This window comes from Yoonia tamlensis (assembly GCF_900115105.1).
In the GTDB taxonomy this organism is placed as follows: Bacteria; Pseudomonadota; Alphaproteobacteria; order Rhodobacterales; family Rhodobacteraceae; genus Yoonia; species Yoonia tamlensis.
The window spans coordinates 129,143-184,273 of sequence record NZ_FOYP01000001.1; the positions used below are offsets into that span (position 1 = coordinate 129,143).

Sequence of the window (55,131 nt, forward strand, 5' to 3'; positions counted from 1 at the left end):
GCTTTGACGGTTTTTACGGCCGAAAGCTGTGATCAGGGGCGTGTGCGTTATCATTTGCCATTTGGTGAAGGTGTATCGGTCAAAATTGACAACACGCTTGATGGGGCGGCGCGTACTGTGGGCTATTATGCAGGGCTAACGGCAGTTTCAAATCAAACGGATCATGATCTGCTCATATCCGAGGTGATCTATACGCATGAAGGTGTACCAGCCCGCCGGCGTGCCGACTTGGATGGCTACGTTATTGCGGCTGGTGAAACCCATGCGCTCAAGATCCATGACAGTGACATGTATTTTCTTGAGCCACTACCGGAAACATTTCGGGTCACGACGACTGGGTTCGAGCTAAGCAAATATGCGGTGCGCTGCAATGAACCAATAGATGGTCAATAAGGTTAAGGGCGGACAGTTTCTAAACAAGAAACTGTTGCCAAATCCTTATGAAGGATTTGGCAACAGACTTTCTGTGAAAGTCTGTCTGCACCCGACCTAGATTGATCGCGCCATGTCCCGATGCGCAATGCCTGCGTCATCATAGAATGCCCCATAGGCGACAAAGCCGAGCGTTTCATAAAACCCGATGGCGTGGTCTTGTGCGCTCAATTGTGCGCGCGAAACATGCGGAATTTTGCGCAACTGGTCGATGGCTGCATTTACCAGTTTTGCACCCAACCCTGTGCCGCGATGGTCGCGCAGCACGCAGATGCGCCCGATTTTGCCGGTATCACCCGCGATCAAGATCCGTGCGGTGCCGACAGGTTTCCCGCCAGTATGCGCCAGAAGGTGGATTGCCCCTTCGTCAAGACCGTCCATTTCTTCGGCTTCGGAAATTCCCTGTTCATCCATGAACACTGCGCGGCGCAATGCGATACAGGGCGCATAATCGGTGACAACTGCGATCATGCAAAGTAGTCCCGCAAGATACGTGTATAGATGGATTTGAGCTGGCCGATCTGGTCAACGGCGACCCGTTCATCAACCTGATGCATGGTCTTGCCAACAAGCCCGAATTCGACAACAGGACAATGATCTTTGACAAACCGCGCGTCCGATGTGCCGCCGGATGTCGACAGTTCCGGCGTGCGCCCGGTTTCGGCTTTTACCGCCTTTGCAACCAGATCGGATAGCGCGCCGGGCGGCGTGACAAAGCTTTCGCCGGAAACTTTGACTTTCATGTCGGTGTCCACGCCGAATGTGTCTTTGATCAGCGCGACCTCATCTGCGAACCAATCAATGATTGACTGGCTGGAATGCGCATCGTTGAACCGCACGTTCACGGTGGCATTGCAGCTTGCGGGGATCACATTTGTTGCGGGGTTACCTGTGTCGATGGTGACAACGGCCAATGTCGACGGATCAAAATGATCGGTGCCCTGATCCAGCGCATGCGACGACAGCCGGTCCACCAGTCGCGCCATCGCGGGCAGCGGGTTGTTTGCGCGGTGCGGATAGGCCGAATGCCCCTGTTCGCCGCGCACCGTGAACCACGCCGTCAGCGACCCGCGCCGCCCGATTTTCATCGTTTCGCCCATTTCATTGGGGCAGGTGGGTTCACCGACCAGACAGACGGTCATCGCCTCATTATTGGTGGCCATCCAGTCAAGCAGGGCGGTCGTGCCGTCAAGCGCGTCTGCCTCTTCATCCCCCGTAATCGCCAGCACTATTGCACCGTCAGGCGGGGTATCGGCGACAAAATCAATCGCGGCAGCGGCAAATGCGGCCACACCGGATTTCATATCCGTGGCCCCGCGCCCATACATAAACCCGTCCTTGATTTCAGCGCCAAACGGATCAACCGACCAATCGTCACGGTTCCCTATCGGGACAACATCGGTATGGCCGTTGAACCCGAATGTGCGGTTGGCACCTTGGCGCCCCCAGCGGGCATAAAGGTTTGCAATCCCGCCGCGATCGACACGCGTACACGTGAATCCGCCGTCCGTTAGCAGCTTTTCAAGAAGCACCAGCGCGCCACCTTCAGCCGGCGTGACAGAGGGGCAGCGGATCAAATCAGCGGTCAGTGCAACAGGATTAATGGGCATTCTGGGTCTCCTTTGCGCCATGGCTAGCCCGAGAACCAAGGGGATGCAAATGGTCCTACGCTGGCTTTGTCCCGCTTATGGGCGTACCATTGTTTCAAGGGATATGATTACGATGCTTTGTACGGAACAACGCCGGATGCGCTTGGCGCGCCGACGCAGGTTATTGTCGATTTCTTCAATGCGCGCGGCGCGGCCCCGCTGCGGGTGTTTGATGTCGGCTGCGGGCATGGCCGCGATGCGCTGTTTATCGCGCGGTTGGGGCACAGCGTTGTGGGCGTTGATCTTTCCGCGCATGGTATCCGTGATCTCAATACTGCGGCGGCAAGCGAAGGTCTGAAAATAATCGGCGAAGTGGCCGATATCACGACCTATGCGGCGGACGGCCTGTTTGACGTCGTGCTGATAGACCGCACGCTGCATATGCTGGGCAGGCAGGCGCGGATTGACGTGCTGACCAAGTTGATCGGCCATGTTGCGCCCAAGGGCTGGCTTTTGATCGCGGATGAAAAATCGAACATGGCGGATTTCAAAGCCGTCATCGCGGATGATGCCGCTGACTGGGCTGCCACCTTGGACAAGGGTGGCACGCTGTTTTTGCAGCGTGATTAGGCTTTGTCAAAAAAAGGCGTCATCTGCGCGACAATCACGCTGTTCTCTTCCAATGCGCGCGCCATCAGTTCTTTTTCCTCGTCGGAAATGTCGTGGCCTTCCTCGAGCCGTTCTTCGAGCGTGCCGTAGCCTGACACATCCAAGGGCGCAAGGTCGGCCTGTTTGAGAATCGCGACCGTTTCGCGCACCGCTTCCGCCTCGTCCACGCCGCTGGCGTAGCACATGAGTGCGGCGCCTGATGCGTCTTCGGGCAGGCCGTCGTTTTCGTTGCGTCCGACTTCGACCAAAAGCGTGAATACCTTTTGGCGGCTTTCTTTTTTGGCCATTATTTGTCGTCCTCTTCAAAGCGGGATTTTGCGGCCCAAAGCGATGAAATAATCAGCACGATTTGCGCCGGCAGATAGATCACCACCATCAAAAACAGGATGGTCCAGATCAGCGACATATGCATGACATAGGTCACTGTCACGGCGGGCATCCAAAGCGCCGCCAGCACAAGCCCGACAATCACCGCATCAGCCAGCACAAGCAGCCACGCCGCCCGCCGCGTGGGGCGTTTCCCCGCGGCGATGCGTTTGCGCGCAACTGTGCGGCTGAACAGCATTTAGTCGCGCAGTAGTTCGTTGATGCCGGTCTTGGACCGTGTCTTCGCATCAACGCGTTTCACGATCACGGCGCAATAGAGGTTCACACCGTTCTTGGATGGCATGGAGCCCGCAACAACCACGGAATAGGGCGGTACTTCGCCGTACATGACTTCGCCGGTTTCGCGGTCAACGATTTTGGTCGATTGGCCGATAAACACGCCCATGCCCAAAACGGCGCCTTCGCGCACGATGCAGCCTTCGACGACTTCGGACCGCGCACCGATGAAACAATTGTCTTCGATGATGGTCGGGCCAGCTTGCATCGGTTCCAATACGCCGCCGATTCCGACGCCGCCAGACAGGTGCACGTTTTTGCCGATCTGTGCGCAAGATCCGACAGTTGCCCAAGTATCAACCATTGTGCCAGAATCGACATAGGCGCCAAGGTTCACGAACGATGGCATCAAAACAACGCCGGGGGCCACATATGCAGACTTGCGCACAATTGCGTTTGGCACGGCGCGAAAACCTGCGGCGCCGAATTCTTCATCGCCCCAGCCTGCAAATTTGCTGTCGACCTTATCCCACCAGCCGGACCCTTGCGGGCCACCGGATTGAAATTCCATATCTTTGATGCGGAACCCAAGCAGAACAGCCTTTTTCGCCCATTGGTTCACATGCCAGCTGCCATCGTCTTGCTTTTCCGCAACGCGCAGGCTGCCGCTATCCAAAGCACTTAGCGTATCTTCGATAGCTTCGCGGGTTTCGCCTGTGGTGGAGGGGGTAATCGTATCGCGGGCATCCCACGCGGCTTCGATTGCGGTCTCAAGGGCAGCATTTGACATCGGGGGTCTCCGGTTTCTTGTGGTCACGTGTTGCCATGGGCTATAGACCGGAAAAGCATAAAAGCGCAATGCGAGGAAACGCAGTATGACCGACGATCGCCGCCATCCACTCCGCCATAGTTCTCAAGACCGCGAAGCAGCGAGCCATATTCCCGACACCCCGCAAACCCGCGCACCATCCTACGCGCTTGCCTTTGCTGACGAGGATTTTCTGTGCCGCGAAGAATTGCGCCCCGTGCGGTTGCAATTGGAATTGCTCAAGCCTGAAATGCTGATGGATGAAGCAGGGATAAATTCGACGATTGTTTTGTTTGGCGGCGCACGTATTCCATCGCCCGCGAACAAGCATATGGCCCGCACGCAAACGCTGGCGGACCTGTCCGAGTATTATGCGCAAGCGCAGGAATTTGCGCGGATCATGACCGAACGGTCGCTGAAATCCGGCGGCGCAGACGATGTGATCGTGACCGGTGGTGGCCCCGGCGTGATGGAAGCAGGCAATCGCGGCGCACAAGAGGCGGGCGGAAAATCGATTGGCCTGAACATTGTGCTGCCGCATGAACAGGCGCCAAATGAATATGTGACACCCGAGCTGTGTTTCAACTTTCACTATTTTGCGATCCGCAAAATGCATTTCCTGATGCGCGCCTCGGCGGTTTGCGTGTTTCCGGGCGGTTTTGGCACCTTGGACGAAATGTTCGAAGCCCTGACCCTGATCCAGACCGGCCGCATGGCGCGGGTGCCGTTCTTGCTGTTTGGCAAAGAATTCTGGGAAAAGATCATCAACTGGGATGCGCTGGCCGATGCGGGCACGATTTCGGCAGATGATCTTGAGCTTTTCCAATTTATCGACACAGCCGAACAGGCTGTCGCGGCCATTGATGGCTGGGTCGGCAAGGGCGAAAAGCGTGGCGTGATTCCAGGACGTTGATCCATGCACAAGGCAATTATGGTGATGGGCGTATCCGGCGCCGGCAAATCAACGATCGCGCAGGGTTTGGCCGATGCGCTGGGCGGGGTCTATCTGGACGGGGATGATTACCACCCGCAAAGCAATGTCGAACACATGGCGGCGGGCAAGCCGTTGACGGATGATATGCGCTGGCCATGGCTCGATATTCTGGCGGGGGCGGTGAATGCGTCACGCAGCGAACATATTACGGTTTTTGCCTGTTCTGCCCTGACACGCGCCTACCGCGACCATTTGCGCGCTGCGATCCCCGATTTGCAGGTGGCCTACCTTGATGCACCTTATGAAGTTGTATCCGCCCGCATGGCGGCGCGCGAAAACCACTATATGCCTGTCAGTCTGCTCGATAGCCAGTTTGCAGCGCTTGAAGTGCCGCGCAACCCTGCGGTCACTGTGTCAATAGATCAGCCCGTGCCTGCAATTATTGCGGCGCTATCTGTTCTTGGCTAGCGGGATTTCCAATTGTTGCATAGGCGTGGTCAGCGGTGATCTGATCGCTTGGATGGCCGCGCGCGCCAAGAATGCACCTGCAGCCCCGACCTTTTCGTTGACGGTTAAGATGTCCGCGCGGAACAGGTTCAGAAACGGGATTGCCTCTTTGGTGGAAACATCAATTTCACGCCCGACCTGTGCGCCGGTTTGTTCAAGCCCCGAAACCGCGCCCATCGCCGAAGATGTCGATGCGGTCAAAATCGCATCAATTTCGGGACGGCTGCGCAATGTTTGCAAGACATAGTCTACAACATCATCGATCTGGGTATCGCTCGTTATCGGGTCCGCAAGAATTGCGTTGATCCCGCGTTCTGCCGCAGCTTTGCGGGTGCCATAGATCATGTGCTGGGCATAGGCATGGGCCGCCGGAGGCGCGATCACCAGAACATTCTTGCGCCCGCGATCGGCCAGTTCGTTTATCGCGATTTCGCCAAAGGCGCTGTTATCAAAGTCATAATAGGCGTGGCGGTCGGACCAGTCGGATCGGCCATGTGTCGCAAACGGGAAATGCCGTTCCATCAGATAGGCAATGCGCGGGTCTTGTGGTTGGACCTGATTGATGATGACAGCATCCGCTGATCCGGTTTCGACGATATAGCGGACCGGATCCATCGGGTCTTGATCTGGAAAAAACGGTGTAACAACAAGATGATAAGGCGTGTCGCGCAACCCGCCGGCAACAGATGAAATCAGCCGCGCTGTGTGGCTCATCACGTCGTGTTCGGTCGACATGACAAGGCTGATGACATTCGTGCGCCCTGTGCGCAGTCGTACGCCAGCGCGATTGGGGATATAGCCGACCTCTTTGGCGATCTTGCGAATCAGCTTCTTGGTTTCGGCGCCAATATCAGGTGCATCATTGAGCGCCCGCGATACCGTCGGAACGGCCAGACCACTGATCCGCGCAATTGTTTTCAACGTGGGCTTGGCTGGTGCAGCGCGTGCTTCCGCCACTGTTTCGGGCAGTGCCTTTTTTTGCGGCATTTCAGTTTCCTCCCTTATTTTTAAGGCAGTTTCCTACGAAATCTCCTCCACGAAACTTCTGGACTGCACTTAAAACCCGTTTAAACTCAGGTCGTTACCAATACTCACCAAGCGATTTGTTAACAATGTCTTATTTTTGCTTGCTAGGTCAATCTAAAACGATATAGGCTTTACTACAACGATTTAGAACCAGGGAGGAGAGAATCGTGAAACTCACTACAAAACTGATGGCACTCACAGCCATCGTCAGTGCATCTTCCGCGTCAGCGGTCGAACTTGAGGTGATGCACTGGTGGACATCCGGCGGCGAAGCCGCAGCGGTGGCCAAATTTGCTGAAGCATGGGATGCAACAGGCAACACATGGGTTGACGGCGCTATTGCCGGCGGCGGCGACACAGCCCGCCCAATCATGGTGAGCCGCATCATCGGTGGCGATCCACCCGCAGCGTTCCAGTTCAACCACGGTCGTCAGGCTGAAGAACTGATCGAAGCCGGGCTTCTTTTGGACCTGACAGATGTTGCCGAAGCCGAAGGCTGGGCTGACATCGTGAACCCGTCCAACCTGCTTGACGCGTGTACTGTTGACGGTCGCATCTACTGTGCGCCTGTGAACATTCACTCATGGCAGTGGATGTGGTTGTCAAACGGCGCCTATGAAAAAGCCGGTGTTCCTGTGCCAACCTCATGGACAGAATTCGCAGCTTCTGCTGATGCGCTTGTCGCAGCTGGCATCACGCCACTTGCGATGGGTGGCCAATCTTGGCAGCAAAACGGTGCATTCGGCGTTATGTCCGTTGCACTTGCAGGCACTGACGCTTGGCTGGCTGTAAACCGTGACAAAAACGCGGAAGTTGCCGGTGGTCCAGAATACGCACGCGTATTCGAAGCATTCGGCGCTGCCCGTGAATTGTCAGCTGGCCTGAACGTTCAAGACTGGAACCAAGCGACTGCTGCGGTTATCAATGACACTGCCGGTGCGCAGATCATGGGTGACTGGGCGCAAGGCGAATTTGCTGTTGCAGGCGAAGTTGCTGGCGAAGACTACTCTTGCCTTCCAGGGCTGGGTGAAGTCGCCGTTCTGTCAACCGGTGGTGATGCGTTCTACTTCCCTGTGGTAGACGATGCTGAAATCACTGCTGCACAAAAAGAGTTGGCCGCACTGCTGCTGTCTCCGCCTGTTCAGGTGTCATTCAACTCCGCGAAAGGCTCTTTGCCGATCCGTGGTGACGTTGACCTGACAACAGTGAACGAATGTACGCAAAAAGGTCTTGATCTTTTGGCTGCTGGCAACCTGCTTCCTGACGGTGCTGCACTGTTGTCACCAGACACAGTGACACAGTTGAACGACCTTATGACAGAGTTCTGGAACACACCTTCCATGACCCCTGCTGAAGTTCAAGAACAGTACGCAGCAATCATCGCAGACGCTGACTAATCGCGTCACACGCTAAACGTGCACAGGCCCTCCGGTTTATTGGGGGGCCTGTGTCACAGTCTAGCCAAGATATTCTAGGGAGGAATAAATGGCGCTCACTGATGCCACTGATACCGGACAAAATATTCCGGTCCAAAAACCCAAACGTCTTTTCAAAAACTTAGCATCCAAGATTGCAGCGATCCCGATGGTGTTCACTGCGCTTGTGATCTTTGTTGGTGGCACGGTTTGGACGATCGTCTATTCCTTTACCAGTTCCGGTCTGTTGCCGCGGCTCAAATGGGTCGGGCTTGATCAATACGAACGTCTCTGGAACAGCCGCAAATGGCTGGTTTCCATCGAGAACCTCGCGATCTACGGGATTTGTTCGCTGATCCTGACGCTTGTCATCGGCTTTACGCTTGCCGCCCTTCTTGACCGCAAGGTCCGCGGCGAAGGCGCATTGCGTACCATTTTTCTATACCCTTTTGCGCTGTCATTCATTGTGACAGGCCTGATCTGGCAATGGATCCTGAACCCCGAGCTGGGCTTGCAAAGCGTCATGCGCGGGATCGGTTGGGAAAGCTTTGCTTTTGATCCGTTGAACAATTCGAAACTTGTGATGTTTGGTCTGCTGATTGCGGGGCTGTGGCAAGGCACGGGATTGATCATGTGTATCATGCTTGCCGGTCTGCGCGGCATCGACGAAGACATCTGGAAAGCCGCCCGCGTTGACGGGATCGGCACTGTCAAAACCTATATCCGCGTGATTATCCCGATGATGCGTCCGGTTTTTGTGACCTCGCTGGTGCTGATCGGGTCGGGCATCGTCAAGCTGTATGACCTTGTTGTGGCCCAGACATCGGGCGGGCCGGGGCTTAGCTCTCAGGTGCCGGCGATGTACGTGATGACCTCCATGTTTGGTGGCCAGAACCTTGGCCAGGGCTTTGCGGCCTCGACCATGATGCTTGTCAGCGTTGTCATTATCCTTGTCCCTTGGGCAATTCTTGAATTCGGAGGGAAGAAGCGTGGCTAATTCCGATACTATGGCCGCTCCTGCTGCCCTTGCCGCCGGTCCACGTGGGCCAAAACCGAAACGCCGCATGTCGCGTGGCAATATCATGGTCTATGGCACGCTGCTTGTGTTCGCGCTGTATTACGCGCTGCCGCTTTATGTGATGATCGTGACCTCGCTCAAGGGGATGCCCGAAATCCGGCTTGGCAATATCTTTGCACCACCGATGGAAGTCACGTTTGAACCTTGGGTCAAGGCGTGGTCGCAGGCTTGTACCGGCATCAACTGCGATGGGCTGTCGCGCGGGTTCTCAAACTCTGTGCGTATCCTGATCCCTTCCGTCATCATTTCGGTCGCCGTGGCCAGCGTGAACGGCTACGCGCTGTCGATGTGGAAATTCAAGGGCTCCGAAGTCTTTTTCGCAATTCTGATGATCGGGGCGTTCATTCCCTATCAAATCATGCTCTACCCGATTGTTATCTTGCTGCGCGAAGCCGGTCTTTACGGGTCGCTGACCGGTCTGGTGCTGGTGCATGTGGTCTTTGGGATGCCGATCAACACGCTGTTGTTCCGCAACTATTTCGCATCCATCCCCGAAGAATTGTTCAAGGCCGCGCGTGTCGATGGCGCAGGCTTCTGGGCGATCTTTTTCAAGATCATGCTGCCGATGTCGCTGCCGATCTTTGTTGTGTCCCTGATCATTCAGGTGACAGGCATCTGGAACGACTTCTTGTTTGGTGCAAGCTTCACCGGACCGGATTTGTATCCAATGACTGTGCAACTCAATAACATCGTGAACTCCGTACAGGGTGTCAAAGAGTACAATGTAAACATGGCAGCAACACTGCTGACCGGACTTGTACCGCTGACAATCTACTTTGTGTCTGGAAAACTTTTCGTACGCGGCATCGCTGCCGGCGCTGTCAAAGGCTGATATATCATGACTAACTCAATCGAAATCAAAAACCTCGACCTGTCGTTTGGCGCTGTCAAAGTACTTCAGGACCTTAATCTGAACATCGGCGAAGGCGAATTTCTTGTGCTGCTCGGGTCTTCGGGCTGTGGGAAATCGACACTGCTGAACTGTATCGCGGGCTTGCTTGAAGTCACGGACGGCCAGATTTTCATCAAGGGCAAGAACGTCACTTGGGCAGAACCGTCTGAACGCGGCATCGGCATGGTGTTCCAATCCTATGCGCTCTACCCGCAGATGACCGTGAAGGGGAACCTGTCGTTTGGTTTGAAAAACGCGCGCGTCCCCAAGGACGAGATCGAAAAACGCGTCGCACGCGCCGCTGAAATCCTGCAAATCGAGGCACTGCTTGACCGTAAGCCTGGCGCGCTGTCTGGTGGTCAGCGTCAGCGTGTTGCGATTGGTCGTGCGCTGGTGCGGGACGTGGATGTGTTCTTGTTCGACGAACCCTTGTCGAACCTTGATGCCAAGCTGCGTGTTGATCTGCGGGTCGAATTGAAACGCCTGCACAACCAGTTGCAAAACACGATGGTTTACGTGACCCACGATCAGGTTGAGGCGATGACATTGGCCGACCGAATTGCCGTTATGAAAGGCGGCAAGATCATGCAATTGGGCACACCGGATGAAATCTATAACCAGCCGCGTAACCTTTATGTCGCGGACTTTATCGGTAGCCCGTCCATGAACTTCTTGCATGGTCACCTTGAATCAGGCGCGTTCCGCGTTGACGATATGGTCATGCCGATGGTGGGCTATGAATTTGCAGCCCCGCAAACCGCTGATCGCCCCGCTGTGATCGGTATCCGTCCCGAACATGTTGTGACGGGCGAGTTGGTGAAAAACGCACCACTGAAGTTCGACGCATTTGTTGATCTGGTCGAACCGATGGGGTCGGATACATTGGTTTACGCAAAACTGGGCCAGCATAGTTTCCGCATCCGCATGGATGGCCAAGCCCGCGTGAAAGAAGGCGAAACGCTGGAAATCGGGATTGATCCATCACGCGCATCCCTGTTCGACCGCGACACCGAGGACCGCCTATGACCCAACTGGATTTGGCAGGTGCATGGGCGCTGTCTGACGACAGCGGCGAATATTCCTGCGCAATGCACATGCCAACGGATGGTATTTCAGCCCTGCTTGATGCGGGGCTGATCCCGGACCCCTATTGGGGGCGCAATGAATATGACCTGCGTTGGATATCACTGCGCGACTGGACAGTTTCCCGTCATTTCGACACTTCCGAAATCGATATAGATTTGGTCCTGTCCGAGGTCGACACGGTCGTCACAGTGCGCGTCAACGACCAGATTGTGCTAGAAGCTGAAAACGCATTCCGGGCCTACCGTGTGCCGCTTTCGGGTGTCGCAAAGGTTGGCGCGAACACAATCAGCATCACCTTCCATTCGCCTGTTGTTGCGGGTGGCAAAAAACATGCAGCGCATCCGTTCGAGCTGCCAATCAGCAAGAACTGTCCGATCCCTGACGGGAATTTCCTGCGCAAACCCGCCTGTGATTTCGGCTGGGACTGGAACATCGCGCTGGCACCTTTCGGTATCTATGGCCGCATGGCGATCGAACCATCGCAGGCCGCACGCATTGACCGGCTGGCGATCACCCAGACCCATGCGGATGGTGCGGTGACCCTTGGCGTGACAGCCTATACCGCCAACCATGACGGCGAAGTGACTGCCACCATTGCGGGGCAGGTGGTGACAGGGCAGGCGGAAAATGGCGTTTGTGAACTTAGCGTGCTGATCGAAAACCCCGATCTTTGGTGGCCCGTCGATCAAGGCGATCAGCCGCTTTACGATCTGACCGTTACAGCGGGGACTGCGACCGCGCAGCGCCGGATTGGCCTGCGTGACCTGCAACTTGTGACCGAAACCGACGATATCGGGCTTGGCTTCAAGTTTCGGATCAACGGCCGCGACGTGTTCTGCAAGGGTGCAAACTGGATTCCCGCTGACGCGCTGGCCGGTCAAATCACGGATGCGAAAACGCGTGACCTGCTGCAATCGGCTGTCGATGCGAACATGAACATGGTCCGTATCTGGGGCGGCGGACGCTATGAACCGACGTCGTTCTATGATGCCTGCGATGAAATGGGTCTGTTGGTCTGGCAGGACTTTATGTTCGCCTGCAACCTTTACCCGTCCGACAACGCGTATCTGAAAGAGGTGCGCGCCGAGGTCACCGACAACGTCGCGCGGATGCACCATCACGCCTGTATCGCGATCTGGTGCGGCGATAATGAACTGATCGGCGCGCTGGGCTGGTACGATTGCAGCATCAACGACCGCGATCGCTATCTGGTGAACTATGACCGGCTGAACCGCGCGATTGAGACGCAACTGCTTGAAATTGACCCAACGGCGATCTGGTGGCCTTCTTCGCCTTCTCCGGGGCCAATGAATTTTGGCGATGCATGGCATGACGACGGTTCGGGCGATATGCATTTCTGGTCGGTCTGGCACGAAGGGCGCGACTTTGATCACTACCGCGATGTGGGGCCTCGGTTCTGTTCCGAATTCGGGTTCCAAAGCTACCCGTCGATGAACGCCGTGCGCAAATTCGCAGGCGAAGCCGATCAGAACATCGCGGCGCCTGTGCTGGAAAGTCATCAAAAGAACGCTGGAGGCAATGCGCGAATCGCGGAAACCATGTTCCGCTATTTCCGCTGGCCCAAGCATTTTGACGATTTCGTCTATATGTCCCAAGTCCAACAGGGCCTTGCGATCAAAACAGCCGTTACCCATTGGCGCAGCCTGAAACCGCGCTGCATGGGCACGTTGATCTGGCAGTTGAATGATACATGGCCTGTCTGCTCTTGGGCCTCGCTTGACCATGGCGGAGACTGGAAGCTGATGCACCACATGGCGCGCGAATTCTATGCGCCTGTCATGGTCACCGCTGTGCCCGTCGACGGTAATTTCGTGATCCGCGCGGTCAATGATGCGCCGCAGGCTTGCGAGGTGTCTGTCACTGTTTCTGCGGTGGATATGGCGGGTAATCTGCGTGCGCTTCACGCTGGCGGGGCCACGGTGGAAACGTCAGCTGTTGACGTGCTGACAATTAAGGGCGCTGATCTGAACCCCGATGAAATGCTGCATTTCACTTGGGAAACCGACGCGGGCGCGACAGGCAGCGATACTTTCGCACCAAAACCTTACAAAGACTATGATCTGCAGGCACCAAACCTGACCCAGATTGTTTCTGGCAATACGCTCACACTTACCGCGCAAACGCTGGCGCTGTTCGTCGCAATCGAGGCCGATGTGCCCGGTCGCTTTGATCACAACGCGTTTACGCTTTTGCCAGGGCAAACCAAGGTTGTGCAATTCACGCCAACCGATCCTGCGGATCAACCTAATTTCACGCTGCGCGATCTGCACAGCGCGACCTACGCCTAATGAGGGAGAGAAAAATGACACGCATTTCCTACCAACTTTACTGTTCAAGGAATTTCCCGCCGTTGGGGAATACTTTGAAAATGCTTGCTGAAACCGGCTTTAAAGAGGTCGAAGGCTTTGGCGGGCTTTTTGATGATCTTGACGGGCTTAAGGCCGGACTGGATGCGACAGGTCTGAAAATGACCAGCAGCCATTTCGGGCTGGATATGGTCGAAGGCGACCCTGCCAAGACAATCGCGATTGCCAAGGATCTGGGGATCGAAAAGGTTGTCGTGCCTTTCTTGATGCCCGGTGATCGCCCGACAGATGCGGCCGGCTGGGCCGCGTTTGGCGCCCGTCTGGCAAATGCCGGCAAACCGTTGCAAGACGCAGGGCTGGTGTTTGGCTGGCACAACCACGATTTCGAATTTGTGGCGACCGAAACCGGAGAACTGCCGCAAGATCTGATCGCGGCGGCCTCTGATGATCTGGCGCTGGAACTTGACCTTGGCTGGGTTGCGCGTGCGGGGCTTGATCCGGTGGCGTGGATCCAGAAATATGCGGGCCGGATTACGGCGGCGCATATCAAAGACATCGCGCCCGCAGGTGAAAACGCCGACGAAGACGGCTGGGCCGATGTGGGCCATGGAACCCAAGATTGGGCCGCGATACATAGCGCCTTGCAAGCCACCGGCGTCGACCACTATGTGATCGAACATGACAATCCAAAGGACCACGCGCGGTTTGCAAGCCGCAGCCTGGCCTCTATCCAGAAATTCTAAAAGGTTACCCCTATGACAAAACTTGGCGTTGGCATCATCGGATGCGGCAATATCTCGACCTCTTATCTTAAGTTGGCCCCGCTGTTTAAGTCGCTGGATGTCAAAGCCGTGGCGGATATTAACATGGACACAGCCACCGCGCGGGCCGCGGAATTTGGCGTGCGCGCGGACACCGTCGCGGACCTGCTGGCGGCGGATGATATCGATGTGATCGTGAACCTGACGGTCCCAGCGGTGCATTTCGCCGTGACCAAACAGATCATCGAAGCAGGCAAACACGCCTATTCCGAAAAGCCGCTGGTGCTGACATTGGAAGAAGGCAAAGAACTGCGCGATCTGGCAGCATCCAAAGGCCTGCGGATCGGGTCGGCGCCTGACACATTCCTTGGCGGTTCACACCAGTTGGCACGCGCGCAGATTGATGCAGGCAAGGTCGGGCGTATCATTGGCGGCACCTGTCACGTGATGGGCCACGGCATGGAAGCATGGCATCCAAACCCAGATTTCTTCTTCAAGCCCGGCGGCGGCCCCGTGTTGGATATGGGCCCTTACTACATCACCAACCTGATCCAATTGATCGGGCCGGTAAAATCGGTCACGGCACTTGCAAAATCAACATTTGCGACCCGCACGATCAGTAACGGGGACCGCAATGGTGAAGTCCTGAAGGTGGAAACACCGACAGATATTCAAGCCCTGCTTGAATTCGAGAACGGTGCAGTCGTGACGCTTGGCGCAAGCTGGGATGTCTGGTCACACCGCCATGACCACATGGAGCTATACGGCGAAAACGGTTCGATCTTCCTCCCGGATCCGAACTTCTTTGGCGGCGACGTGGAAATGAGCGGTGAAAACAAGGACATCGTCACGGTTGCACCGTGGGACCATCCGTTCAGCGTGGCCAATTATGAAGAAACCCGTGCGAACTACCGCTGCGCGGGGCTTGCCGATATGGCAACAGCCATCGCCGAAGACCGCCCGCACCGTTGCAACATTGATGTCGCGCTTCATGCGGTGGACGTGATGACAAGCATTCTCAAGGCGGGCGAGGAACGCCGTTTTGTCGATATGACAACAACTTGCGAACGCCCGGCCGCCCTGTCACCGGACGAGGCCCGCGCGCTGCTGGCCTAGGGTATTCAACCTGCTGTGAATGAAATGCGCCCGCATCAAAATAGATGCGGGCGCATTTTTTATGCCGACACTTGCGGCGGTGTTTGCTGCGCGCGGCCGGTTAAAAGCGCCGCGCGTTGGCGCAAGTCGTTGCGCAACGCATCGCGCACAATATTTGCAATCACAACCTCGTTGCGCCCTGCAAGATGTTCAAGCGCGTCATGAAGTTCAGGTGGTAAATCAAGAACAATATGTTTCATGCGTTATGCTTAACAACGCATGATGAACAACCCGTTAAACGCCGGCTTCTTTAGCGATTTCCGCGCGGCTTTTGCGGGCGCGTTCGGTCGCTGATTTCAATTGCCCGCAAGCGGCCATGATATCTTCGCCACGTGGTTTGCGCACGGGCGACGAATATCCGGCGTTGTATACGATGTCAGCAAACGCGCGAATACGGTTGTTTGACGACCGTTTGTAGGGCGCGCCTGGCCATTCGTTGAACGGGATCAGGTTGATCTTGGCAGGGATGCCTTTGATCAGGGCAACCAAACGGTGCGCGTCTTCGTCTGAATCATTCACGCCGTCCAGCATGACATATTCAAACGTGATCCGTTCCGAATTTGATGCCTTGGGATAGACGCGCAGCGCATCCAGAAGATCGGCAATCGGCCAGCGCTTGTTGATCGGCACCAGCTTGTCGCGGACCTCATCAGTGGTAGCATGAAAGGACACCGCCAACTGGCAGCCGATTTCTTGCGCCGTGCGTGCGATTTCGGGAACAACGCCGGATGTCGACAGTGTAATGCGACGGCGCGACAGGGCAATGCCTTCGGGGTCAAGCGCGATTTTCATCGCATCACGCACGTTTTCAAAATTATACAGCGGCTCGCCCATGCCCATCAGTACAATGTTCGATAGCAGACGCGGCGCGGCTTCGTTGCGCGCACCTTGTTCCGGCCATTCGCCCAGATCGTCGCGGGCCAACATCACCTGCCCGATGATTTCGCCAGCGGTCAGGTTGCGTACCAGCTTTTGGGTGCCGGTGTGGCAGAATGAACAGGTTAACGTGCAGCCGACCTGACTGGAGATACACAAGGTGCCACGGTCAGTTTCGGGGATATAGACGACCTCGACCTCGTGACCGCCTGCGATGCGCACCAGATATTTGCGGGTGCCGTCATCGGATATCTGGCGGGTGACGATCTCGGGCAGTTGGATCACAAAACTCTCGGCCAGCATGGCGCGATAGTCCTTGGACAGATTGGTCATCTGGTCAAAATCACGCACGCCCCAAAAATACAACCACTGCCAAATCTGGCCTGCGCGCATCTTGGCCTGCTTTTCCTTGGTGCCCACCGCAATGAGCGCATCGCGCAAGCCGTCACGCGTCATGCCAACCAGATTCGGCAGACCCTCGGGCAGTTTGCGCGGGATCGTCATAACGTCCTGAGTGATAGGGGCCTTGGGGTCCATGGGGTGCTCCGAAAAGGGTGTAAGCGCTGCCTATAAAAGAAACGGGCCGCTTTCACAAGAAAAGCAGCCCGCGAGAATTCTATATTACCCAAGCGGGCATTGCCGTCCTAGCCAGCGCATTGCGATGCGGCTTCTTCGACGGCAGCGGTAAAGCCAAGCAAGCTGAATGTGTCTTGGGTTTGTGTGCCGCGGCCCGAACGGCCAGTGACGACAGCATCGGCGCCGCGTTTCATGGCTTCGACAAATTTGGCATCATCTTCCGCGCTTGCAGGCCACGCAAATTCACCTTCGGTGAACATTTCATAGGTTGTGTCACCGATCTGCATGGATACGGTCGAGCCGCTCGCAAACGGGTAGCCGCCTGCAAACATCACCTGTCCGGCCACATTTTCGGTGGGGCGGTAAAACACGATCATCTGGATTTCGCCACGGCGCACGGTCACCGGTTGGCCGTCGCGGGTGTTATTGGTGTTCACTGGTGCCGAAACCGCCCAGCATTCTTTGGGGTCTGCCTCGACATAAACGGCCCAATCCGTATTGGCCGCGACGCGGTTTTCACTTGAATCCTGTGCCGTTGCTGCGGTGGCGCAAACCAACGCGGCTACACCGCCAAACATGCGTGCAATATTTAAGTTCATCTCGCAGCCTCCAAGCTGTCTTTGCCTCTTGCCGGTCATCCTGCACACAGGCCACAAGTATTAATCTTTTGGCTGGCAGGTCCGGTATTTACCCGATAGCTTAAGCTTTAACAAAAAAACCAGCCAAGGGGAAAGCCCCCAAAACGGCAATGCGCGCGCTATTGCGCCTACATTTACAATCCAAAAAGGCAAAAGAATGGCAAACCCCGTTGATTTGGTCGAAGTATGGCGCGGCGAGCTGCTTGAATGCGTTCACCAAGGGCATGCGGTGATCTGTGATGACACTGGCGAAATTGTGAACGCATGGGGCGATCCGGCGGCGCAAATCTTTCCCAGATCGTCGTGCAAGATGATCCAGGCCCTGCCACTGCTAGAAAGCGGCGCGGGGGCGCATCTGACCCAAGAACAGCTGGCGCTGTCCTGTGCGTCGCACCAAGGTGCGGCCATTCATACCGACCGCGTTGGCGCTTGGCTGCGTGATTTGGGGCTGACAGATGCCGATTTTCGCTGTGGCCCGCAGGTGCCCGGCGATCAGGATGCACGCCATGCGCTGATCCGCGCACAGGCAGAGCCATGCCAGATTCACAACAATTGTTCGGGCAAGCACGCCGGTTTTTTGACGCTGAACAAACATCTGGGCGGCGGCGCCGATTACGAAAAGATCGACCACCCTGTGCAGCAAATGGGCAAGGCCGCGTTCGAAGAAACCACAGGCGAAACCAGCCCGGCATTCGGGATCGACGGGTGTTCGGCGCCCAACCATGCCTGTACGGTGCACGGGCTTGCCCGCGCGATGGCATTCTTTGCAAGCGCACACGACCGGTCTGATCTGCGCAGCACCGCCGCGTTAAAGCTGCGCACGGCAATGATGGCCTATCCCGAACTAGTTGCGGGCGAAACCCGCGCCTGCACCGACCTAATGCGCGCGATGAATGGGCGCGCGGCGATCAAGACCGGCGCAGACGGCGTGTTTGTTGCGATTGTCCCTGAAAAGCGGATCGGCGTTGCGCTGAAAATCCGCGATGGCGCGACCCGTGCGAGCGAATGCGTGATTGCGGCGATTCTGGTGTCGCTTGGTGTGCTTGATCCCAACCATCCGGCGGCAATTGCGCGGATGACCCCAACATTGAAAAACTGGCGCGGGATCACTGTCGGGCGGGTGCAGCCCGCCGCGGCATTGCGAGTTTGACCCAATCGGGTTGATCACCACCTGATAGCGCGGCACAAGCGTTATGAATAATCTTTGAGAAGGCTTGCGGCATGGCATTTACATTGGCGACTTGGAACATCAACTCGGTGCGGTTGCGCGCGGATATCGTGGCCAAGCTGATGGGTGAACAGGCGCCGGATGTGCTGTGTTTGCAAGAATGCAAAAGCCCGGTTGATAAAATCCCGCGCGATCAGTTCACTGCGCTTGGCTACACGCATATGGTTGCGCGCGGCCAAAAGGGATATAACGGCGTCGCAATTTTTTCAAAAATTCCGATGGTCGAGGCAGGCGCCGAAGATTTTGCGCAGCTTGGACATGCCCGCCATATCGCAGGGCGGCTGGAAAATGGCGTGACGATCCACAACCATTATGTCCCAGCGGGCGGGGATGTTGCGGACCGCGAGGTGAACGAAAAATTCGGCCAGAAACTGGATTACCTGACCGACATGCGTGATGCGTTCCACGCGTCAAAACCGGAAAAGTCCATCCTTGTCGGTGATCTGAACATCGCCCCGCGTGAGGATGACGTCTGGGACCACAAAAAGCTGCTCAAGGTCGTCAGCCACACACCGATCGAGGTCGAACATTTCAATGATGTGATGGCGTCAGGTGGCTGGGCCGATGTGACCCGCAACGATATTCCCGATGGCAAGCTATATAGCTGGTGGTCGTATCGCGCCAAAGACTGGGATGCGGCGGACAAAGGTCGGCGGCTTGATCATATCTGGGCGACGGGCGATATCCAGAATGCGGCACATTCCAGCCGGGTTATGCGCGCAGCACGCGGATGGGACCGGCCCAGCGACCACGCGCCGGTCTTTGCAACTTTTGATGTCTAGCTATTCGGCCGCGACCGCTTCAAGAATATCGCCGGGCTGGCAGTCGAGTTCTGCGCAGATTTTGGCGAGCGTTTCGAACCTGATCCCCTTCACCTTGCCGGATTTGAGCAGGCTGATGTTTTGTTCGGTGATTCCCACCGCATGCGCCAAATCGCGCGACTTCATCTTGCGCAGGGCCAGCATGACATCCAGCCGGACGATGATTTCAACATTTTTCATACGAATGCCCGATTTTCTTGCGCAACGCTTGCCGCCTCGCGCATGGCCCAGCCGATCACAATAATCAAGCCGCCTGCCATTGCAAAAAGGATCATATCGCTTGAGATCGCAACAGATACGCTGCGCGCGCCTGCCGCTTTGTTAAGCGAGATCAATAGCGATTGCAGCGGGACAGTGACAAAGGAAATGACCGCAGCGCCCAGCAGGCATTGACCGATCCGTTTGATGCAAATGGCGGCAGCTTCGGTCAGCACTTCACCCGATTTGAAATGACTGAAAAGGCGGGTCATCTGCCAGAATGCGCCCATCAGGACCAGCGGTTTGAACAGCCAAAGCAGGCATAAGACAGCTATTTGCGCGCGCCCCAGCCCCGCAAATAGCTGCGTCGCCTCGTCGCTTTGCACCGCAGCGAGCACCGATAGCGGCGCGCAGGCAAGGCAGGCATAGCTGGCAACCAACAAGACATGCGACCATTTTTGCAGATTTTTCGTATGCGGCATTTTTAACTTCCTTGAATGATAATTTACTGTAAAACGATAAATTATTAATGTCAAAAGGAGAATCACATGCGACTTTCACTTCTACCTATCCTCGCGCTTTGTGCGTGTAGCAGCATCGTACCGTCCACAGTGGCGCGGCTGTCCACGCTTTCGCCAACCACGGCTGACCCTGCCGGGTTTGCGGTGTTGATGACTTTGCCGGACGGGCTTGGGGTGCAGCGTGGATCGGCGCGGCTGATCTTTTCTGCGCGCCGCACGGATACGGGCGAAACCTTGCAAGAGGACGTGATCCTTGAACGCGATGCGGGCGCGCAGCTGTTTCGGATTGCGGCGGCTGATTACGCACGGTTGCGTGCCGCACAAGCCACCGCGCGACTATGGGAGACGCAAAACAAGGATGCCACCCAAGGCGCGCTGAGCGTGCATGTCGCGGCCTGCAAAATCGGGGCAGGGCCAGACCCGGATGCCCGCGTGAGCGTGGCAATACAAACCACCCAAGGTGGTGAATTTCAGCCACTCGTGCGCAATGGTCCGCTTTCTGCCATTGCAAGCGCCGCACAAATCCGCGACATGGGCGCTTGCCTTTCGTAGTTTGTTGAAAAATACGCAGGGCGTTGCTAGTTTTATGGCATGCCCTGCGCCGGGGTCATGACGGCGTATATAAAGGAGGACAATGTTCTGTCTCTTTCCACACCGGCAGCCGATGCTGCCACATCCGGGGTCCCGCATATGACGGGTTCTCAAACTGTGACCAGCGACCAACTTTTGGCGGCTGTCCTGAAATCGCTTGATGATGACAAAGCCGAAGACATCGTGCAGATCAATCTACGTGGCAAATCCGAAATGGGTGATTACATGGTCATCGCTTCGGGCCGGTCCACCCGTCAGGTCATCGCGATTGCCGAAAAACTGTCGGAACGCCTGAAACAGGATTTCAGCGTGTTTTCCAAAATCGAAGGCAAGGATAGCGGCGATTGGGTGCTGATTGATACCGGCGATATCATCGTGCATGTTTTCCGCCCCGAAGTGCGCGAATTCTACCAGATCGAAAAGATGTGGCAGCCCGGGTCCGCAGCGGCCAACTGATGCGGGTGCATATTTGCGCAGTGGGCCGGCTACGGCGCGGCCCAGAGCGCGACATTTACGAAGATTACCTGACGCGGTTTGACCGGACAGGCCGCGCGCTTGCGCTTGGTCCTGCGCAACTGATCGAGGTCGAAGATAAAAAAGGCGGCGGTATGCCCGCCGAGGCCGAACTGCTGCAAAAATCCATTCCCGCAGGCGCATTGATCTGCACGATGGATGAACGCGGCAAGGTGATGTCATCGCCCGATTTTGCGCAAATGCTAGCCGATTGGCGCGACCAAGGCCGCCAAGACGTCGCCTTTGTCATCGGCGGCGCAGACGGGATCGACCCCAGCCTGCGCGCCCAAGCGGATGCTTCACTGAGTTTCGGCAAAATGGTCTGGCCGCATATGCTTGTGCGCGTGATGCTCGCCGAACAACTCTACCGCGCCGCGTCGATTTTGTCGGGCGGGCCTTATCACCGGGTTTGATTTGGGCTGGCAATGGGCCGCAATTTGTGGTCGTCGTACTCGACACTCACGTTAAGTATTGCTGCTTTGGTTTTGTTGAACCATTATGATACTCAGACGGTGACGCGCCAGTAAATAGACAGTATCGGTGACAATCAGGGTCGTAAAATCGCCCACCTGGTAACGGTGGAGGGTAACCGTCCGACGCGTTAATATGGGTTCACTTTGCCGTGACAGGTTCAAATCGAAAAGTAGCACTTGGTTTTCTTGACGAAGAAGTCGCGGGCGCTGCCGGCCTTTTTCTGAAACGCGTCAAGAGGGCTTTAAAAAAGGACGCGATTGCTGAGCTTAAATTCAATACATTTGCACTAGTGGTCGACCCTAGCGCGCAGACCGTCACTTTGCATCAAGACTGGTTTGCATGTCAGCCCGAAGCTTTCAACGCGTCGGAGTTTATCAAGTTAATCGAAACCGCTCGCGAGCGAAATCGAAATCACTAGAGGCAGTGCGCTCATAGTAACCTTGGGCCCAGTTGGCGCGCTGTCTATTGATAGGCCGTTCCAGTTCCATTCTAGTAGGGCATAGTCAAAGCGGGCTAGTAATCAATTCATGTTCCGTTTGCCGCCGACCTGCGCTAGACCTGCCGTAACACCAAATCGGAGATTTCCCCATGTCTGCACCCAAACCCGTCGTCCTGTGTATTCTTGATGGCTGGGGGCTGCGTGATGATCCGGTGGGCAATGCGCCCAAGCTCGCCAATACCCCCAATTTCGACGCGGTCATGCAGGGGCCGCATGCGCAGTTGATGACCCACGGGCGCGATGCGGGGCTACCCGGCGGGCAGATGGGCAATTCCGAGGTGGGCCATACCAATATCGGCGCGGGCCGCGTTGTGGCGATGGATTTGGGCCAGATTGAGCTGGCGATCGAAGACGGCACATTCGCGCAGGCCGAGGCTTTGCAAGGCTTCATCGCCAAGATGAAAGCATCCGGCGGGCGCGCGCATTTGATGGGCGTTGTGTCTGACGGCGGCGTGCATGGGCATGTGGACCATATTATCGCGGCGGCCAAAGCCTTGGACGCTGCGGGTGTTCCTACAGTGATCCATGCGATCACTGATGGGCGCGATGTGGCGCCTTCATCTGCCAAAGAATTCATGCAAAAATTGCAAGCTGGCCTGCCCGCAACGGCGCAGATCGTTACCGTGATCGGGCGCTATTTTGCGATGGATCGCGATAACCGATGGGATCGTGTGCAAACGGCCTATGATGCGATGGCAACGGCACAAGGGGCCAAGGCCGCAACACCGCAAGATGCGATCAGCGCCGCTTACAGTGATGGCAAGACAGATGAATTCATCCCCGCAACCGTGATCGGCGATTACGCCGGTTTTGCAGAGGGCGACGGGTATTTCTGCCTGAACTTCCGGTCGGACCGCGCGCGCGAAATCCTTGCCGCCGTTGCAGACCCTGCATTCGACGGGTTTGACCGCCCGCAGCCCGCATTGGCCGCATTGTTGGGGATGGTCAGCTATTCGGACCGCCATGATGAATTGTTCGAAACCGTGTTCCCCAAACGCGATATCCAGAACACGCTGGGGGCTTGGGTGGCGAAACACGGGCTGCGCCAGTTCCGGCTGGCCGAGACCGAAAAATACCCGCATGTGACGTTTTTCCTCAATGGCGGTATCGAGGAACCTGCGGCGGGCGAAGACCGGTTCATGCCCAAATCGCCCAAAGTTGCGACCTATGATCTGCAACCCGAAATGTCATCAGGCGAAGTGACCGAGGCATTTGTGAAAGCCATCGGCGAAGGCTATGACATGATCGTCACGAACTACGCCAATCCCGATATGGTCGGGCATACCGGTGATTTGGGTGCCGCGATCAAGGCTTGCGAATCTGTGGATCGCGGGTTGGGGCAGGTGCTGGCGGCGCTCAAGGCGGCGGGCGGCGCGATGATCGTCACCGCCGATCACGGCAACTGCGAAACCATGATTGATGTCGAAACGGGCGGGCCGCATACGGCGCATACGCTAAACCCCGTGCCTGTGGCGCTTGTTGGCGGGCCAGAAGGTGCCGTATTGCGCAACGGGCGGTTGGCCGATCTGGCGCCAACCGTTCTTGATCTGATGGGGCTGGAATTGCCGCCTGAAATGACCGGACGCACATTGATCCAAAAATGAGGTTTGCCGCATTATTCATCTGTCTGGCGTTGCCTGCTTTTGCGCAACCCGCCGAAACAGCTGCGCGCGATGCGATGGCGCAGTTGCAGGCGGCGCAATTACGACTGCAAACAGCGGGCGATGCGCGCGACCAGATTGCCGCGCTTACACAAACGGTGCAGGCCTACGAGGCGGGGCTTGCCGCTGCGCGGTCGGGCATGCGGCAGTTGCACGCCCAAGAGGCTGCGCTGGCCGCGGATCTTGATACAAGGCGGGCCGCAATCGGCGCGCTGGTCGGGACGCTTGCGACCATATCAAAAACCCCCGCACCTGTGTCACGCAGCCAGCCGCAAACACCGATAGAAACCGCGCGCGCGGGCATGCTTGCTGCCGAAGTCACCCAAGCCTTGCAGGCCGCCGCGGATGATCTGGGCGCGCAGATTGCACAGCTTCAGGCGTTGCAGGCTTTGCAACAAGACACAGCCGTATCGCTGACAACGGGGATGCAATCGGCACAATCGGCGCGGGCAGCGCTCGGGCAGGCGATTTCTGCGCGCACGGATCTGCCCAAAAGCTTTGACGCGGATCCGGTGCAAGCGGCATTGCTGATGTCGGGGGCGCAATCACTGGCGGGTTTTGCCGATGCGCTTGCCGAAACCTTGCCGGATTCGCAACGGGTACTGACTGCCCAAGGCAATCTGCCGCTGCCGGTTGCGGGCATTGTGCAGCCACAAGGACGGGGCGAAGATGGTGTCTATATCGCGACTGCGCCGCAGGCCCTTGTGTTGGCTCCCGTTGAAGGGACGATTCTTTATGTTGGTCCTCTCTTGGGGGATTTGAACGTGGTTATCATTGAACCTGCGCCCGACGTTGTCTTTATCTTTGCCGGCCTCGCGCAGCTATTCGGTAAAGCCGGAGAAATCGTGCCCGCAGGCACGCCGCTTGGGGTCATGGGTGGAAATCCTTCAGGTGATGACAGTAATTTGAGCGAAAATACCGATGAAGATGCCCAAGCGGCTGCTGTCCCTCTTTATCTTGAGGTCAGAGACGGGCAGAGTTCGGTTAGCCCGGACGCGTGGTTCGCGTTGGAATAGACATAGGACGTGAAATGAAAAAACTAGTATTTGCTGCCTTGGGGGGCGCTGCCCTTGGTCTGGTCACGACTGTTCAGGTCGCCGGACCGCTGGTCGCGCAGGACGCGCAATCATCAAGCAATGTCTATGAGCAACTCGACCTGTTTGGCGATATTTTTGAACGGATTCGCGCCGATTATGTCCAAGATGTCGACGACAAGGAACTGATCGAAGCGGCGATTAACGGCATGCTGACATCGCTTGATCCACATTCGAGCTATATGTCTGCCGAAGCTGCCGCTGATATGCAGATCAACACGCGCGGTGAATTTGGCGGGCTTGGTATCGAAGTGACTCAAGAAGACGGCTGGGTCAAAGTTGTCTCGCCGATGGATGGCACCCCCGCGGATGCGGCGGGTATTCTGGCGGGTGATTTCATTACAGCCGTCGATGGCGATAGCGTCATGGGGCTGACGCTGGACGAGGCGGTTGATCTGATGCGCGGACCCGTTGGTGCCGAAATTATCATCACGGTGGTCCGCGAAGGCGAAGTTGAACCCTTCGACGTGTCCATCATCCGTGACACGATCAAAATGACCGCCGTGCGCAGCCGCACCGAAGGCAAAGCCGTGGTGCTGCGGATCACGACTTTTAACGAACAGACATTCCCGAACCTGAACGAAGGTATCGCCGAACAAATCGCCGAGGCCGGCGGGATCGACAATGTGGACGGGTTTATCCTTGATCTGCGCAATAACCCCGGCGGGCTGCTGAATCAGGCAATCTATGTGTCCGATGCGTTTCTGGATGCGGGAGAAATCGTTTCGACGCGCGGACGTGATCCGCAAGACGGGGAACGGTTTAACGCAACTGCCGGTGATCTGGCGCAGGGCAAACCGATTGTCGTGCTGGTGAATGGCGGCTCTGCCTCTGCTTCTGAAATTGTGGCAGGCGCATTGCAAGACCACCGCCGTGCGATTGTTGTCGGCACCAATTCATTCGGTAAAGGGTCCGTGCAGACTGTCATTCCGCTTAGCAGTGACGGGGCGATGCGTCTGACTACGGCGCGCTATTACACGCCGTCAGGCCGTTCCATTCAGGCGCTGGGCATTTCGCCTGATATCATCGTCGAACAGCCGCGCCGCCAGCCTGATGCCGAAGAAGAGGACGGCGCACGCACCCAACGCACAGAGGCGTCATTGCGCGGTGCATTGGACAACGACAGCCTGACCGAAGATGAAATTCGCCAGATCGAAGAGGATCGCGCCCGCGCCGAAGCGGCCGCCCAATTGCGCGAGGATGATTATCAATTGGCCTATGCAATTGATATCCTGAAAGGTCTTAACGCACTGGGACCGGTCGCAGGGGGCAACTAGCGCTGATCGTTCGTGCAGGGGGCTGTGCGGGCATTAGGTCAGTCTTGTTGACTTAGTCGAATCCTGTGCCAAGATGCCCGCATCACGCGCACAGTGGAGGGGAATCACCATGTGGGACCAGATTTTTGCAACGCGTATGGCGCGCATGACCGCGTCTGAAATCCGCGAGCTGCTAAAATTGCTGGACCAACCCGATATTATCTCTTTTGCGGGGGGGATCCCTGATCCCAAGCTGTTCCCTGCAAAGGCGTTTCAAGATGCGTTTGCGGCGGCGCTTGGGCCTGTCATGCAGGCTGAATCCCTGCAATATTCTGCCAGCGAAGGCTATCCACCGCTGCGCGACTGGATCGCGGGGCAGATGCAAGAACTGGGCGTGCCCTGTACGCGCGATAATATCCTGATCACCTCGGGGTCGCAGCAAGGTCTTGATTACCTTGGTAAACTATTCCTTTCGCCTGGTGACACAGCACTGGTTTCTTGGCCGACCTATCTGGGCGCACTTGGCGCGTTTAACGCCTATGAGCCAAATTACGACCGGCTTTGCCTGCACACAAACCGCCCCCCCGCTGACTATGCGCAGCGCGCTACCGCAGCGGGCGGGCAGGTCAAATTTGCCTATGCATCGGTCGATTTTGCGAACCCGACAGGCGAAACGATTGACCGTGCCGGTCGCGAGGCCCTGCTTGATTTGGGTGACGATCTGAACATCGCGCTGATCGAGGACGCCGCCTATCAATCCTTGCGCTATGATGGCGAACCGGTGCCGCCCGTTCTGGCGCTTGAAATTGCGCGCAAGGGCGATATCGACGCGTGCCGCACGATCTATTGCGGCAGTTTTTCAAAAACGCTGGCGCCGGGTCTGCGGGTTGGTTGGGTCTGCGCCGCGCAACCCGTGATTTCGCGTCTGGTGCTGATGAAACAGGCGTCGGATTTGCATTCCGCAACGATCAACCAGATTGCGATCAATACTGTGGCGCGATCCATATTTGCGGATCATGTGGCAAATTTGCGAAGCACCTATAAATATCGCCGCGACTGTATGTTAAACGCGCTTTCTCAAAATATGCCTGCGGGCGTGGAGTGGACCCGACCCGAGGGCGGCATGTTTATCTGGCTGACCCTGCCTGATCATATCGACGGCGCCACGCTCTTGGCTAAATCGCTTGAAAGACAGCGCGTGGCCTTTGTGCCAGGTCGCGCGTTCCATGCGGACGGATCGGGCGGTAACACAATCCGGCTGAATTTTTCGCTGCCGGACGAGACAACGATCAACGAAGGCATCAAACGGCTGGGCGCACTGCTGCGCTAGGCTTTTGTGCGTTGCCCGCTCGGGTCATAGAACGGGCGCAACTGGGCCTGCGCGCGCACCCGCGTTCCCATGACATCAATTTCAAATGTGCTGCCCAGCAACGCGTCTACCGTTTCGCCTGCGCAAGGCACATAGCCCATCCCAATCGCCGCGCCCAAGCTGTGGCCATAACCGCCCGAGGTCAAATGCCCGACCGGTCTGCCGTCGCGCAAAACAGGTTCGTTATGGTACAAAAGCGGTTCAGGATCGGTCAGCATGAATTGCACCAGCCGTCTGCTTAGCCCTGCGTCACGTTTGCGCAATACCGCATCGCGGCCGATGAAACTGGGCTTTTCCGTTTTGACCGCAAAGCCTAGCCCTGCCTCAAGCACGTGATCTTCGCAGGTGATGTCATGGCCAAAATGGCGGAACCCTTTTTCAAGCCGCGCGGCGTCCATCATATGCAGACCGCAGAGTTTGGCGCCCATGGCCAGCCCCGCCGCGAACAGGGTTTCAAACACATGCGCGGCCATGTCTGCGGATATGTAGATTTCCCAACCAAGTTCGCCGACATAGGTGACACGGTGCACCCGCGCCAGCCCCATGCCGATTTCAATGTCTTGCGCGGTGCCAAAGGGGTTTGTGTCGTTTGAAAAATCATTGGGTGACACGGTTTGCAGCAATTTTCGCGCGTTCGGCCCCATCACGGCGATTACCGCCTGAGCGGCTGTGACATCGGTGATAACGACGTTAAAATCGCCGATATTGCGCTGCATCCAGACCTGATCGGCCAGCCGCGTGGCGGCGGGGGTGACGACCAGATAGGCCATTTCCGACAGGCGTGTGACAGTGACATCTGCCTCTATCCCGCCCGCATGGTTAAGAAATTGCGTATAGACAATTTTGCTCAAGGCGACATCCATCTGCCCGCCGCAGATGTGGTTCAGGAATGCCATCGCATCGCGTCCTTCGACCCTGATCTTGCCAAATGACGACATGTCATAGATGCCAATATTGCTGCGCACTGCATGCAGTTCGGCGGCAACATTGCCAAAGAAATTCTGCCGCTTCCAGCTGTATTCATAGACGGGCGTCTGGCCTTGGTTTGCAAACCAGTTGGCCCGTTCCCACCCCGCCAATTCGCCCATGACCGCCCCTTGGTCCAGCAGGTGTTGGTGCAGCGGGCTGCGCCGGATACCGCGCGCGGTTGCCTTTTGCCGGAACGGGAAATGATCGGCATATAGCAGGCCTAGCGTTTCTTTGGACCGTTCAAACAGATAGGTCTTGTTGCCCTGAAACGGCTGCATCCGCGCAATATCGACATCACCCAGATCAAAAGGCTTTGCGCCTGTGTCCATCCACTGTGCCAGCGCCATGCCCGCGCCGCCAGCCGATTGGATACCGATCGAGTTGAAACCGGCCGCGACCCAGACATTGTCCATCTCGGGCGCTTGCCCAAGGTGGTAGGCGTCATCGGGCGTAAAGCTTTCGGGGCCGTTAAAGAACGTGTGAATTCCCGTTTCCGCCAGCAGCGGCAAACGGTTCACTGCGGCCGCAAGGATCGGTTCAAAGTGGTCGAAGTCCTCGGGCAATTGGTCGAATTCGAAATCGTCAGGGATGCCGTCCATGCCCCACGGTTTGGCATTAGGTTCGAACGCGCCCAACAGGATTTTGCCTGCGTCCTCTTTGTAATAGGCGCATTCGTCGGGCACGCGCAGGACAGGCAATTGCGCCAGTCCGGGGATGTTTTCAGTGACGATATAGAAATGTTCGCAAGCATGTAGCGGCACATTGCTGCCCATCATTTTGCCAACCTCATGCCCCCACATGCCGGCGCAGTTTACCACCATATCGCAGGCAATCGTGCCGCGATCACCCGCCGTTTCCCAATCAACGGCGGTGACCTTGCGCCCGTTACGGTGCACATAGGTGACTTTGGTTTGTTCGGCGATCAACGCACCGCGCATCCGTGCGCCCTTTGCCAATGCGTGCGCGATATTGGCCGGATCACCTTGGCCATCAAGCGGCAGGTAAACCCCTGCTTGCACACCATCGCAATTCAGGTGGGCGTATCGGGATTTGATTTCTGCGGGGCTGATTTCATGGACCTCGACACCAAAGGCGCGGGCCATCGCGGCCTGTCGGAATATTTCTTCGCGGCGTTCCTGGGTAAGGGCAACCGTGATTGATCCGTTGCGCTTAAAGCCCGTGGCGACACCTGTTTCAGCCTCAAGGCTGCCGTATAGTTCTTGGGAATATTTGGCGAGCTTGGTCATATTCGCGGTCGCGCGTAGCTGCGCAATCAGGCCCGCGGCGTGCCATGTTGTGCCAGAGGTCAGTTGCTTGCGCTCTAACAGCACAATATCTGTCCAGCCCAGTTTGGCCAGATGGTACGCAACCGAACAGCCGACCACCCCGCCACCAATAATAACAACACGTGCCGAGGCGGGCAAAACAGGCATGGCGGCAACTTTCATATGAAGACATTGAAAATGTTTCACGAATCCGCGATTCGGTCACGCAAATTCGATATGCCGAAACGGTGGTGCCTATCCCCGTTGCCGCAAGTTGCGGCCCTAGCAGGCTGCCCCAAATGTCGCAGCAAGGATCTTGGCCAAAGCATCCGCGTCTTGCGTGTCAAAGGCGTCAACTTGATCGCTATCAATGTCAAAAACCGCAATCAGCGCGCCTGCCTGATCATATACCGGAATGACCAGTTCGGACCGTGTGCTGCTGGCGCAGGCGATATGACCGGAAAATGCGTCGACATCCGGCACAAGCTGCGTCTGGCCGTTTCGTGCAGCTGCGCCGCAAACACCGCGCGAAAAAGGAATCGTCAGGCAACCGTGCCCGCCCTGATAGGGGCCGATCTTAAGCAGTTCTGGCGCGGTAACACGGTAAAAACCGGTCCAGTCAAAACGGTCGTCGCTATGGTGTACTTCGCAGGCGATCGTCGCCATCAGCGCGACCTGATCCGTTTCGCCCGCGGTCAGCGCGGCAATCGTTTTGGCAAGCAGGTCATAATCAACACGCATTGGACTGGGGCCTTTCATCAAATCTTGTGCGGCCTTACCCCGCCATAAACAATCGGGCAAGACCCGTTGCACAAGGCGCAAATTTGCGTAGCGTGGACATGACAGATTTCAGGGGGCAACATGCGCGATTTTCACTTACCCGGGCGTTCGGCTGTCTATGCAACCAACGGCATGGCCGCAACATCCCACCCGCTGGCGGCAAAGGTCGCTGTGCAGATGCTAGAGGCGGGCGGTAATGCCGTGGACGCGGCAATTGCCGGTGCCGTGCTGCTGGGAATTTGCGAGCCGCAGATGACAGGGATCGGCGGCGATTGCTTTGTGCTTTTGACCCCGCCGGGCGAAGACAGGGTTGTCGCGCTGAACGGATCGGGCCGCGCGCCCGCAGGATTGGACGCCGCTGCGCTGCGCGCCAAAGGGCCTGTCGTTGCCCCCTATAGCGTGGATGCCGTGACGATCCCTGGTGCGGTTGATGCGTTTTGCCGCCTGTCCAAAGACTGGGGCGCGCTTGGGCTTAAGGCCGCGCTTGCGCCCGCGATCCACTACGCCGAAGCCGGCGTTCCTGTGGCCCCGCGCGTGGCGTCGGATTGGGCGCAGGGTGCCGCAAACCTGTCGGGGCGCGCGCGTGATCTATTCCTACTGAACGGCGCAGTCCCCAAACCGGGCCAAATGTTCCGCGCACCGGGCCAGGCCAAGGTGCTGCGTGAAATCGCCATGCAGGGCCGTGCGGGGTTCTATGAAGGCGCAGTGGCCGACGATATGGTCAAGAGCCTGAACGCCTTGGGCGGCACCCATACGCTGGATGATTTCGCACAGGTCGCCTGCGCATACACCGATCCGGTTTCAGGCGGGTACGGCGGGCTGGAACTGTACGAACACCCGCCAAACGGGCAGGGTGCAACGGCGATCTTGCTGCTCAATATCTTGAAACATTTTGACATTGCCGGCATGGACCCTTGGGGTGCGGAACGCGCCCATATCGAGGCCGAAGCAACCAAGTTGGCTTATGACGCGCGCAACCGCTTTATCGCAGATCCCGATCACACGACGCGGGTGGATCACATGATGGCACCTGAAACGGCAGCGAAACTGGCGGCCCTGATTGATCCGGAAAAGGCCATGCCAGCCGCCGCTCCGCTGACAGAATCAGTGCATAAAGACACGATCTATATCACCGTGGTCGACAAGGACCGGATGTGCGTGTCGCTGATCTATTCTGTATTCCATTCCTTTGGTTCCGGCATTGCATCTGATGAATATGGCGTGCTGTTTCAAAACCGTGGGGCCGGGTTCACGCTTGAACAGGGCCACCCGAATGAGGCAGGCGGCGGCAAGCGCCCGATGCATACGATCATTCCGGGGCTGCTGAAAAAAGATGGCAAACCCTATATGCCGTTTGGCGTGATGGGCGGGGCGTATCAATCGACAGGGCACGCGCGGTTTGTCAGCAATATCACCGATTTCGGGCTGTCTCCCCAAGAGGCAATGGACGCGCCGCGCCTGTTTGCGGACGGGAATGTCTTGAACGTTGAAAACGGCTATGCGCAACCGGTCAAAGACGCCCTGCGCGCAATGGGCCACAATGTGCAAACCCCGCAAACCGCAATTGGCGGATCACAAGCAATCATGATCCATGATGACGGGGTGCTTGAGGCAGGCAGCGACCCGCGCAAGGATGGCTGCGCGCTGGGGTATTGATAGCACGCCTATGGGTTGCACTTGCGGCAGGTTGTTTCTAAGTAACACAAAGGCATTTGGAACAACTTTTCAGATGTGAGCGGGTTAACTGATTAATTGGTCTTGGTGATATAATGCTGGTTGTACGTTCATTTCTATTTTCGTTTTCAATCTTGTGGCGCCTTTGTTTGGTGGCGCCGTTCTTGGTCGTCATATTTGCGATAATCGGGTTTATTGCCGCGCTATTTCTGTCGGTCATTGCGTTGATTTCACCGTTGATCGGGGGGCTGATCGTTATTTCAGCGGGCTTTGCGATCTCATCGATCTTTCCGATCATGTTGGGGGCGCGACTTGGATTTCAGGCCATGCGCGTGGATGCCTTTCATGGTTACGGCAAGATGTTCCTTTTTGCGATGATCTACGGGTTTGTCGAGGCTTTGGCAGCAGGGATAATCGGCGGCGTGGCGGCGGTGTGTATCACGTTTTTTGTCGGCGGGTTTGACATGACGATGCAAGGATCGGCAGGCCTGACATTCATTATAGTGACATATGTACTTATCGCAGGCTTGCGCTCGGTCATGTTGGTGCCGATCGCTGGTGCCGCGCTCGGGCGCGATGCCAATGGGCAGTTGCACACTCCATTTTACGGTGTCGGCGCGCGCGGCATGGCACTTTGGGTGATTACCATCTGTGCAATGTTATTGGGGCTATTGGGGATGGCTGTTTTTGCCTATCTATCGCTGTCCGCGAATACCGCTTTGGCGAATAACTTGGCCAGTTGGGATCCAAGCGACATGGTCCCTACAACGTTTTCTTGGGAGGCGGTTGCGTTTATTGTCGGCATCTATGTCATTTCATTGTGGGTCTTTAGCTGGCAGGCTGCAGCCGGGGTTCTGGTTTATCTTGATCAACGCGACGCGTTTAACGAACGGAACACCCCCAAACACAGCGAAGAAGACCGCGCTGCTGCGCGTGACCTTTGGCGGCAACGGATGCCACCTGGCGGTCATTAGGCTGCCCGCAAAGACCGCAAAAATAGCCCGATGCCGCCGACCAGCATCACAAGGATCACGATCAGGTCAAAGGCGCTCATCCGTTCAAATTGCAGCGTCATATTGGCGATGACCCCAAAGATCAGCGCGATCAGCGACCCGCCCGCAAGCAACCAGCCAAACCAGTTCTTGGCATTATAGAACACCATGCCAATCCCGAACATAAAGGGAATGAAAATCATGCCCGAAGTGATTGGCAGATCGCCTATTCCGAAAACGCGTGACCCAAAGCCGAAATTGGGCCGCACGACAATCCGGCTCAGCAACAGATAGCCGCCGCCAATCATCATGATCACACCGATCAAAAACGTCATCGTTCCACCGTCTGATCCGCCTGCGCCGCGTTGTGCCATTGGCTGTCTTTCTTTGCTAAATACGTGTTTCTTCTAAGCAATGCGCGCGCTGATTGCTAGGGGGTGGTCAGGGCGCGCAGGTCTGCCATCAAGGCCGTCAATGTCTTGCGCGCGCGGTCGTTGACCAGATGCCCCTCTGCGTCAAACTGGTTGTTGCTATCGGCCAGCATCATTTCGGGCCCATGCAACAGCTGCGGGCGGAACGCGACCATTGCCAGACGCAGCGAAAATTGCGCGCGCTCGCCGCCGGACCGGCCAGCGGCGGCTGACATGATTGCCACCGGCTTGTCTTGCCACGGGTTGCCATCGGTCCTGCTGACCCAGTCCAGTGCGTTTTTCAACACGCCTGACAGCGCCTTGTTATATTCGGGCGTTGATATGATCACAGCATCGGCGACGCGGATATGATCGGCCAGCGTCTGGACCTCGGCGGGGATGCCTTGGGCTGTCTCGATATCGCCGTCGTAGAGCGGCAGCCGTAGATTGCCCGCGATATATCTGTCGGGCGCGAAAATCTGCGCTGCCGCATTGATCAGCTTGCGATTGCTCGATTGCGCGCGCAGCGATCCCGAAAGCCCAAGTAGCGTTGTCATGCGTTGTCCTTTGTAACGGTCAAATTTCCTGCCAGCGGGTGGCCGTGTTTTGCTGCCAGTCTTTTTCGTGCAGCAAGGGGGTGTCAGTGTCAAATGCGGCCCTGCCAAGGCAAAGATACCCCGTCAACTGCCAGTGATCCGGCACGCCCAATGTCTGTGCCACGTCCTGCGGATCAAGGATTGATACCCAGCCAAGCCCGAGGTTTTCAGCCCGTGCCGCCAGCCACAGCGTATAAATTGCAGTCACGGTTGAATAACACAGCATTTCGGGCATGGTTTGACGGCCCAATCCGCGCCCTTCGGCCGGTTCGTTTTCAGTGAACACAGCCAGATGAACAGGCGCGTCGCGCAAACCGGCAAGCTTGAGAGCGGCATAGGATGCGCGGATTTCATCGTCGTAAATTTCGGCGGCTTCGGCATTGGCCCTGTCAAAATTTGCGATGATTTGCGCGCGCAGCGCTGGCGTTGTCACCTGCAACACACGCCAAGGCCGCGCATTGCCAACCGAAGGGGCAAGATCCATCGCCGCGCGCAGACGCGCAAGGACATCATCGGGGATCGGGTCGGGGCTGAAATGCCGGACATCGCGCCGCCAAAGCAGCACATCATGCAACGCATCGCGGTGGGCTTGGGTCAGTTCCATCAGCCCTGCACCCGCATGGCAGAATGGTCCGCCCCGTTGCTTTGAGCGACAGGCACAAGGAAGCCGCTGATCGGGTCGTCAGTCGTGCGGACAGGGGCCTTTTGGCCATGCCGCTTGCAGCAAGGGCTGCTTTGTATGCCGGTTGAGGTGAGCAGACTGAGGGTTGGCATATGCGGGCCTTTCGTCAGCGAGGGTTAGAATTCCACCCCGATCTGCGCTTTGATGCCAGACCGGAACGGGTGTTTGACCAGCTCCATTTCGGTCACAAGATCTGCCAGTTCGATCAGGTCGGCATGGGCGTTGCGACCGGTCAGCACGACGTGGGTCATGGGTGGTTTGTGGTCGCGCAGAAAGGCCACGACCTCGGCCGCATCAACATAATCGTAGCGGATCGCGATGTTAATTTCATCAAGCAGCACCATATGGTTGCTTTCGTCGAGGATCAGCTCTTTGGCCTTGGCCCAAGCAGCCTGCGCCATTTCAGTGTCGCGCGACTTGTCTTGGGTTTCCCAAGTGAACCCTTCGCCCATCGTGTGGAACGCGCATGTATCGGTGAACTTGGACAGGATCAGGTCACGTTCGCCAGTGGACATGCCGCCCTTGATGAACTGCACGACGGCGCATTTCATGTCATGCGCGATGCAGCGGAAAATCATCCCGAACGCAGCCGATGATTTGCCCTTGCCCTTTCCTGTGTGCACAATCACAAGCCCTTTTTGGTCGGTCTTGGTGGCCATGATCTTGTCGCGCGCGACCTTCTTTTTGGCCATTTTCATCGCGTGGCGATCTGTATCCTCGGTCATCTTGTGGTCTCCTTTAAGGCAACCGTATCGCGCGGGACCGGTCGGGTAAATGTGATAGAGGTGTGGCGGTCAAATCCTTTGTGGCAGCTGCGCGCGCTTTCGACAAAACCCATCGCTGCAAAGGCCGCGTGGTTGGCGCAAAGTTCGATCCGCGTTTCTAATGTCAGGCTGGTTAGACCCAGCGCAGTTGCGCGTATCTGTGCGTGCCGGATCATGCCCCGCCCCAGCCCTTGGCCACGCATGCCCGCCGCAGTGGCCAGTTTCCCGATATAAAGCGTACCGCTGTTGGGCGTGAGGATCGCGCAGCATTGTGGCGGGCGGCCGATGGCCCAAAGTTCGGCCTTGCCAGCGGTGTCGCGCAGGTTGTCCAATGTCATCTGATGCACAGATGAGGGCGGATCAACCACGCCGTCCATATAGGCGAAACTGTCTTGGATTAGCGCAAGGACATCCGCAACCACCGTATCGCGCGCGTTGACGCGATAAGGGGTCAAGGGGCGGTCCCCGGCGATAATAACCCCGCAATGCGTGCGCGGGCTGAATTGGATCGGGGCTGCCAAAGATTGCGGTCGATGGCTTCTTGCAGGCGCTGGGCGATTTCGCGCAGGGCGGGCGCATTAGCGTCAGCGATAAATTCGCGGGTGTCGTCGTCTTTGATAAACGCCTCTTCAACCAGATCAAAATGGTGGTTCTGCACGGCGCCAGTGGTGGCTGCAAAGGCGAACAGGTAATCGACCGTGGCGGCAATCTCAAACGCGCCTTTGTAGCCGTGGCGTTTGACGCCGTCGATCCATTTGGGGTTAACCACGCGGCTGCGTACAACCCGCCCGATTTCATCGTCAAGTGTCCGGATCAATGGTCGCTCGGGGCGGGAATGGTCGTTGTGATAGATCGGGCGGTCTTGCCCTTGCAATGTGCTGACCGCGGCCGCAGCCCCGCCTTCGAATTGGTAATAGTCGTCGCTGTCCAGAATGTCGTGTTCGCGGTTGTCTTGGTTTTGTACGATGGCTTCGACCTGCGACAGGCGGGTTTCAAAGGCTGCGCGGTCCTTGCGACCGTCTGCGCCCGCGCCGTAAGCATAGCTGCCCCATTCAAGATAGGCCTCGGCGAAATCGGATTTTTCGGCCCAGATACGTTCGTCAATCAGCGCCTGAAGACCTGCGCCGTAAGCGCCAGGTTTTGACCCAAAGATGCGGGTTCTGGCTTCGCCTGCTTTGGCGCGAGCGGCGGCGGGGTTTATGTCGGCAGGTTCATCAAGGGCTTGCACGGCCCGTGCGGCGCTGTCGACAAGGGCAATGAGCTGCGGGAAAGCATCGCGGAAAAAGCCCGAGATGCGCAAGGTCACATCAACGCGCGGGCGGCCAAGGATGGATTGCGGCAGGATGTCAAAACCCGTGACGCGTCGGTTGGCGCTGTCCCATTTGGGTTTGACCCCCATTAGGGCTAGGGCTTGCGCGATATCATCGCCGCCCGTGCGCATATTGGCCGTGCCCCAAGCAGTGATCAACATGCTGCGCGGCCAGTCGCCGTGGTCTTGCAGGTGTTTTTCAATCAGCAGGCTGGCCGATTTCCAGCCAAGTGCCCAAGCGGTAGGGGTCGGGACGGCCCGGCTATCGACACTGTAGAAATTGCGCCCTGTCGGCAGCACATCCAGCCGTCCGCGGGTGGGCGCGCCGGACGGGCCCGGGGCGACGAAGTGCCCATTGAGGGCGCTGAGAAGCCCCGCCCCTTCGGCGGGTCCACAGGCCTGAATGGTGGGTAAGACCGTAGTGAGTATTTCGTCCAGAACGGCCTGTGCCGCTCGCGGGGTGAACCCCGCATCGCCCCACCCGCCGTCCCGCAGGCCGCGCTGGCATAATGCTTCGAGCCGTTCAACTGTATCGCCATTTGTACGCCAGACCCCATCCCCTGCCAGTGCGGCGGGTTTTGTGACAGCCGTAGCCGCCATATCGCAATCGAGCGGGTCGATTCCAAGGTTTAGGTCTTCTGCCAATGCCCGCAGGATCGACGCGTTTTTGCCTGTCCCATCTCCGCGCGGTACCCGCGCGAGTGCAATTGCGAGGTCCCGTTCTTGCTGCCCTGTCGGTGACTGGCCGAAAATATGTAGCCCGTCGCGAATTTGTGCTTCTTTGAGCTCACACAGATAGGCGTCAAGCTTGCCAAGATCGCCGTCGCTGTCGCCTGTAAATCCTGCATCCTTGGCCAGCCCTGTGACCTCTGACAGCGACAGGATTTCTTTGCGCAGGTGGGTGATGCGCCGTGGGTCGACCCCTGCGGCTTCGTAATATTCGTCAACCAGTGCTTCTAGGTCGCGCATCGGTCCGTAGCTTTCGGCGCGTGTCAGCGGCGGTGTCAGGTGGTCGATGATCACGGCAGATGTGCGCCGTTTGGCTTGCGTGCCTTCGCCCGGATCGTTGACGATGAACGGATAGACATGTGGCGTTGGGCCAAAGACAGCCTCGGGCCAGCAGGTTTCTGACAATGCCACCGCCTTGCCCGGTAGCCATTCGAGATTGCCGTGTTTGCCCATATGCACGATCGCATCCGCGCCCCAATGGTGACGTAGCCAGAAATAGAAGGCGAGGTAGTTGTGCGGCGGCACCAGATCGGGCGAATGATAGGTTTCGGCCGGGTCGATGTTATATCCCCGCGCTGGTTGCAGCCCGACAACCGCTTTGCCATAGCGATGAATAGAAAGGGCAAATCCCTGTTGCGCCTCCGGCGGGAGTATTTTTTGCGATGTGATGAACGGGTCGTTTTCAGGCGGCCCCCAGCGCGTGATGATCTGGTCTTTGATGTCCCATGGCAGGGCGTCAAAGTGCTGCTGGTAGATGGCAAGGGGCAGGAACTCTCCGCCTTGTTTTTCCGCCCGGTCCGTTAGCCAGTTTGTCGGCCCTGCCATGATGGTTTGCATCATGGCGGCACTATCTGCAGGCGGCGTGACGTGATGCCCGGCAGCTTTGAGTAAGTTGAGCACATGCAACGTCGCCGCTGGCGTATCGAGCCCGACCCCGTTGGCAAGCCGTCCGTCTTTATTGGGGTAGTTGGCGAGGATCAGGGCAGTTTTTTTGTCGGCGGATTTTGTGCGCCGCAGGTTGGCCCAATTGCGCGCAAGCTGGCTGGTGAAATCGATCCGGTCGCCTAGCGCCTGATAGGTTGCGATCGGGCACTGCGTGGCCGTATCAAAGAAGGCTTCGCCCTTGAAGCTGACAGCGCGCGACAGGATGCGCCCGTCGACTTCGGGTAGGGCGACGTTCATCGCGATGTCGCGTGCGGTCAGCCCGTGCAGCCCGTCGCGCCATGAGGCCTCGTCTGATCCGGAAAGGATGACTTGGAACACCGGCGCGTTATTGGCTAGCAGCGGATTTGTCGGGCTGTCGTCGCCGTCATGCGGGCTGCCCACAGCGAAGGCGGTGCAGTTGAGGATAACATCGGGCGGGTGGGTCGCAAACAGTTGCTCCAACGTGGCGCGGCTGATTGAATCTTTGAGTGAGGCTACGAAGATGGGCAGCGGGTTAAGCCCCGCGCGCAACAGGCTGCGCACCAATTTGTTGATCGGGTTCAGACCGCCGCCCTGAACCAAGGCGCGGTAAAAGATGATTGGCACGATGGGCGCGCCCTTAGTCCAATCAGTCTGAGCGGCGGCTGCATCAGCAATGCCCCCGCCCGGCCAATAGACCCCTGCGCGCAACAGCGGGCTGGCCGCAGCGGGTTTTCCCGCGCCGTCCAGCATGGCCTGTGCATAGGCGAGCAGGTTGGTGCTGTTTTGCGGGCCACCTTCGACGAAATAGGACCAGAGCGCATCGTAATCCGCCCCGGACACCGTGGATAATTCTCGCAATTCCTGATCGGGTTTGTCATCACCAGGTAGCGCGACAAAGGGGATGCCAGCCGCATGCAGCCGCGCCGCATATTGCGTAAACCCGTATTTCCAATAGCCCGCCCCGCCCAAGATGCGCGCAATCACCAGCCGCGATTTTGTAGCACAATCATCCAGATGCAGATCAACCGACATCGGGTGTTGCAGGTGCATCATATTCGCCAGCCGCAGGTCCGGCGGGTTGTCCATTTGCGCACGGGCCTCTGACAGTGCAGCCAGTTCGGTGTCGGCGGCGGAAATAATGACCACATCAGCAGGGGTCTGCCCCAGATCAACAGGTTCTGATCCGTCCGATATTGCGCCAGGTGTTGCAGCAAGCAGGTGCATTAGGATTTTTCCCGTGCTAGTGGGTGCCCAAACAAGAGGTTGAGATCATGGATTACAAAGCCGCAGGCGCGCCGAAAAAGGGCAAAAACGCGCCAAAACACAGTGAACATAATGCGCATGGGTCGCGCAAGAAACCGTTCGGGCAACGACCAAGCAAGGAAGAATTGCTCGCGCGGATGAAAGCCGCCGCCGAGGCGAATAAGGCCGGGTAGGTTCATAGCGGTTTTTTCATAAAAACCGAGCTTTTGGCGGTGGTGTAATCGCCAAAAGCGTCACAATACGTGAACCCGTGCCGTGCATAAAGCCGGTGCGCGGCATGCAGAACATTCCCCGTTTCAAGCTGGATGACAGGCAGTTTCAGCGCAATCGCCTGATCCTCGATCTGCCGCATGAGCGCGTCGCCGATCCCTTTGCCGCGTGCATGTTCGGCGACAAACATGGATTTCACTTCGCCATAATCCGCATGGGATTTGAGCGCACCGGTGCCCAATATCTGGTCACCGATCCGCGCCGTGAAAAAGTAGATATCATCGGCGACCAGATCGTCGATTTCCAGAAAGTAGTTGTCTTCGGGCGGAAAGAGCGACCCCATCAAGGCGTGACTTTGCTTTAGCAAAGCCGTCGCTTGTGGATGGTGTGGGTCTGTCCGCGCGATGATGATCATGCTAGCAGAGCGGCCGTGATTGCGGCCTGATCAAGGCCTGTTTCGCCGATCACAACCAGCCGTGTTTCGCGCGGGGCGTCACCAAAGGGCTGGTCGAAATAGGTATCGACCCGCGGGCCAACGGCCTGCAATGTCAGGCGCATCGGTTTGCCCGCGACCGCGACAAAACCCTTGAGGCGCAAGATACCGTGGCTGCGGATCACATCGGCGACTTGGGCCGCAAATGCGGACGCATCTGCAATTTCGCCGCGTGTGACGATAAAGCTTTCGAATTCGTCATGACCGTGGCTGTGTTCATGGTCGTGGTGATCATCGTCGTCGTCATCATGGTGATGATGGTGGATTTCGTGGCGGGCAGACAGATCTGATTCGGCCCCTACACCTTGGCCCAGCAGGACGTCGACGGGCAGGGCACCCATCGCGGCTTTGATTACCTGCACGCCAGCGCGGCTTTCGGATTTGAGCTTGGCGATCAGCGCGTCGGCTTCTGCTTCGGTCAGCAGGTCGGCCTTGTTGACGACGATCATATCGGCACAGGCGACCTGATCTTCGAACAGCTCGGACAGGGGCGTTTCATGGTCAAGATTTTCGTCCTGCGCCCGCAGTGCGTCTACGGCGGCGACGTTATGGGCGAATTGTCCGTCAACAACCGCGCGGCCATCAACAACGGTGATGACACCATCTACGGTGACGCGGGTGGAAATATCGGGCCAGTTGAAGGCGCGGATCAGCGGTTGCGGCAAGGCAAGGCCGGAAGTCTCGATCACGATATGGTCAGGTTTATCTTCGCGCGCCAGCAGCGTTTCCATCGTCGGAATGAAATCATCGGCGACGGTGCAGCAGATACAGCCGTTCGACAGTTCGACAATGTCGTCTTCGGTGCAGGTTTCAATGCCGCAGCCTTTTAGGATATCGCCATCCACGCCAAGATCGCCAAATTCATTGATGATCAGCGCGATGCGCTTGCCTTGGGCGTTTTGCAACATGTGGCGGATCAGCGTGGTCTTTCCGGCACCAAGAAAGCCGGTGACTACGGTTGCGGGGATTTTTGCGGGCATGGGTGTTTCCGTTTCTTTTGGCGCTTGCTAAGTATGGCGAATGAACAAGCGGATGACAATTTGTGATACCTGTGAGGGGCCAGGTCGGGCATTCGCAGAAGATATGCGTGCTGTGCTTTCGGATTGGGACGTGCGGTTGCATACGTGTTTTTCGGTCTGTTCGAAACCTATCGGGCTATCCATTCAGGCGGATGACAAAGCCACCTATCTGTTTTCCGGATTGGGGCGTGCGGATGTTGATGATCTTGTTGCATTCACAGCCCTTTATGACGCGGCACCGGATGGATGGATCACAGACGTGCGCCCCGCCGGTCGGGTCAGGTTTTGCCTGACGGGACGCGTGCCTGCTTGATGTTTCATGGGATAGTGATTTGGGCCTGAATCGCCTCGCCACCTACTGCCCATGTCTCGTGATCATTTGTACTTAGCGTGACGTTAACGATATCGCCCGGCGCGACATGCGGGAGGTGGGTCCAAGGACCGTATGCCCGCATGATTTTTTCGCCGTTGATGTAGATATGTGCATGGCCGCTTCCCGGATTTGATGGGGTGTCCACATCTTGGGGAGCCCAAGAAAAGTCCGTGCTAACAACATGAAGGTTCACGCCCTGATCATCTGGCGCGCGTGTGAACGCAAGATTTAGGTCCGGCGCAGGGCCATCCCACTCCCGCAGATTGCTATGATCGTGCGCGGTGTGATCATGCGCCCCGTGGCTATGTGGGGCAGCAGGCAAACCGCCAGCGGCCAAGAATCCACCGCCGACGCCAAAGAATAGGCCAATAACAAAAAGAAGTAGCGGGCGCATCACGCCGCCCCCGCTTTGTCTTGGTTTGTCCAAAGCGCCCCAAGAAACAGCCCGAGACAGCACCATGCGACGAGGCCAACGGTAAGCGCCCGCGACGCAAATTCAGCCGCTAGCTCTGGTGGTGCTGGCCCCGTCAGAACGTCAGCTGAAGGTGCGCCGATGACATGTGGTGCGGCCAGCAATGCGATTGCGATCCCCCACATTGTCCAGTTGCGCCCGAACGCGATCATCCAAATCCCAGCACCGGTAAGGATCACGGTCGCATACCACCAGATTTGACGGGCTTCCAATTCACCCGCGCTCATTCCTGGTAATTCCGGTGCTAGCCCAAACGACGGGGCCAATTGCGCTGCAATGAACCCGCAAATACCCCAAATGAGCCCCGTACGCGCAGAAAACGCATGTCCGCGTTCTTGGGCGAGCGCGGCAAGTGACATCAAAATCAATGCGTACCCGCAATAGGTCAGGGCCGAAAAGATAACGCTCAGCCCGTCACGGGTAAGGTCGGCTGCAATTTCGGTGGCGACATGTGCCTGTGTTTGCCCATTGCCGAAATGGGTCAGCGCACCAGTTTCAAATAATTCGGCATGCAGCAAAATAGGCTGCACAAATGCAAATTGGAGCAAGGCGGCAATCAGCCCCGCGCCAAACCCAGCGATCAACGCGCTGGTTACAACTTTTTGAAACATGGATTAGTGGCAGGGAAAGCCGGTTGCGTGACGCACATCATGCGCCGCGTCATGCAGGGTTGCTGCCTGCACATGCCCTGCGACAGTGATTATGCCAATCCCAATGAACGCCGCTGCGAGGATTGAAAGTACGTTAGTTGAAACGCGTGATTTTACCAAAGTCGTCATATCTTGCTCCTTTTCCCGTCACACCCGACGGGTTTGTCCAGTTCTTGCATGGCTGGTCTCCTGGCTTGCGGGTCGCGGTACCTTGCTTGCCTTCCCAGGTTTCCCCAGTGGCGTGAACAACAAGGCACTCACCGCATACAGTCGCGGGGGCGGCTGTGGCATCGGGCCTCCGGTTCGGATCGGCCTTTCCACATTCCCATTTCATCCCCAGATGCTTGGCATCACAAGGGGAACCGTGCCTGTTGTTTGTGCGCTGTGCAGGTGGTCTGCGTCAAGGCAGAATGCGACATTTGGCAGGTATTGCGCGGCCATTGTGGAATTGCGGTGCAGTGCAAACGCAATATCTTGTGGATAACTGCCGTCATCGCCGCATATCCTGCGTCTGCGCCGTTGACAGCTTGCGGGCGCGCCGCTCATGGTTTTGGGACAAAAGAATCACGAGGACAGCCCCTTGCGCTTTAGCAAACTGCGTCTGAATGGCTTTAAAAGCTTTGTAGACCCCACCGATCTGATCATCGCGGATGGTTTGACGGGTGTTGTGGGGCCGAACGGCTGTGGCAAATCCAACCTGCTAGAGGCCTTGCGCTGGGTCATGGGCGAAAACCGCGCGAAATCCATGCGCGGCGCCGGTATGGAAGACGTGATTTTTGCGGGGGCCTCTTCGCGGCCGGCGCGCAATTTTGCCGAAGTATCATTGGTTATCGACAATGGTGAGCGGCTTGCGCCCGCGTCGTTTAATGATGCCGACCAGCTTGAGGTCGTGCGCCGGATCACCCGCGATGCGGGATCCGCCTATAAGGTGGGCGCAAAAGATGTGCGCGCGCGCGATGTGCAGATGTTGTTCGCCGATGCATCGACAGGCGCGCATTCGCCCGCGCTGGTGCGCCAAGGCATGATTTCGGAACTGATCAACGCCAAACCCAAGGCCCGCCGCCGCATTCTGGAAGAGGCCGCAGGGATTTCGGGCCTGTATCAGCGCCGCCATGAGGCGGAACTGAAGCTCAGGGGTGCCGAAACCAACCTGACCCGTGTGGATGACGTGATTGAACAATTGGCCGCGCAACTGGGGCAATTGGCGCGCCAAGCACGGCAAGCCGCTCGCTACCGCGAAATAGGCGATCAGCTTCGGCGCGCCGAAGGCATGCTGCTGTTCCGCCGCTGGAAAGAGGCCGACGAGGCAATGCTTGCCGCCGCGGATCATCTGCGCGAACGCACCACGCAGGCCGCCCAAGCCGAAAAAGCCGCCCGTGCCGCCGCCAAGGCGCGCAGCATCTGCGAGGATGCATTGCCCCCCTTGCGTGAAGAAGAAACCATTGCCGCGGCCGTGTTGCAGCGCTTGCAGGTGCAGCGCGATACGCTCAAGGATCAAGAAAACCGCGCGCTCGAGCTGATCGAAACCCTGCGCGGCCGGATTGACCAGTTGACCCGCGATATGGAACGCGAGGCGGGGCTGAACAAGGACGCGGGCGAAACCATTGAACGGCTGGAATGGGAAGCGCGCGAAATTGCCAAAGCGGGCGAGGGCCATGACGCCCGCCTGCAAGAGGCGCAGGCCGCCGCGAGCGAAGCTGCGCGCATTCTGGAAAAGCGCGAATCCGATCTGTCGCAGCTGACCGAAGATGTCGCGCGGCTGGCTGCCCGTCATCAATCTGCGCAACGCCTTGTCGCGGATAACCGCACCACGATGGAACGCAACGAGGCCGAAGCCGCCCGCGCCAAATCCGCGATGCAAGACGCCGCGCAAGCGCTGGCCAAGGCCGAGGCCGATTTTGCCGCCGCAGGTGAGGCCGAAAAAGCGGCAGTTGTGGCCGCCGAAGCCGCGGATACTGCCCTGACAAACGCCGAAGCCGCCCGCGCCGCCACGCAAACCCGCGAAAGCGAAGCACGCGCCATGCGTTCCGCCGCCGAAGGCGAGGCCAATGCGTTACGCGCCGAGGTGGCGGCGCTTGCCAAGCTGGTTGAACGTGACACCGCCGAGGGTGGCCATGTGCTTGACCTTTTGCAGGTGCAAAACGGCTATGAAAAGGCGCTGGGCGCGGCATTGGCCGATGACCTGCGCGCGCCTGCCGTTGGGGCGGATGCGAAATCGGGCTGGGCGCTTTTGCCTGGATATTCCGTGCCGCAGACATTGCCCGATGGCGTGAAGGCGCTGACCAATTTCGTGACCGTGCCAGAGGTGCTTGCGCGCCGTATGGCGCAGGTCGGGCTGGTGGATGCCGCCGATGGCCCGCGTTTGCAGGCAGATTTGAAACCGGGGCAGCGGCTTGTTTCGGTGGAAGGAGATTTATGGCGCTGGGACGGGTTCCGCGCAGGTGCCGAAGACGCGCCATCGGCAGCGGCGCTGCGTTTGCAACAGCTGAACCGGCTGACTGATCTCAAGCGGGATCTAGAAGAGGCATCAGGCACTGCGATCGGCGCGGCGCAAGCGCATGACGTGCTGACAAAATTGCTGCAAGAGCAGACCGAAGCCGACCAAGCCGCCCGTTCCGCGCGCCGTGATGCAGACCGAATGGTCGCCGATGCCAACCGCGCCGCCAGCCGTGCCGAAGCCGACCGCAACCTGAGCCAAGGCAAACAAGAAAGCCTTGGGCTTGCGCTCGCGCGGCACGAAGAAGAAGCAATGCGTGCCCGCAAATCGCTGGCAGAGGCCGAAGCGGCAGCGGCGGCTTTGGGCAATCTCGACGAAGCGCGCGGGGCCGTGGAAGATGTGAAAATGACCGTCGAGGCGGCGCGGATCACGATGATGTCGCACCGCTCTGCCCATGATGAGGTCCGCCGTGAAGGTGAAGCGCGCCTGAAACGGTCACAGCATATCACCAAGGATGTGAGCGGCTGGAAATACCGGCTTGAGACTGCCAATAAACACAGCGCGGAACTGGCTGCGCGCAAACTGGCGTCAGAAACCGAACTGGCCGAGGCCACAACAGCCCCCGAAGAAATCGCGGCAAAGCGGTCCGAACTGGCCGATGCGATTGACGCGGCTGAACTGCGCCGCAAGGCCGCTGCGGACAAGCTGGTTGCGGCTGATAGCGCCCTGCGCGAGGCAGGACACCAAGAACGCGACGCAGAGCGGCTGGCATCAGAGGCCCGTGAGGCGCGCGCCCGTTCCGAGGCCCGCGCAGATGCAGCCCGTGAAACGGTCGCCTATGCGTCAGAGCGGATCATGGAAGCGCAAGAGGTCACCCCGCAAAAGCTGCTCGAATCGCTGGAAATGACGGTCGAAGACATGCCAGATTCTGATGCGGTCGAGGCACAGGTGAATGCGCTTAAACGTCAGCGCGATAGTCTGGGTGCGGTGAACCTGCGTGCTGAAGAGGACGCGCAGGAAGTGCAGGTCGAGCATGACGGGCTGGTGTCTGAAAAGGCCGATCTAGAGGCCGCGATTGCGGCGCTGCGCACGGGGATCGCAAGCCTGAACAAAGAAGGCCGCGAACGGCTGCTGACCGCGTTTGAACAGGTAAACGATAATTTCGGCCTGTTGTTCACGCATCTGTTTGGCGGTGGTGAGGCAAAACTGGTGCTGGTGGAATCCGATGACCCGCTTGAAGCCGGGCTTGAGATCATGTGCCAGCCACCGGGTAAGAAGCTGAGCACATTGTCGTTGCTATCGGGGGGTGAACAGACCCTGACTGCGCTGGCGTTGATCTTTGCGGTGTTCTTGGCGAACCCTGCGCCGATCTGTGTGCTCGACGAGGTCGACGCGCCGCTGGACGATGCCAACGTGACCCGTTTTTGTGATCTGCTGGACGAGATGTGCCGCCGCACTGACACGCGGTTCCTGATTATCACCCACCACGCCGTCACCATGAGCCGGATGGACCGGCTATTTGGTGTCACGATGGGGGAACAGGGTGTGTCGCAGCTGGTGTCGGTTGATCTGAAGAAGGCGGCAGCGATGGTGGCGTGATGGCGCGCGACGCTGTTGCTGCGCAATGCGCCCCACCCGCCATCCCGTCAGCCTAGGGTAGTCGTTCGCGCAGCACCCGCACCATATTGCCGCCCATGACTTTGCCGATTTGATCGTCACTGAGCCCTGCATCGATCAGGGCTTGGGTTAGTGCGGCAAGTTCGGATGTATCAAAGGCCGTTGCGACCGATCCGTCAAAATCCGACCCCAGCGACACGTGATCTTCGCCCAAAAGCGCGATTGCTGCTTTGATTGATGCCGCCACCCCTGCGGGGCTATCGTCGCAGGTCACATCCGCCCAGTAGCCGATGGCAATCACACCGCCAGTCGCGGCGATGTCTTGCATTAGATCATCGGTGAAATTGCGTTCAACGGCGCAGACGGAATGAATGCCTGTATGGCTAACCACCAGCGGCATATCTGTCATTGCCAGCACATCGCGCGCGACCTGCGGCGATGAATGCGCCAGATCAAGCACAAGGTTGCGTGCTGCGACCTCGGCGACAACTGCGCGCCCGAAATCGGTCAACCCGTGATCGCCTGTCCCGTGCAGTGATCCGCCCAGCGCATTATCAAAGAAGTGCTGCAAGGCTATCATGCGGTGACCCGCAGCCTCGATCTTATCAAGATTGGCGATATCGCCCATTAGCGGATGCGCGCCCTCGATCCCCAATAGCCCGCCGACAACCTGTTGCCCAGCGGCCCGATCTGCCAGCAGTTGATCAAGATCAGCACGGGTTTTGATCACGCGCAATTGGCCGTTGGATGCATCCGCATAGCGGTGCAGGCGATCGGCCTGATACAGCGCGCGTTCGAGCAGGCTGTTCCAAGTGCGCGACGGCCAAAGCTGACCGATCACAAGCGGGGTGATGTTGTCAAAAGCGTCGCTGCTGTTTTCGTGGTAGTTCTGCCCCGCAGGGCTTTTGGTGACGGCGGTGAACATCTGGATCGCGACGTTGCCTTCGATCAGGCGGGGCAGGTCGACCTGACCTCGATCCGCGCGGTCCAAAAGGCTGCGTTTCCAAAGCAGCGTATCCGCGTGCCAATCGCCGATGATCAAGCTGTCATGCAACGATTGCGCGCGCTCACTGACCGGATAGGGCGCGTGATCCGCGACCGCATTGCGCCCTTTTTCAACATAGCCGGGGCCAAGTGTAAGGAACGCCCCCACGCCTATGATAAACAGTAGCGCGAGGAAATTGAAAAAACGGCGCATCGGGGCCCCTTACAGCTGGTTCAACAGATCAAGCGTTGGCCAGGCATCGGCTGGCATGCCAAGCCGCTGCTGTTCGGCCTGCACAGCGTTGCGGGTCATGGCGCCCAAAATACCGTCAATACCGCCAACGTCATGGCCGCGCGCTGTCAGTTTTTGCTGCAATTGTTGCATTTGCGGCCCTGTCAGCGGCTCTGACGGGTTGCCCGCGTCATAGACCGATGCGCCGGAAAGGCGTGTCGCGAAATAGGCGGCCGTGGTCACATAGACAAAGCTTTTGTTCCATTCAAAATAGACGTCAAAATTCGGATAGGCGAGGAAAGCAGGCCCGTTGCGCCCCATCGGCAGCAGCACAGAGGCTTGCAGGTTTGACGGGCCAAGCGATCCTTCGCGGGCGGTGATACCGGCGGCGGCCCAGTCGCTGACGCGGAATTTATGGTCCAGTCCGGTTTGCGACCAATCAAGGTTATCGGGCACGTTGATCTCTTGCAGCCACGGTTCATTTGCGTGCCAGCCAAGCGACGACAGCACATTCGCCCCAGACATCAGCGCATCTGGCGCCGATGTTTTCAGGGTCACATGCCCGTCGCCATCGCCGTCCATGCCGCGTTCAATGATATCTAGTGGCAGCATTTGTACTTGCCCGATTTCGCCGGCCCAAGCGCCGGTGGTATTGGCCGGGTCCATATCGCCACGCTGGAATAGTTCAAGCGCGGCCAGCAGTTGCGGGCGGAACAATTCGGGGCGGCGGCAGTCATGCGCCAATGTCAGCAGCGCGTTGCGGGTGTTGAAATTGCCCTGCACCTGACCGTAATCGGTTTCAAACGCCCAGAATGCAAGAAGCACACCGCGCGGGATGCCGAAACGGGATTCGATGGCGTCAAACGTGCTGTCATAGCGCTGACCATAGATGCGCCCGTTATCGATCCGGTTTTGTGAAATCAGCGCGCGTGAAAAGCTGATGAAATCCTTTTGGAAAACGCCTTGGGATCTGTCCGCGTTCAGTACGGATTGTTCGATCTGTGCGCCTTGGAAAAAACTGTCCGCGTTGGCTTGGGTGATGCCGTTTGCGACGGCTTCGGCTTTAACGTCCGCGATAAAACGGGTGACATCGCCACCGCAGGTCTGGGCGGTGGCGGTGCTGGCCATAAGGGACAGGGCAAGGGCAAGGCGCATAATGGTTCTCCTATGTGTTGCGCGCAGCGTAACAGCGCGCGCCAAAGGTGCAATTGTTATCCTTATCTGGATTGGCGCAGTAAGAAGAAACCTGCCGCGATCACAAGGCTGAGCGCTGTGAGAAGCCATGCCCAGTCGCTGACCAATATGGTCAATGCGTCAAGGTTGGCCGCGAAATAATAGCCGAGCATTACATAGCCGGTTACCCAGATTGCCTCGCCCAGCGCGTCCCAGACAAAGAACCGAAGCGGGTGCAACCGCGCGGCACCTGCTGCGAAATTCACCCAAGGGCCAAGCGGCGCCGCGGCCCAAGTGCTAAAGAACACCCCGATGCTGCCCCAGCGGTCAACGACAGTTTGGGCGCGCGCAAACAGCGCGGCCCGATTTGGGCGTGTTACGAGCCGCGCGTCAAGCCAGCGACCGCCAAGCCGCCCCAATTGGAATCCCGTCTGATCGCCACAAAGTGCGGCAACATAGGCGACTGCCAGAACCTGCCATAAAACCAGATCGCCAGCCGCGGCAAAGCCCCCACCCGCAAGCATTACCGCAAAGGTCGGCACCGGCACGGCGAGGCAGGAAAAATAGGCAGATGCCGCAATCACAAAGAGCCCCCAAGTTGCGACGAGCCCAAAGAAGAAATCAATCACGCTGGCTATCCTTGAAGGCAGTGACCGCAGTTTCAAGCCGCGCAATCAGGGTGGCGATATCGATGTCTTGCGCAAGCGCGATGTCTTCGAGTGTTATCTTGTGGCGCTGGTCGCCGCGATCATATGCGATCACGTCTTCAACGACGTGCGGCGGCACATGCTGGGACATTGCGACATAGCGCGGGGTCATCCATCCGGCGATGTCTTCGGGGGGCGCATTCACCCATGCGCGCGATGAATTGGCCGCGCGGACCCCGAAGATCAAGATGCCTGCAACAGCAACAATGACCAGCCCGCGCAGAATTAACCGCAACTGCCGTTTGTGGTGTTCTGAAATCTTGTGCTTGCGCTTGGGCATTTAGGTTTGTCCTGATGAACGTAAGGTGGATCAAGATCCACCCTACGGCGTTAGATGAGTGTCGCAATTGCCGCGCATATTAACGCCAGTGCCCAAGTTTTCCAAAGCGTTTGAACAGCGCGGTCGATATGGACCGCTGACAGCGCGCGTGTGCCGTCACCGTTTACATAGGGGAAATCCTGCATCTGCCCTTCATAGCTGCGCGGCCCGCTAAGCGCGATCCCCAGCCCGTGCGCCATCGCGGCCTCTGGCCAGCCCGCATTTGGGGACCGGTGACGCGGGGCCTCTTGCAGGATTGGCTGCGGGTTGGCACGCGATGTGACAGCCCAGATCAACAGGGCGGTTATCCGCGCGGGGATCAGGTTCAGCAGGTCATCAAAACGGGCAGCGGCCCAGCCAAATTCCGCATGACGCGGCGTGCGGTAGCCGATCATGCTATCGGCGGTATTGGTGATCTTGTAGATCAACAGTCCAGGCAATCCGCCAATCATGAACCAGAAGGCAGGCGCAATCACCCCGTCAGACAGGTTTTCAGCGGCGCTTTCGATCGCGGAGCGCGCAATGGCGCTTTGGTCCATTTGGGCTGTATCGCGCCCGACGATCATTGCAACCGCCATGCGCCCGTCACCCACCGAAAGGCGCAGCGCATCCGCTACGGCGCGCACATGTTGCACCAGCGATTTTTGCGCCAGAAGTACGGCGATAATCAATACGTCGATGATCGCCGTAGGGATTGCTTGCAGCGCAAACCCAATTGCCAAGGCCCCGCCACAAAGCACCGCAACAACGGCGGCGCCTTTGGCGCGCCGGTTGTCGCCATGGTTAAGGGCATTATCACACCAACCTACAATCCGCCCCATCAAGATCGCCGGATGCGGGATGCGTGACCAGATCGCACGTGGTTCGCCGAAAATGGCGTCCAAAAGCATGCCGCAAACAAGGATCAAAACGCGGCTTCCAATTGTGCCCAGCGGTCAGGTGCAGGCAGTCCAAGGCGCAGCCAGTCGGGCGCATAGGGGAAGGTGCGCGACCATATTTTATGCTGCGCAAACTGGTGCTGCGCGGCTTTGGCATCCGTGACCTTATACAGGCGAAAAAGCGAGGTCCCGCCCACGACCGCCGCCCCGTGTCCTTGCATAAGCTGGTCAAGCCGTGCCGCATCAACTGCCAGCCGTGCGCGGGTTTCATCGGCCCATGCGGGATCGGACAGGGCCTCTGCACCGATGGTCAGGGCAGGGCCGGATACTTGCCAAGGGCCCAAGATATCAGTGAGCCTTGCAATAATAGCAGGATCACCAATCGCAAAGCCAAGCCGCAGCCCGGCCAGCCCCCAAAACTTGCCAAAGCTTTTGAGCACCACCGCGCCGGGACGGTCAGCGAGGTGGATCAGCGATTTTTCGGGGGCAACATCGCCAAAACTTTCGTCGATGATCGTGATGGGGGCGTTCAAATCCTGCGCGACCCATTCATAGCCATCGGGATTATTGGGATGCACCGCGACCATCGCGTCATGCGGGGCGGTCATGCCCCAGCCAGCGGCCTGAAATGCCGCGCCATGTTCGTTATAGGTGGGGCCGGGGATATGCACATTGGTGCCCGATACGCAGCGCGGCAGCGCCGCAATGATCGCCGATGCGCCCGTCGCCCCAATGATAGCTGCCTCTTTCGGAACGCGCCAATAGCTGCGCGCCAACGCATTAAGCCGTGCAAACGCGGCCTGATCCGGCAGGGCAGTCCAGGCATCAGCGGGCAACTGGGGTAGCGGATATGGCAGGGGGTTGATCCCTGTCGACAGGTCCAGCCAGTCGGCGCGCACCCCGCCATAGGTCGCGATTGCAGCGTCTATGCCGCCGCCATGGTCGCGTTTTTGGGTCATTCTTCCTCCGGCAGTGGCGGGTGGCGGGTCACAAAATGCCCTTTGATCGATTGCGGCCAGTCGCGATAAGGCACTTGACCCGTCTGGCTCGTGCTATGGGCAAGCGCGTAGGCAACGATCCCTGACGCGGCTTCTTCGGTGGGCTCGAAATCACCCAATGTATAGTTCAGCTTGCCATTTGACTGGATCGCGATGTTGCAGCCTTTCTTGCAACCCATCAGACAGGACACGCGGCGGGTTTTGACCTGCGAAAGCCCCGTTGCGGTCGCTTCGATCAATGTCGCCAGCGCCTCGCCATCGGTGTGGGCCATCGGGCCGGATTCCCAGCCTTCGCGCTTGCAGGTGTCGCAGATTGTGATCCAGGTTGTCATACAAAGGGTCCGTTGATTGTTGCGCGTACTTCAAGCGGAATTTCGCGCGTTGCACAAGGTTTTGCGAAATTGCCTGTCTTTTGGTATAGGTCGTTAAGAAGTGTTAACCTTTCGTTAGGGATTTCCGGCGACTTCTCGTCAGGCGCGGTTAACAATTCGTAACCAGTGCGCTGTAACGATTTAGGTCCATGAATGGAGTTCAAATGCACGTCCTTATTGCGCAAAGCAATGAAAACCTTGGCATGTTGTGGAAACAGCATTTGGAGCGGCTTTGCGCGCATGTAACGCTGGTCCAGACAAGTGACGCGGCAATTGCAGCGCTGGCTGAGCAGGAATTTGACGTAATTGTTCTGGATCTGGTTTTGCGTGAAGGCAGCGCGCTGGCTGTGGCTGATGTTGCAAATTACCGCCAGCCGCGCGCAAATGTGGTGTTTGTGACCAACACCACATTCTTTTCGGACGGGTCCATCTTTAACCATAGCCCCAACGCCCGCGCCTTTATCGAAAGCACAACCGCGCCCAATGATCTGGCCGCGATTGTTGAATATTATGGCCAGCCTAGCCCCGACCGTGCGGCGCAGTAAAATCGATTTCCGGACCAATCGGGACGATGCCTGTGGGGTTTACCCAAGTCTGGCTGCGGTAATAATGCCGTGTGATGTGATCCATGCGGACCGTCTCCGCCACATCGCCATATTGGTATAGCGCGCGGGTGAAGCCCATCAGGTTTGGATAATCGGCGATCCGTTTGCGGTTACATTTGAAATGCTGGTGATAGACCATATCAAAACGGATCAACGTGGTCCAAAGCCGCCAATCTGCCTCGGTCAGCTGGTCACCCATCAGATAGCGGTTTTCGGATAGCCGCTGTTCAAGCCAATCAAGCGTTTCAAATAACGGGGCAATTGCCGCGTCATAGGCGGCTTGGGTGCTGGCAAATCCGGCTTTGTAGACGCCGTTGTTCACCGTGCTGTAGATGCGCGCATTCACCGTTTCGATTCCGTCGCGCAATGCGCGCGGCCAGTAATCATCGCTGTTGCCTGTGATCGCATCAAAGGCGCTGTTGAACATGCGAATGATTTCTTCGGATTCGTTCGAGACAATCGTTTCGCGCTGCTTGTCCCACAAAATGGGCACCGTGACGCGCCCCGAAATTGCCGGATCCGCCTTAAGGTAGATATCACGCGCAAAGGGCAGATCATACAGGCTGTCGCCGGTTGCCCCGTCGAAATCGCGGTCGAATGTCCAGCCATTATCAAGCATATCCGGATGTACGACCGAAACGCCGATATGGTCTTGCAGCCCCTTCAATGCCCGAAAAATCAAAGTGCGATGCGCCCAAGGGCAGGCATAGGACACATAAAGATGATAGCGCCCGCTTTGGGCTGCGAACCCTGCGTCCCCCGATGGGCCTGCGCTGCCGTCTGGCGTGATCCAGTTGCGAAACGCTGTGGTCGATCGCACAAATGCGCCACCTGTTGCCTTGGTATCATACCCCGTGTCTTGCCATACGCCGTTGACCAACTGGCCCATATTGTCACCTATTCGTTGTTTGCCATGGTGGTAATCGAATCCTGCTCACAAACCTATCCTGTGCTGCGCGCAACGCCCCTGCGTCGCTGCACAGGTCAAAATGCTGCACTTGCAAAATAAACGCGGGCGCGGGGTTGCATCCGGTCCCGACTAGGGCAAAGCTGTGCCTATGAAGGCAGCTACTTCACTGGTCGTTTTTAGTGACCTTGACGGAACATTGTTGGATCATGATACCTATTCATGGTCGGCAGCAAGACCGGCTTTGTCTGCGCTGCGCCGGATTGGCGCGCCTCTGATCCTTTCAAGCAGCAAGACCGCCGTCGAAATCGCAAAAATTCAGAAAGAACTGGGGATTTCCGGCCTTCCGGCCATTGTTGAAAACGGTGCCGGCCTGCTGGACGCGCGACCGGATGCGGCGGATGACTATGCGCGGCTGCGGCTGCAATTGGATCGGCTGCCCCGCGATCTGCGCGCCCCATTCGAAGGTTTTGGCGATATGGATGCCGCGCGTGTGGCGCAGATTACGGGGCTGTCGTTGGGCGATGCTGCGAACGCAAAATCGCGCGCCTATTCAGAGCCGGGGCTTTGGTCGGGTGATGCGCAAACCCGCGCTGCATTTATCACGGCACTTGCCGCGCAAGGTGTATCCGCACGCGAAGGCGGCCGGTTTTTGACCCTGTCTTTTGGCGCAACCAAGGCCGACGGCATGGCGCAGGTCATCAGCCAATTGAAACCACGCTATACACTTGCGCTGGGCGATGCGCCCAA

At 57.7% G+C, this 55,131-nt stretch carries 59 protein-coding genes and 1 riboswitch (2 of these 60 only partly in view); of the genes, 27 read left to right on the forward strand and 32 right to left on the reverse strand.

Translation table 11 applies throughout. The features are described from left to right. Nucleotides 1-393, forward strand: the 3' portion of a protein-coding gene (locus BM320_RS00665) for a hypothetical protein (RefSeq protein WP_090195093.1). Its footprint begins 183 nt before the window's first position; the window shows 393 of its 576 coding nt (coding positions 184-576); its start codon lies off the left edge, out of view; the stop codon is at nt 391-393. A 96-nt stretch (nt 394-489) separates the two neighbouring features. Here the strand turns inward: BM320_RS00665 and BM320_RS00670 are convergent, their stop codons facing one another. Both BM320_RS00670 and dapE read right to left on the reverse strand, forming a co-directional pair. Then, entirely contained in the window at nt 490-903 is a 414-nt protein-coding gene (locus tag BM320_RS00670) for a GNAT family N-acetyltransferase (protein ID WP_090195096.1), read from the reverse strand. After that, nucleotides 900-2,042 carry a succinyl-diaminopimelate desuccinylase gene (gene dapE, locus BM320_RS00675; protein ID WP_090195099.1) on the reverse strand — a complete coding sequence of 381 codons (1,143 nt, stop codon included), beginning with the start codon at nt 2,040-2,042 and terminating at the stop codon, nt 900-902. The genes BM320_RS00670 and dapE overlap by 4 nt, the downstream gene beginning before the upstream one ends. Nucleotides 2,043-2,159: 117 nt before the next feature. Between dapE and BM320_RS00680 the strand changes: the two genes are divergently transcribed. Continuing rightward, on the forward strand, nt 2,160-2,651 hold the full coding sequence (locus tag BM320_RS00680; RefSeq protein WP_165614963.1) for a class I SAM-dependent methyltransferase: 492 nt from the start codon (nt 2,160-2,162) through the stop codon (nt 2,649-2,651). Here BM320_RS00680 and BM320_RS00685 read toward each other — a convergent pair. From BM320_RS00685 to dapD, 3 genes are read right to left on the reverse strand one after another with little or no spacing between them, the layout of a single operon-like run. Then, a complete protein-coding gene (locus tag BM320_RS00685; RefSeq protein WP_090195104.1) occupies nt 2,648-2,977 on the reverse strand; it encodes a DUF8846 family protein in 330 nt (109 codons plus the stop codon). The genes BM320_RS00680 and BM320_RS00685 overlap by 4 nt on opposite strands. Next, nucleotides 2,977-3,255, reverse strand: coding sequence for a hypothetical protein (locus tag BM320_RS00690; RefSeq protein ID WP_090195106.1), 279 nt, complete (start codon nt 3,253-3,255; stop codon nt 2,977-2,979). Before BM320_RS00690 ends, BM320_RS00685 begins: the two co-directional genes overlap by 1 nt. Further along, nucleotides 3,256-4,083, reverse strand: coding sequence for a 2,3,4,5-tetrahydropyridine-2,6-dicarboxylate N-succinyltransferase (gene dapD / locus BM320_RS00695; RefSeq protein WP_090195109.1), 828 nt, complete (start codon nt 4,081-4,083; stop codon nt 3,256-3,258). Nucleotides 4,084-4,168: 85 nt separating this feature from the next. Here dapD and BM320_RS00700 point away from each other — a divergent pair, with 85 nt between their 5' ends. Then, the gene (locus tag BM320_RS00700; RefSeq protein WP_090195113.1) at nt 4,169-5,014 is read left to right on the forward strand and encodes an LOG family protein; all 846 of its coding nucleotides are present in this window, start codon (nt 4,169-4,171) and stop codon (nt 5,012-5,014) included. 3 nt (nt 5,015-5,017) lie between these two features. Next, a complete protein-coding gene (locus BM320_RS00705) occupies nt 5,018-5,503 on the forward strand; it encodes a gluconokinase (RefSeq protein WP_090195116.1) in 486 nt (161 codons plus the stop codon). Here BM320_RS00705 and BM320_RS00710 read toward each other — a convergent pair. After that, nucleotides 5,486-6,529: a LacI family transcriptional regulator gene (locus tag BM320_RS00710; protein WP_090195119.1), complete on the reverse strand. Its 1,044-nt coding sequence runs from the start codon at nt 6,527-6,529 to the stop codon at nt 5,486-5,488. The genes BM320_RS00705 and BM320_RS00710 overlap by 18 nt on opposite strands. A 206-nt stretch (nt 6,530-6,735) precedes the next feature. On the opposite strand from BM320_RS00710, the gene BM320_RS00715 reads away from it, so the two are divergent. The 7 genes from BM320_RS00715 (at nt 6,736) to BM320_RS00745 (ending at nt 15,243) form a co-directional block, all read left to right on the forward strand. After that, nucleotides 6,736-7,965 carry an ABC transporter substrate-binding protein gene (locus BM320_RS00715; RefSeq protein ID WP_242650922.1) on the forward strand — a complete coding sequence of 410 codons (1,230 nt, stop codon included), beginning with the start codon at nt 6,736-6,738 and terminating at the stop codon, nt 7,963-7,965. An 88-nt stretch (nt 7,966-8,053) separates the two neighbouring features. Further along, nucleotides 8,054-8,980: a carbohydrate ABC transporter permease gene (locus BM320_RS00720; RefSeq protein ID WP_090195125.1), complete on the forward strand. Its 927-nt coding sequence runs from the start codon at nt 8,054-8,056 to the stop codon at nt 8,978-8,980. Nucleotides 8,981-8,990: 10 nt separating this feature from the next. Beyond that, nucleotides 8,991-9,893, forward strand: a complete 903-nt coding sequence (locus BM320_RS00725) for a carbohydrate ABC transporter permease (protein WP_090195130.1) — start codon at nt 8,991-8,993, stop codon at nt 9,891-9,893. Between the two features lie 6 nt (nt 9,894-9,899). Continuing rightward, nucleotides 9,900-10,979 carry an ABC transporter ATP-binding protein gene (locus BM320_RS00730; protein WP_090195133.1) on the forward strand — a complete coding sequence of 360 codons (1,080 nt, stop codon included), beginning with the start codon at nt 9,900-9,902 and terminating at the stop codon, nt 10,977-10,979. Beyond that, complete coding sequence (locus BM320_RS00735; protein ID WP_090195136.1) at nt 10,976-13,348, forward strand: beta-mannosidase; 2,373 nt, start codon at nt 10,976-10,978, stop codon at nt 13,346-13,348. Before BM320_RS00730 ends, BM320_RS00735 begins: the two co-directional genes overlap by 4 nt. 14 nt (nt 13,349-13,362) lie before the next feature. Continuing rightward, nucleotides 13,363-14,109: a sugar phosphate isomerase/epimerase family protein gene (locus BM320_RS00740; RefSeq protein ID WP_090195139.1), complete on the forward strand. Its 747-nt coding sequence runs from the start codon at nt 13,363-13,365 to the stop codon at nt 14,107-14,109. A gap of 12 nt (nt 14,110-14,121) precedes the next feature. Further along, entirely contained in the window at nt 14,122-15,243 is a 1,122-nt protein-coding gene (locus BM320_RS00745) for a Gfo/Idh/MocA family protein (protein ID WP_090195142.1), read from the forward strand. A gap of 59 nt (nt 15,244-15,302) precedes the next feature. Here BM320_RS00745 and BM320_RS00750 read toward each other — a convergent pair whose 3' ends face one another. The 3 genes from BM320_RS00750 to BM320_RS00760 form a co-directional block, all read right to left on the reverse strand. Next, the gene (locus BM320_RS00750) at nt 15,303-15,482 is read right to left on the reverse strand and encodes a ribbon-helix-helix domain-containing protein (protein WP_090195145.1); all 180 of its coding nucleotides are present in this window, start codon (nt 15,480-15,482) and stop codon (nt 15,303-15,305) included. Nucleotides 15,483-15,516: 34 nt separating this feature from the next. After that, nucleotides 15,517-16,695: a dual-specificity RNA methyltransferase RlmN gene (rlmN, locus tag BM320_RS00755; protein ID WP_090195148.1), complete on the reverse strand. Its 1,179-nt coding sequence runs from the start codon at nt 16,693-16,695 to the stop codon at nt 15,517-15,519. Between the two features lie 107 nt (nt 16,696-16,802). Further along, entirely contained in the window at nt 16,803-17,333 is a 531-nt protein-coding gene (locus BM320_RS00760) for an invasion associated locus B family protein (RefSeq protein ID WP_207496827.1), read from the reverse strand. Between the two features lie 196 nt (nt 17,334-17,529). Here BM320_RS00760 and BM320_RS00765 point away from each other — a divergent pair, with 196 nt between their 5' ends. Continuing rightward, nucleotides 17,530-18,522 (forward strand): asparaginase, encoded by a 993-nt coding sequence (locus BM320_RS00765; protein ID WP_090195150.1) that lies wholly within the window; start codon nt 17,530-17,532, stop codon nt 18,520-18,522. Between the two features lie 71 nt (nt 18,523-18,593). Then, complete coding sequence (locus tag BM320_RS00770; RefSeq protein WP_090195153.1) at nt 18,594-19,382, forward strand: exodeoxyribonuclease III; 789 nt, start codon at nt 18,594-18,596, stop codon at nt 19,380-19,382. Here BM320_RS00770 and BM320_RS00775 read toward each other — a convergent pair whose 3' ends face one another. Both BM320_RS00775 and BM320_RS00780 read right to left on the reverse strand, forming a co-directional pair. Next, entirely contained in the window at nt 19,383-19,601 is a 219-nt protein-coding gene (locus tag BM320_RS00775) for a helix-turn-helix domain-containing protein (protein ID WP_090195156.1), read from the reverse strand. It lies immediately after the preceding gene. Beyond that, on the reverse strand, nt 19,598-20,101 hold the full coding sequence (locus tag BM320_RS00780) for a DUF2975 domain-containing protein (protein ID WP_090195159.1): 504 nt from the start codon (nt 20,099-20,101) through the stop codon (nt 19,598-19,600). The genes BM320_RS00775 and BM320_RS00780 overlap by 4 nt, the downstream gene beginning before the upstream one ends. Before the next feature lie 66 nt (nt 20,102-20,167). Here BM320_RS00780 and BM320_RS00785 point away from each other — a divergent pair, with 66 nt between their 5' ends. The 7 genes from BM320_RS00785 (at nt 20,168) to BM320_RS00815 (ending at nt 27,558) form a co-directional block, all read left to right on the forward strand. Continuing rightward, nucleotides 20,168-20,692 carry a hypothetical protein gene (locus tag BM320_RS00785; protein WP_131802231.1) on the forward strand — a complete coding sequence of 175 codons (525 nt, stop codon included), beginning with the start codon at nt 20,168-20,170 and terminating at the stop codon, nt 20,690-20,692. Between the two features lie 39 nt (nt 20,693-20,731). Continuing rightward, nucleotides 20,732-21,187 (forward strand): ribosome silencing factor, encoded by a 456-nt coding sequence (gene rsfS, locus BM320_RS00790; RefSeq protein WP_090195163.1) that lies wholly within the window; start codon nt 20,732-20,734, stop codon nt 21,185-21,187. Then, nucleotides 21,187-21,657, forward strand: a complete 471-nt coding sequence (rlmH, locus tag BM320_RS00795) for a 23S rRNA (pseudouridine(1915)-N(3))-methyltransferase RlmH (RefSeq protein WP_090195166.1) — start codon at nt 21,187-21,189, stop codon at nt 21,655-21,657. The genes rsfS and rlmH overlap by 1 nt, the downstream gene beginning before the upstream one ends. A gap of 649 nt (nt 21,658-22,306) precedes the next feature. Next, complete coding sequence (gpmI, locus tag BM320_RS00800) at nt 22,307-23,821, forward strand: 2,3-bisphosphoglycerate-independent phosphoglycerate mutase (RefSeq protein WP_090195169.1); 1,515 nt, start codon at nt 22,307-22,309, stop codon at nt 23,819-23,821. Next, nucleotides 23,818-24,894, forward strand: a complete 1,077-nt coding sequence (locus BM320_RS00805; protein WP_090195172.1) for a murein hydrolase activator EnvC family protein — start codon at nt 23,818-23,820, stop codon at nt 24,892-24,894. The genes gpmI and BM320_RS00805 overlap by 4 nt, the downstream gene beginning before the upstream one ends. 14 nt (nt 24,895-24,908) lie before the next feature. Further along, complete coding sequence (locus BM320_RS00810) at nt 24,909-26,249, forward strand: S41 family peptidase (RefSeq protein ID WP_090195175.1); 1,341 nt, start codon at nt 24,909-24,911, stop codon at nt 26,247-26,249. A gap of 109 nt (nt 26,250-26,358) precedes the next feature. Continuing rightward, entirely contained in the window at nt 26,359-27,558 is a 1,200-nt protein-coding gene (locus BM320_RS00815; protein ID WP_090195178.1) for an aminotransferase-like domain-containing protein, read from the forward strand. Here the strand turns inward: BM320_RS00815 and BM320_RS00820 are convergent. Next, the gene (locus tag BM320_RS00820) at nt 27,555-29,999 is read right to left on the reverse strand and encodes a GcvT family protein (RefSeq protein WP_090200203.1); all 2,445 of its coding nucleotides are present in this window, start codon (nt 29,997-29,999) and stop codon (nt 27,555-27,557) included. The two genes, BM320_RS00815 and BM320_RS00820, sit on opposite strands and share 4 nt — an antisense overlap. Nucleotides 30,000-30,113: 114 nt before the next feature. Beyond that, on the reverse strand, nt 30,114-30,572 hold the full coding sequence (msrC, locus tag BM320_RS00825) for a free L-methionine (R)-S-oxide reductase MsrC (protein ID WP_090195181.1): 459 nt from the start codon (nt 30,570-30,572) through the stop codon (nt 30,114-30,116). A 120-nt stretch (nt 30,573-30,692) separates the two neighbouring features. Here msrC and BM320_RS00830 point away from each other — a divergent pair, with 120 nt between their 5' ends. After that, on the forward strand, nt 30,693-32,267 hold the full coding sequence (locus tag BM320_RS00830; RefSeq protein WP_090195185.1) for a gamma-glutamyltransferase family protein: 1,575 nt from the start codon (nt 30,693-30,695) through the stop codon (nt 32,265-32,267). Nucleotides 32,268-32,380: 113 nt separating this feature from the next. Beyond that, complete coding sequence (locus BM320_RS00835; protein WP_090195187.1) at nt 32,381-33,259, forward strand: phosphatidylglycerol lysyltransferase domain-containing protein; 879 nt, start codon at nt 32,381-32,383, stop codon at nt 33,257-33,259. Here BM320_RS00835 and BM320_RS00840 read toward each other — a convergent pair. The 6 genes from BM320_RS00840 to cobN all read right to left on the reverse strand — a co-directional run bounded on the left by BM320_RS00840 (nt 33,256) and on the right by cobN (nt 39,897). Then, nucleotides 33,256-33,651 carry a hypothetical protein gene (locus BM320_RS00840; protein WP_090195190.1) on the reverse strand — a complete coding sequence of 132 codons (396 nt, stop codon included), beginning with the start codon at nt 33,649-33,651 and terminating at the stop codon, nt 33,256-33,258. The two genes, BM320_RS00835 and BM320_RS00840, sit on opposite strands and share 4 nt — an antisense overlap. Before the next feature lie 56 nt (nt 33,652-33,707). Then, entirely contained in the window at nt 33,708-34,244 is a 537-nt protein-coding gene (locus tag BM320_RS00845; RefSeq protein ID WP_090195193.1) for an NADPH-dependent FMN reductase, read from the reverse strand. Nucleotides 34,245-34,263: 19 nt separating this feature from the next. Further along, entirely contained in the window at nt 34,264-34,887 is a 624-nt protein-coding gene (gene bluB / locus BM320_RS00850) for a 5,6-dimethylbenzimidazole synthase (RefSeq protein WP_090195196.1), read from the reverse strand. A gap of 194 nt (nt 34,888-35,081) precedes the next feature. Then, a complete protein-coding gene (cobO, locus tag BM320_RS00855; RefSeq protein ID WP_090195198.1) occupies nt 35,082-35,690 on the reverse strand; it encodes a cob(I)yrinic acid a,c-diamide adenosyltransferase in 609 nt (202 codons plus the stop codon). Further along, nucleotides 35,687-36,184, reverse strand: a complete 498-nt coding sequence (locus BM320_RS00860) for a GNAT family N-acetyltransferase (protein WP_090195201.1) — start codon at nt 36,182-36,184, stop codon at nt 35,687-35,689. The genes cobO and BM320_RS00860 overlap by 4 nt, the downstream gene beginning before the upstream one ends. Continuing rightward, on the reverse strand, nt 36,181-39,897 hold the full coding sequence (gene cobN / locus BM320_RS00865; RefSeq protein WP_090195204.1) for a cobaltochelatase subunit CobN: 3,717 nt from the start codon (nt 39,895-39,897) through the stop codon (nt 36,181-36,183). The genes BM320_RS00860 and cobN overlap by 4 nt, the downstream gene beginning before the upstream one ends. A 47-nt stretch (nt 39,898-39,944) precedes the next feature. Here cobN and BM320_RS16330 point away from each other — a divergent pair, with 47 nt between their 5' ends. Further along, nucleotides 39,945-40,109: a hypothetical protein gene (locus BM320_RS16330; RefSeq protein WP_090195206.1), complete on the forward strand. Its 165-nt coding sequence runs from the start codon at nt 39,945-39,947 to the stop codon at nt 40,107-40,109. 2 nt (nt 40,110-40,111) lie between these two features. Here the strand turns inward: BM320_RS16330 and BM320_RS00875 are convergent, their stop codons facing one another. Together BM320_RS00875 and cobW are read right to left on the reverse strand one after the other, a co-directional pair. Then, the gene (locus BM320_RS00875; protein WP_090195209.1) at nt 40,112-40,561 is read right to left on the reverse strand and encodes a GNAT family N-acetyltransferase; all 450 of its coding nucleotides are present in this window, start codon (nt 40,559-40,561) and stop codon (nt 40,112-40,114) included. Beyond that, nucleotides 40,558-41,619 (reverse strand): cobalamin biosynthesis protein CobW, encoded by a 1,062-nt coding sequence (gene cobW, locus BM320_RS00880; RefSeq protein WP_090195211.1) that lies wholly within the window; start codon nt 41,617-41,619, stop codon nt 40,558-40,560. The genes BM320_RS00875 and cobW overlap by 4 nt, the downstream gene beginning before the upstream one ends. Before the next feature lie 52 nt (nt 41,620-41,671). On the opposite strand from cobW, the gene BM320_RS00885 reads away from it, so the two are divergent. After that, a complete protein-coding gene (locus BM320_RS00885; RefSeq protein ID WP_165614964.1) occupies nt 41,672-41,971 on the forward strand; it encodes a DUF1636 family protein in 300 nt (99 codons plus the stop codon). Between the two features lie 4 nt (nt 41,972-41,975). Here the strand turns inward: BM320_RS00885 and BM320_RS00890 are convergent, their stop codons facing one another. The 3 genes from BM320_RS00890 to BM320_RS00900 are packed head-to-tail and all read right to left on the reverse strand — an operon-like array spanning nt 41,976 to nt 43,282. Then, nucleotides 41,976-42,425 carry a hypothetical protein gene (locus tag BM320_RS00890; protein WP_090195218.1) on the reverse strand — a complete coding sequence of 150 codons (450 nt, stop codon included), beginning with the start codon at nt 42,423-42,425 and terminating at the stop codon, nt 41,976-41,978. After that, nucleotides 42,425-43,114 (reverse strand): CbtA family protein, encoded by a 690-nt coding sequence (locus tag BM320_RS00895; RefSeq protein WP_090195221.1) that lies wholly within the window; start codon nt 43,112-43,114, stop codon nt 42,425-42,427. The genes BM320_RS00890 and BM320_RS00895 overlap by 1 nt, the downstream gene beginning before the upstream one ends. A gap of 3 nt (nt 43,115-43,117) precedes the next feature. Then, entirely contained in the window at nt 43,118-43,282 is a 165-nt protein-coding gene (locus BM320_RS00900; RefSeq protein ID WP_090195224.1) for a CbtB domain-containing protein, read from the reverse strand. Nucleotides 43,283-43,315: 33 nt separating this feature from the next. After that, a riboswitch (cobalamin riboswitch) is annotated at nt 43,316-43,535 on the reverse strand. A gap of 198 nt (nt 43,536-43,733) precedes the next feature. Between BM320_RS00900 and smc the strand changes: the two genes are divergently transcribed. Then, nucleotides 43,734-47,189 (forward strand): chromosome segregation protein SMC, encoded by a 3,456-nt coding sequence (gene smc / locus BM320_RS00905; protein ID WP_090200205.1) that lies wholly within the window; start codon nt 43,734-43,736, stop codon nt 47,187-47,189. Between the two features lie 52 nt (nt 47,190-47,241). Here smc and BM320_RS00910 read toward each other — a convergent pair whose 3' ends face one another. The 7 genes from BM320_RS00910 to BM320_RS00940 form a co-directional block, all read right to left on the reverse strand. Then, entirely contained in the window at nt 47,242-48,405 is a 1,164-nt protein-coding gene (locus tag BM320_RS00910) for a dipeptidase (protein ID WP_090195228.1), read from the reverse strand. A 9-nt stretch (nt 48,406-48,414) separates the two neighbouring features. Then, entirely contained in the window at nt 48,415-49,578 is a 1,164-nt protein-coding gene (locus tag BM320_RS00915; RefSeq protein ID WP_090195231.1) for a lytic murein transglycosylase, read from the reverse strand. Between the two features lie 62 nt (nt 49,579-49,640). After that, the gene (locus BM320_RS00920) at nt 49,641-50,225 is read right to left on the reverse strand and encodes a DedA family protein (protein WP_090195233.1); all 585 of its coding nucleotides are present in this window, start codon (nt 50,223-50,225) and stop codon (nt 49,641-49,643) included. After that, nucleotides 50,218-50,583 carry a hypothetical protein gene (locus tag BM320_RS00925; protein ID WP_090195238.1) on the reverse strand — a complete coding sequence of 122 codons (366 nt, stop codon included), beginning with the start codon at nt 50,581-50,583 and terminating at the stop codon, nt 50,218-50,220. The genes BM320_RS00920 and BM320_RS00925 overlap by 8 nt, the downstream gene beginning before the upstream one ends. 50 nt (nt 50,584-50,633) lie before the next feature. Next, nucleotides 50,634-51,530: an adenosylcobinamide-phosphate synthase CbiB gene (gene cbiB / locus BM320_RS00930; RefSeq protein ID WP_090195241.1), complete on the reverse strand. Its 897-nt coding sequence runs from the start codon at nt 51,528-51,530 to the stop codon at nt 50,634-50,636. Beyond that, nucleotides 51,527-52,459, reverse strand: coding sequence for a threonine-phosphate decarboxylase (locus BM320_RS00935; RefSeq protein WP_090195244.1), 933 nt, complete (start codon nt 52,457-52,459; stop codon nt 51,527-51,529). Before BM320_RS00935 ends, cbiB begins: the two co-directional genes overlap by 4 nt. Continuing rightward, on the reverse strand, nt 52,456-52,830 hold the full coding sequence (locus tag BM320_RS00940) for a DUF1636 family protein (protein ID WP_090195247.1): 375 nt from the start codon (nt 52,828-52,830) through the stop codon (nt 52,456-52,458). Before BM320_RS00940 ends, BM320_RS00935 begins: the two co-directional genes overlap by 4 nt. Nucleotides 52,831-53,033: 203 nt before the next feature. On the opposite strand from BM320_RS00940, the gene BM320_RS00945 reads away from it, so the two are divergent. Further along, nucleotides 53,034-53,414, forward strand: a complete 381-nt coding sequence (locus BM320_RS00945; RefSeq protein WP_090195249.1) for a response regulator — start codon at nt 53,034-53,036, stop codon at nt 53,412-53,414. Here BM320_RS00945 and BM320_RS00950 read toward each other — a convergent pair. Continuing rightward, nucleotides 53,389-54,363, reverse strand: a complete 975-nt coding sequence (locus BM320_RS00950; protein ID WP_090195252.1) for a glutathione S-transferase family protein — start codon at nt 54,361-54,363, stop codon at nt 53,389-53,391. The two genes, BM320_RS00945 and BM320_RS00950, sit on opposite strands and share 26 nt — an antisense overlap. 169 nt (nt 54,364-54,532) lie before the next feature. Here BM320_RS00950 and BM320_RS00955 point away from each other — a divergent pair, with 169 nt between their 5' ends. Continuing rightward, nucleotides 54,533-55,131: the 5' portion of an HAD-IIB family hydrolase gene (locus BM320_RS00955; protein WP_090195255.1), read on the forward strand. Its footprint extends 202 nt past the window's final position; only the first 599 of its 801 coding nucleotides appear in the window; the start codon lies at nt 54,533-54,535; its stop codon lies beyond the right edge, outside the window.

What these genes read in the sequence shown, in the direction of transcription:
- BM320_RS00670 (WP_090195096.1), bottom strand. Translation starts at nt 903, where the DNA reads ATGATCGCAGTTGTCACCGATTATGCGCCCTGTATCGCATTGCGCCGC.
- dapE (WP_090195099.1), bottom strand. Translation starts at nt 2,042, where the DNA reads ATGCCCATTAATCCTGTTGCACTGACCGCTGATTTGATCCGCTGCCCC.
- BM320_RS00685 (WP_090195104.1), bottom strand. Translation starts at nt 2,977, where the DNA reads ATGGCCAAAAAAGAAAGCCGCCAAAAGGTATTCACGCTTTTGGTCGAA.
- BM320_RS00690 (WP_090195106.1), bottom strand. Translation starts at nt 3,255, where the DNA reads ATGCTGTTCAGCCGCACAGTTGCGCGCAAACGCATCGCCGCGGGGAAA.
- dapD (WP_090195109.1), bottom strand. Translation starts at nt 4,083, where the DNA reads ATGTCAAATGCTGCCCTTGAGACCGCAATCGAAGCCGCGTGGGATGCC.
- BM320_RS00700 (WP_090195113.1), top strand. Translation starts at nt 4,169, where the DNA reads ATGACCGACGATCGCCGCCATCCACTCCGCCATAGTTCTCAAGACCGC.
- BM320_RS00705 (WP_090195116.1), top strand. Translation starts at nt 5,018, where the DNA reads ATGCACAAGGCAATTATGGTGATGGGCGTATCCGGCGCCGGCAAATCA.
- BM320_RS00710 (WP_090195119.1), bottom strand. Translation starts at nt 6,529, where the DNA reads ATGCCGCAAAAAAAGGCACTGCCCGAAACAGTGGCGGAAGCACGCGCT.
- BM320_RS00720 (WP_090195125.1), top strand. Translation starts at nt 8,054, where the DNA reads ATGGCGCTCACTGATGCCACTGATACCGGACAAAATATTCCGGTCCAA.
- BM320_RS00725 (WP_090195130.1), top strand. Translation starts at nt 8,991, where the DNA reads ATGGCCGCTCCTGCTGCCCTTGCCGCCGGTCCACGTGGGCCAAAACCG.
- BM320_RS00730 (WP_090195133.1), top strand. Translation starts at nt 9,900, where the DNA reads ATGACTAACTCAATCGAAATCAAAAACCTCGACCTGTCGTTTGGCGCT.
- BM320_RS00735 (WP_090195136.1), top strand. Translation starts at nt 10,976, where the DNA reads ATGACCCAACTGGATTTGGCAGGTGCATGGGCGCTGTCTGACGACAGC.
- BM320_RS00740 (WP_090195139.1), top strand. Translation starts at nt 13,363, where the DNA reads ATGACACGCATTTCCTACCAACTTTACTGTTCAAGGAATTTCCCGCCG.
- BM320_RS00745 (WP_090195142.1), top strand. Translation starts at nt 14,122, where the DNA reads ATGACAAAACTTGGCGTTGGCATCATCGGATGCGGCAATATCTCGACC.
- BM320_RS00750 (WP_090195145.1), bottom strand. Translation starts at nt 15,482, where the DNA reads ATGAAACATATTGTTCTTGATTTACCACCTGAACTTCATGACGCGCTT.
- rlmN (WP_090195148.1), bottom strand. Translation starts at nt 16,695, where the DNA reads ATGGACCCCAAGGCCCCTATCACTCAGGACGTTATGACGATCCCGCGC.
- BM320_RS00760 (WP_207496827.1), bottom strand. Translation starts at nt 17,333, where the DNA reads ATGAACTTAAATATTGCACGCATGTTTGGCGGTGTAGCCGCGTTGGTT.
- BM320_RS00765 (WP_090195150.1), top strand. Translation starts at nt 17,530, where the DNA reads ATGGCAAACCCCGTTGATTTGGTCGAAGTATGGCGCGGCGAGCTGCTT.
- BM320_RS00770 (WP_090195153.1), top strand. Translation starts at nt 18,594, where the DNA reads ATGGCATTTACATTGGCGACTTGGAACATCAACTCGGTGCGGTTGCGC.
- BM320_RS00775 (WP_090195156.1), bottom strand. Translation starts at nt 19,601, where the DNA reads ATGAAAAATGTTGAAATCATCGTCCGGCTGGATGTCATGCTGGCCCTG.
- BM320_RS00780 (WP_090195159.1), bottom strand. Translation starts at nt 20,101, where the DNA reads ATGCCGCATACGAAAAATCTGCAAAAATGGTCGCATGTCTTGTTGGTT.
- BM320_RS00785 (WP_131802231.1), top strand. Translation starts at nt 20,168, where the DNA reads ATGCGACTTTCACTTCTACCTATCCTCGCGCTTTGTGCGTGTAGCAGC.
- rsfS (WP_090195163.1), top strand. Translation starts at nt 20,732, where the DNA reads ATGCCCTGCGCCGGGGTCATGACGGCGTATATAAAGGAGGACAATGTT.
- rlmH (WP_090195166.1), top strand. Translation starts at nt 21,187, where the DNA reads ATGCGGGTGCATATTTGCGCAGTGGGCCGGCTACGGCGCGGCCCAGAG.
- gpmI (WP_090195169.1), top strand. Translation starts at nt 22,307, where the DNA reads ATGTCTGCACCCAAACCCGTCGTCCTGTGTATTCTTGATGGCTGGGGG.
- BM320_RS00805 (WP_090195172.1), top strand. Translation starts at nt 23,818, where the DNA reads ATGAGGTTTGCCGCATTATTCATCTGTCTGGCGTTGCCTGCTTTTGCG.
- BM320_RS00810 (WP_090195175.1), top strand. Translation starts at nt 24,909, where the DNA reads ATGAAAAAACTAGTATTTGCTGCCTTGGGGGGCGCTGCCCTTGGTCTG.
- BM320_RS00815 (WP_090195178.1), top strand. Translation starts at nt 26,359, where the DNA reads ATGTGGGACCAGATTTTTGCAACGCGTATGGCGCGCATGACCGCGTCT.
- BM320_RS00820 (WP_090200203.1), bottom strand. Translation starts at nt 29,999, where the DNA reads ATGCCTGTTTTGCCCGCCTCGGCACGTGTTGTTATTATTGGTGGCGGG.
- msrC (WP_090195181.1), bottom strand. Translation starts at nt 30,572, where the DNA reads ATGCGTGTTGATTATGACCTGCTTGCCAAAACGATTGCCGCGCTGACC.
- BM320_RS00830 (WP_090195185.1), top strand. Translation starts at nt 30,693, where the DNA reads ATGCGCGATTTTCACTTACCCGGGCGTTCGGCTGTCTATGCAACCAAC.
- BM320_RS00835 (WP_090195187.1), top strand. Translation starts at nt 32,381, where the DNA reads ATGCTGGTTGTACGTTCATTTCTATTTTCGTTTTCAATCTTGTGGCGC.
- BM320_RS00840 (WP_090195190.1), bottom strand. Translation starts at nt 33,651, where the DNA reads ATGGCACAACGCGGCGCAGGCGGATCAGACGGTGGAACGATGACGTTT.
- BM320_RS00845 (WP_090195193.1), bottom strand. Translation starts at nt 34,244, where the DNA reads ATGACAACGCTACTTGGGCTTTCGGGATCGCTGCGCGCGCAATCGAGC.
- bluB (WP_090195196.1), bottom strand. Translation starts at nt 34,887, where the DNA reads ATGGAACTGACCCAAGCCCACCGCGATGCGTTGCATGATGTGCTGCTT.
- cobO (WP_090195198.1), bottom strand. Translation starts at nt 35,690, where the DNA reads ATGACCGAGGATACAGATCGCCACGCGATGAAAATGGCCAAAAAGAAG.
- cobN (WP_090195204.1), bottom strand. Translation starts at nt 39,897, where the DNA reads ATGCACCTGCTTGCTGCAACACCTGGCGCAATATCGGACGGATCAGAA.
- BM320_RS16330 (WP_090195206.1), top strand. Translation starts at nt 39,945, where the DNA reads ATGGATTACAAAGCCGCAGGCGCGCCGAAAAAGGGCAAAAACGCGCCA.
- BM320_RS00875 (WP_090195209.1), bottom strand. Translation starts at nt 40,561, where the DNA reads ATGATCATCATCGCGCGGACAGACCCACACCATCCACAAGCGACGGCT.
- cobW (WP_090195211.1), bottom strand. Translation starts at nt 41,619, where the DNA reads ATGCCCGCAAAAATCCCCGCAACCGTAGTCACCGGCTTTCTTGGTGCC.
- BM320_RS00885 (WP_165614964.1), top strand. Translation starts at nt 41,672, where the DNA reads ATGACAATTTGTGATACCTGTGAGGGGCCAGGTCGGGCATTCGCAGAA.
- BM320_RS00890 (WP_090195218.1), bottom strand. Translation starts at nt 42,425, where the DNA reads ATGCGCCCGCTACTTCTTTTTGTTATTGGCCTATTCTTTGGCGTCGGC.
- BM320_RS00895 (WP_090195221.1), bottom strand. Translation starts at nt 43,114, where the DNA reads ATGTTTCAAAAAGTTGTAACCAGCGCGTTGATCGCTGGGTTTGGCGCG.
- BM320_RS00900 (WP_090195224.1), bottom strand. Translation starts at nt 43,282, where the DNA reads ATGACGACTTTGGTAAAATCACGCGTTTCAACTAACGTACTTTCAATC.
- BM320_RS00910 (WP_090195228.1), bottom strand. Translation starts at nt 48,405, where the DNA reads ATGCGCCGTTTTTTCAATTTCCTCGCGCTACTGTTTATCATAGGCGTG.
- BM320_RS00915 (WP_090195231.1), bottom strand. Translation starts at nt 49,578, where the DNA reads ATGCGCCTTGCCCTTGCCCTGTCCCTTATGGCCAGCACCGCCACCGCC.
- BM320_RS00925 (WP_090195238.1), bottom strand. Translation starts at nt 50,583, where the DNA reads ATGCCCAAGCGCAAGCACAAGATTTCAGAACACCACAAACGGCAGTTG.
- BM320_RS00935 (WP_090195244.1), bottom strand. Translation starts at nt 52,459, where the DNA reads ATGACCCAAAAACGCGACCATGGCGGCGGCATAGACGCTGCAATCGCG.
- BM320_RS00940 (WP_090195247.1), bottom strand. Translation starts at nt 52,830, where the DNA reads ATGACAACCTGGATCACAATCTGCGACACCTGCAAGCGCGAAGGCTGG.
- BM320_RS00945 (WP_090195249.1), top strand. Translation starts at nt 53,034, where the DNA reads ATGCACGTCCTTATTGCGCAAAGCAATGAAAACCTTGGCATGTTGTGG.
- BM320_RS00950 (WP_090195252.1), bottom strand. Translation starts at nt 54,363, where the DNA reads ATGGGCCAGTTGGTCAACGGCGTATGGCAAGACACGGGGTATGATACC.